Below are 57,671 nucleotides of genomic sequence, written 5' to 3'. Positions count from 1 at the left end.
CCGACAGCTCCTCCTGGCAGAGCATGGAGACCAGCTCCGCGGCGCGTCGGGAGCGCACGAAGGTCAGGGTGCGCGCGCCCTCGGCCACCAGGGCCGCCATGATGTCGGCGGCCTCGGAGGCGGCGGCGCGGCGCGTGTTCTCGTCGAGGAAGCCGGGCTCCCACAGCATGATGGTCCGCGCCCCGGTCGGCGCCCCGTCGGCGGTCACCGCCTGCGCCGGCCGCCCGGTGAGCCGCTCCAGGTGGTGGGCCGGATCCCGCATGGTGGCCGAGGCGGCGATGATGGTGGGACTGGCCCCGTAGTGGCGGCACAGGCGCAGCAGGCGGCGCAGCACCAGGGCGATATTGGCCCCAAAGACCCCGCGGTAGGAGTGGCACTCGTCGATGACGATGAACTCCAGGTGCCGCAGAAAGCGCGCCCAGCGCTGGTGGGCGGCCAAAAGCGACACGTGCACTATGTCCGGGGTCGAGAAGATGAACCGGGAATTGTCCCGGATGCCGGCGCGGGCCTCGGCCGGGGTGTCGCCGTCGTAAGGGGCAGGGTTGGCCCAGCCGGCTAGGCGCGCGGCGGCCAGCAGCTGATCCGATCCCAGCGCCTTGGTAGGCGTCAGGTACAGCGCGCAGGCCGTCGGGCTGGCCGCCAGCCGGGTCAGGATGGGCAGCTGGTAGCCCAGCGACTTGCCGGAAGAGGTGCCGGTGGCCACCACCACGTCGTGGCCCGCCCACGCCGCCTGAGCCGTGGCGGCCTGGTGGCTGTAGAGCTTGCCGATGCCGGCATCGACAAGCACTTCCTTCAGCTGCGGGTCCACCCAGCCGGGCCAGTCCGCGTACTCAGCCGGGCGGGGCGGCAGCGTGGTCAGGTGGGTGCACTCGGACTCCGGGAAGCGGCGGGTGAGGATGTCCGCGAGCTCCGTGCCCAGCGGGTTCGGGGACTCAGCTACCATCGCGTATACCCCTTTCTGGGTGGAAAAATACCAAGAATTTTAGTCAATAAAGCCTCCCAAGACTATCGCGCGGCGACAAAACGTGTCACACTTACCAGTGGTCGAAGATTTCTTAGCGCAGTGTTTAGATTTAGGTGCTCGTGAAAGATTTTGGAAAACGCGGGCACTTTCTGGCTTAACCAGCCGAGAGGTTCGACGCCTCGACCACTTTTTGAAAATGTTCAACACATCCCTACACACGCCGAAAGAGGTACATAATGGCACAGGGAACCGTCAAGTGGTTTAACGCTGAAAAGGGCTACGGCTTCATCGCTCCGGAGGATGGATCCGCAGACGTCTTCGTGCACTACTCCGAGATCCAGGGCGGCGGCTTCCGCACCCTGGAGGAGAACCAGAAGGTCTCCTTCGAGGTCGGCGAAGGCGCCAAGGGCCCGCAGGCCCAGGGCGTTACCGTCATCTCCTAAGGCACTAAGCCGCACGCTTTCGCCCTCGCTACCTGGTATTCAAGGTGTGGGGCGAAAGCTTTTTTCATGCGCCGGGCAGGGGAGAGTCAGGGGGTCTCCGCGTAGCCGTTGCGGGTGTCCTTCCAGTCCAAGATCCGGTTTTGTAGCCACTGGATGGCGAAACCGATGACCACCGCGGCCACGATGCTGACCAGCATGGCCGCCAGGGGAGAATCCGAAAAGGCCATGCCGCCCAGGTAGCCGATGGCTAGGGCCTGGAAGGCCCAGATGGCCACGCCGATGCTGTCGAAGAAGAAAAACAGCGGCCACGGGTAGCGCACCGATCCCAGCAGGATGGTCATGAACAGGCGCGCCGAGGGGATGAAGCGGGCGATGATGATGGCGGCCCCGCCGCTGCGCCGCATGTGGCGCTTGACCCACAGTAGGCCCTCGTAGGCCTTGGACCCGCGGCGCAGACGCTGCAGGTAGGGCATAAAGCGGGTGCCCAGCAAGAAACACAAGTTATCGCCCAGGATGGCGGCGAACAGGGCCGTGAAAAACATCACGCTCACGGACGGGACCCCTTGGCTGCCGGCCCAGGCCCCCACCAGGTTCAGGGGGATTTCAGACGGCAGAACGGGAAAGAAGCAGTCGAGGAAGATGAGGCAGCCGATGACCGGGTAGACCCAGTCGGTGGCCATAATCGACTCGATGACCTGCAGGATTGAGTCCACCATGAGGCAGGCCACCTCCTTTTTGCTGTCGGGCTGCGCGCAGTGGCGTGACAAGGGTCAGCGCTCGGCAGAGTCCGCGGTTAACAAGTTCAATAGTGCAGGATACACCCACCACCGGCCAACGCTATACCCCATGGGGTACGCCCCTGTTGGGGCGGTAAATGTTGGTTTCGGGGCTAGACAAGTGATAAACAGTTCGGAAGTGGCCCCATTGAATACTGTATTACTGTGTAGCCGGTTTTGGCTCTGTGTAGGCTAGGGGCAACTTGGCCTTGCCTGGGTGCGGCGCGCGAAAGCTCGGAAGCTAAAAACGTGCGGCGCGCCGGGCGGGGCGGACAGCGTAAGTCTCGTGTGAGAAAGCCTCGAAAGGGATGAAGTCGAAGTGGCAGAAGCTTCCGACACGTCGGGCAAGACCCTGGTCATCGTAGAGTCGGCGACCAAGGCGAAAAAGATCCAGCCGTATTTGGGCGACGACTACATAGTCGAAGCCTCGGTTGGCCACATCCGGGATCTTCCCCGCGGGGCGACAGACGTACCGGCGAAATTCAAGAAGGAGTCCTGGGCGCGCTTGGGTGTGAACCCGGAGGACGACTTCACGCCGCTGTACGTGATCAGCGCTGACAAGAAGAAAAAGGTCGCGGACCTCAAAGCCAAGCTGAAGCAGTGCGATCAGCTCTTCCTCGCAACAGACCCCGACCGCGAGGGCGAGGCCATCGCCTGGCACCTGCTCGAGGTGCTCAAGCCCAAGGTGCCGGTGCGTCGCATGGTCTTCAACGAAATCACCAAGTCTGCCATCCTGGAGGCGGCCGAAAACACTCGTGAGCTGGACGAGAACCTCATCGATGCCCAGGAGACCCGACGCATTCTGGACCGCCTTTACGGCTACGAGGTCTCCCCGGTGCTGTGGAAGAAGGTCATGCCGCGCCTGTCGGCCGGCCGCGTGCAGTCGGTGGCCACCCGCGTCATCGTCGAGCGCGAGCGCGAGCGCATGGCGTTCATCGCCGCCGACTACTGGGACCTAGCCGCCGACCTGGACACCGGTAACACCGGATCCGAGGAGCCGCGGACCTTCTCCGCCCGCCTGGCGGCCGTCGATGGCCAGCGTGTGGCCGTCGGCCGCGACTTCGACGACCGCGGGCGCGTCAAGAACGACGACGTCGTGGTGCTAGGCCAGGAGCAGGCCGAGGCCCTAGCTGACGGGCTGAACGGCCAGTCGGTGAGCGTGGCCAGCGTGGAGCACAAGCCCTATACCCGCAAGCCCTACCCGCCGTTTATGACCTCGACCCTGCAGCAGGAGGCGGGCCGGCGCCTGCACTTTACCTCGGAGCGCACCATGCGCATTGCGCAGCGCCTCTACGAAAACGGTCACATCACCTATATGCGTACCGACTCCACCTCGCTGTCCAAGCAGGGGCTGGCTGCGGCCCGTAACGCCGCGACCAGTATCTACGGCCAGGAGTACGTCGCCAGCTCCCCGCGCGTTTACGACCGCAAGGTCAAAAACTCCCAGGAGGCCCACGAGGCCATCCGCCCGGCTGGCGAGTCCTTCGCCACCCCGGGGCAGCTGTCCGGCCAGCTGGACGCTGAGGAGTTCCGCCTTTACGACCTCATCTGGAAGCGCACCGTCGCCTGCCAGATGGAGGACGCCAAGGGAACCTCCATGAAGGTCACGGTGGCCGGCACGGCCGCCACCGGCAACGAGGTGGACTTCACCGCTACCGGCCGCACGATCACCTTCCCCGGCTTCCTGAAGGCCTACGAGGACCCGAGCAACCCGGGCAAGAGCGGCAAGAATGACAAGGACGACGCCAGCAAGCGCCTGCCCCAGCTGCGCGAGGGGCAGGGCCTGACCATCGCCGATCTCAAAGCCGAGGGGCACTCGACCAACCCGCCGGCTCGCTACACCGAGGCCAGCCTGGTCAAGAAGATGGAAGACCTGGGCATCGGCCGCCCGTCGACGTACGCGTCCATCATCAAGACCATCCAGGACCGCGGCTACGTGGTCTCCCGCGGCAACGCCCTGGTGCCCAGCTGGGTGGCGTTTGCGGTCACTGGGCTGCTGGAGAACAACTTCACCGAGCTGGTGGACTACGACTTCACCTCCTCGATGGAGGACGAGCTGGACGCCATCGCGGCCGGCAACCAAGACCGCACCCAGTGGCTGAAGGATTTCTACTTCGGCAACGCGCAGGTGGGCCAGCAGAAGGCGGCATCGGTGGCGCGCCACGGCGGCCTGAAGTCGCTCATCGACGTCAACCTGGAGCAGATCGATGCCCGCCAGGTCAACTCCCTGAAGCTGTACACTGACTCCGAGGGTCGGGGCGTGGTGGTCCGCGTGGGTCGCTACGGCCCGTACATCGAGCGCGTCATCGGCCGCGACTCCGAGACCGGGGAGCCGGTCTACCAGCGCGCCAACCTTTCGGAGACCACCACCCCGGACGAGCTGACCGAGCAGCTGGCCGAGAAGTTGTTCGCCACCCCGCAGGGCGGCCGCGAGCTGGGCGAGAATCCGGCCAACGGCCGCACGGTGGTGGCGAAGGAGGGCCGCTTCGGCCCGTACGTGACCGAGGTGGTCCGCGACGACGAGCGTGCCACCGCGGAGGCGGAGGCCGAGGAGGTCGTGGCCAAGGAGCGCGCCGAGGAGGACGCGCAGCGTGCGGCCGAGGGCAAGCGCGCCAAGAACTGGGAGACCAAGACCGCGGCCAAGCAGAAGGAAAAGCGGGTCGCCCAGTACATCGATGAGAAGCTGAAGCCGGGCACGGCCTCGCTGTTTAGCTCGATGGAGCCGTCCGAGGTCACCCTGGACGAGGCCCTCAGGCTGCTCTCCCTGCCCCGCGAGGTGGGCGTGGACCCGTCCGACGGGGAGGTCATCACGGCCCAGAACGGCCGCTACGGCCCGTACCTGAAGAAGGGGACGGACTCTAGGTCGCTGGCCAACGAGGAGCAGATCTTCAGCATCACCCTGGACGAGGCCCGCCGCATCTACGCGGAGCCGAAGCGCCGGGGCCGCCAGGCCGCGCAGCCGCCGCTGAAGCAGCTGGGCGACAACGATGTCTCCGGCAAACCGATGACGGTCAAGGACGGCCGCTTCGGCCCCTACGTCACCGACGGGACCACCAACGCCTCCCTGCGCAAGGGCGATAAGCCCGAGGCCATGACCGACGCGCGCGCCAACGAGCTGCTCTCGGAGCGCCGCGCCAAGGAGGCCGCCAACGGCGGCTCCAAAGCCAGCAAGAAGTCGACTAAAAAGTCGACGAAAAAGACGGCCAAAAAGTCCACGAAGAAGGCGGGCAAGAAGTCGACGAAGAAGACAGCCAAGAAGCCGTCGCCGGGCACTAAGAACGTGGTGAAGGCGGGTTCGCGCCGGACGAAGTAGGAGCGTTGGCCGCGTCAGATGTGCCGGGCGCCTGCGGCGTGCGGTACTTGGCCGGCAGCTCGGCCCGCCGGGTCGGCCCGTAGGCCAGGCGCCGGTGGGCCCATTCCAGCGGGCCGGGGGCGCCCAGCGCCTCCATGAGGCAGGCCAGCACCACGGTGATGGCCCAGGTGACAAAGGCCAGGCCCAGCATTTGGGCGGCGCTAAAGTCGGCGCCGATACCGGCGGTAAACGGGAAGACTAGGGCCAGCAGGATGACGGACTGCAGGACGTAGCCGCTCATCGAGCGCTTGCCCAGGGCGCTGAACGGCCACAGCCACCACGGCATCGCCGAGCCGGCGGTCACGGCCTTTTGCACCGGGTTGAGCACGAGCGCGACCGCGGCGAGGATGCCCGGCCCGCTCAGGATGCCGACGGTGAAGTTGAGGGCCGCGAAGACCGGGGTGAGGTTGTCGGGCAGCACCCCGATGGCGCACAGCCCCCAGGGCAGGCCGATGAGCGCAACGACGGCGGCGGCGATGCCGGTCCAGGCCAGCAGGGTGCCGCGGTGGCCGTCGACGTCGGCGAGCACGCCCCGGCGGGCCCAGACGAAGCCGACCAGCATCACCGGCAGGTACATCAGCATAAACAGCGGGGATCCGGCCAGCTGGCCCAGCATCACGATGAAGTTCTCGCCCAGCATGCCGAGGAAGGTCTCGGGCGGCTCGGTGGTGCCCGCGCTGAGGGGATCGGCGCCGGCAAAATCGTCGCGCAACCAGGCCACCAGGGCGGCGATCGCTGCCCCGGCGACGCTGACCATCCCGAGCAGGCTGTAGGCGATGCGCAGCAGGGCCTTGTCGGTCAGGGACAGTAGGCAGGCGATGAGGACGCCGCACAGGCCGTAGAACATCATGATGTCGCCGCTGAAGAGGAAGATGCCGTGGGCCAGCCCGAAGGCGGCCAAGAGGCCGTAGCGCTTGGCGATAACAGCCCGGGTGGCTGGCAGCGGGAAGGTGCGGCGCCACAGGCTCATGGTGATAAGGCCTACCCCGAAGCCCAGCAGGGTGGAAAACATCGGCAGCCCGCGGTCGTGGGCGAACATTGCGGAAAACAGCGCCGCGGCCTTATCGGCCGTGCTGTCGCCGGCGATGCCGCCGAACATCCCCGCCGGCCCGGTCCCGTGGGCCAGCCAGGCCGTGGACATGTTAGCGATACAGATTCCCAGCAGGGCCAGCCCGCGGGCGATATCGGGCACGACCATGCGGGGCCTATGAGTCGGTTGAGTCATGCCTAATAAGATAACCTAACGCCCCCGGCCGCGCAGGCAACGCCGGCCGGCACTGTTGCCCCCGGCCGGCGTTGTGGTCCGCTGTTACTGCTCGGCGCGGTCGGCCAGGGTGGCGCGGATGGGCCGGGCCAGCTGGGTCATGCGGCGGCGCCCCCGCAGCTCGATGGACTTCATGAAGGTCCAGCGGGCCTGCTCCGCCTCGTTGGCGGTGCGCAGAGTCGAGGCATTGGTCAGCACGCGGCCCGGGGTGTCCTTGGCCAGCTCGGTCAGGCGGGCGGCCTCGTTGACGGCGTCGCCGATGACGGTGTACTCGAAGCGATCGGCGCCGCCGATGTGGCCGGCCACCACGTGCCCGGCGGCCACCCCGATGCCGGCCTGCAGCTCCAGGTTGCGCAGCTCCTGGCGCAGCTCGCGGGCCGCCTGCAGGGCCATCGAGGTCGAGTCGTTGACGTTGATGGGGGCGCCGAAGACCGCCAGGGCCGCGTCGCCCTGGAACTTGTTGATGATGCCGTGGTTGTTGTGCACCACCGTTACGACGTGCTCGAAGAACTTGTTGAGCTCCTCGACGACCTTCTCCGGGGTGTGGTTGACCGCGAAGGTGGTCGACCCGATGACGTCGATGAACAGCACGGCGACCTTGCGGTCCTCGCCGCCTAGCTCCGGGCTTTCCTCCAGGGCGCGCTGGGCGACCTCGGTGCCGACGTACTGGCCGAAGATGTCGCGCACCCGCTGGCGCTCGCGCAGGCCCTTCATCATCTCGTTAAAGCCGGCCTGCAGCACGCCCAGCTCGGATCCGTCGTAGATGTCTACCTCGACGTTTTGCTCGCCGCGGCGCACCCGGTTGATGGCATCCTGGAGCTCCAGGATGGGATCGACTACGCTCATGATGGCGAAGGAGGTGCCGATGAAACCGGTGCCCATCGCCGTGATCGCCAGGACCAGGATGGCGGGGATGAGGTCGTCGGCATCGGAAGTGAAAAAGCCGGAGCGCTGCCCCAGCAGGAGCAGGACGATGCCCAGCATGGGCACGCCCGCCGTCATTGCCCAGGAGGCGGTCAGGCGGGTCTTGATGGGCGGCTCCAGGGAGGAGTCCTCGAAGCGGCGGGCCAGGGCGTTGGCGGCGACGGGGCGGACCAGGCGCTCGGCCTGCAGGTAGGTCAGCAGGACCACGACCATGCCGGCCAGGATGGTGGACAGCCCCACCACCAGGCCCAGGCGGCCGTCGACGGAACCGGTCAGAATCACCGAGATGACGATGCCGATGGCCCAGACCACGGCCGCCACCCCGGCCTGGTAGACGGGGATGCGCAGCACCAGGTTGCGCACCATGTTCGGATCGTGCGCGTCCGGGTTGCGCTGCCAGTCCAGTACCGGCCTAAACAGCAGGAGGGTCACGGCGATGCCGACGATGACCGCGAAGCCCACGTAGAGCACGCCGATCCAGGCCAGGCCCGGTACGCTCTCTTTGAATTCGGCGATCTCCGGCATAGGCAGGAATACCGCGACGAACATCATGATGGCCACGGCCCCGATGATGTTGGCCCCGAGGACGACGGCGGCATAGATCGGCCACTGGGTCTCCAGCAGCCATCGCAGTCTCCGCACAGTAGAGCTCATGTCTTAATACTCTAACCGCTCGCCGCCGCACTGTGGGTTAGTAGGATGGGGCGAGTGAGTACTCCAGATGTGGCACAGCGGTTGGCCGACACCCCCGCGGTCCGAGACACCATCCTCCGGGCGGCGGCCGGGGCCCGGGGCTTAAGCGGTGCAGACCCCCGCGCGATGAGTCATTCCTGGCTGTTCACGGGCCCGCCCGGGGCCGGCCGTTCCCAGGCGGCGCTCGCCTTCGCCGCGGCGCTGATGTGCGAACGCCGCGACGCGCTTGGCTGCGGGGAGTGCGCGTCCTGCCGGGGCATCCTCGAGGAGGGCCGGCACACCGACTTGGTCTACCTGCGCCCCCAGGAGCTATCGATCGCGGTGGACACGGTCCGCGACATCATCGGCCAGGCGGCCTCGCGCCCGACGGTGGCGCGCTGGCGGGTCATCATCTTCGAAAACGCCGACCGGCTCACCGACGGGGCGGCCAACGCCCTGCTCAAGACGGTCGAGGAGCCCACGGCCAGCACGGTCATCGTGATGCTGGCCCCCTCGGCGGACCCGGAGGACTTCTCGCAAACCCTGCGGTCTCGCTGCCGGCACCTCTACATCCCGGCGCCGTCGACGGAGGCTATTGTGAGCCAGCTGGTGGCCGAAGGCGCCGGCGAGTCCGATGCCCGGCTGGCCGCCGTGACTTCCCTGCGGCACGTGGGCCGGGCCCGGCGCCTGGTCACCGATCCCACGGTCCAGCGGCGCCGCGCCCAGTCCATCAACCTGGCCGAGGAGGTCTTCCAGGGCGCCCAGGGCTTTCAGGCGGCCGGCGCTTTAATCAAGGCCATCGAGAAGGAATCCAAGGAGGCCGGCGCGGAGGTCGACGAGAGGGAAAAGGCCGACCTGGAAAAGGCCTACGGGGCAGGCGGCAAGGGCAGGGGGGCGGCCAAGGCCCAGCGCGACGTGCGATCGGCGGTCAAGGATCTGGAAAAGATCCAGAAGAAGCGGGCCACCCGCCGGGTGCGGGACCTGCTGGACCTGGCGCTGGTGGATCTGGCCGGCATCTACCGCGACGCGCTCATGCTGCGGGTGGGCGCCGACGTGGGGATGACCCACCCGGACTTTTCCGGCCTGGCCCAGGAGCTGGCCCAGCGCGTCGGCGAAGAGGGGCTGGTCGCCTGCCAGGAGGCGATCGTGACCTGCCGCAACCACATCGCCGTCAACGTCGCCCCCGGCACCGCCTTCGACGGGCTGGTCGGCCGCCTGCGGCGCGCCTGCGGGGCCTGATCCTCGACCTGATTTCTCGATTGGCTACCGGCTAGGTTAAACTTTGCGGTGCTGCACGGTACTACTTTAGTACCGGCTGGTTTTAGCATCAGCAGCAGGCCGCTTTAGCTCAGTCGGTAGAGCGTTTCACTCGTAATGAAAAGGTCGCGAGTTCGATTCTCGCAAGCGGCTCTCGTGAAACGACCCGCCACCTTCCTGGGTTTCCCAAGAGGCCGGCGGGTTTTCGCATGCGGCGGGCCCTGCCTAGCCCTAACTAGCGCGGTAGCTGGCGGGGCACGACTTTGCCGGTGGCGTTGCGCGGCAGCAGGTCCAGGAAGTGGACGTCGCGGGGCACGGAGTGATCGGCCAGGTTGGCGCGCACGAACTCGCGGATCTTGTCGGCGGTCAGTTCTTTGCCGGCGGGGGAGTCCTCCGGCACCACCCAGACGGCCACGCGGGCGAAGGTCTCCGGATCGTCGACGCCGGCGGAATGCAGCTCGCGGATGCCGTCCATGGTCTCGAGGACCTCGGTGACGGACTGGGGGTGGACGTTCTCGCCGCCTACGATGATCATATCGTCGGCGCGGCCGACCACGTGCAGGTTGCCGTCGGCATCGATGCGCCCCAAGTCCCCGATGGAGATGAGCCCCTGGGCCCGCTTGGACTGGATGGTGGGGTTGGTGTAGCCGATCAGGGCGGTCGAGTTGGTCAGGTAGATTTCGCCCACCTCGCCGCGGGGGACCTCGTGGCCGTCGCGGTCCAGGATGCGCAGGCGGGTGCCGGAGGCGACCTGGCCGCCGATGGTGGGATCGGCGGCGATCTGTTCGGCGGTGGCGGTGGCGGCTAGGGCCAGCTCGGTGGAACCGTAGATGTTGCACAGGATGGGTCCGAAGCGGTCGATGGTCCGCTGCACGATGGACGGGCTCAGGGCGTGCCCGGAGGAGGCGATGAAGCGCAGCGAGGAAGCATCGTAAGCGCCGTCGGGGTCGGCCTCGACCATGCGCAGGTAGAACACGGGGGAGGACAGTAGCCCGTCGAGGCGGTAGCGCTGGATGTCGCGCAGGCAGGCGACCGGATCGAAGACGCGGCGGGTGACGATGGTGTTGCGGGCGGCCAGCGCGATGTTCAGGCAGCCCCAGCCCCAGGTGTGGAAGATGGAGGCGGTCAGCTGGACGCGCTGATCGGCGCGCCAGGGCATGGTCGACATGATGGAGGCCACCACCACCGGTAGGGTGGGCTCGTTGCGGATGATGCCCTTCGGGATACCCGTGGTGCCCGAGGACATCAGCACGATGTGGCCGTGGCGCGGCAGGACGGGCAGGCGTAGGTGATCGACGCGCTCCGGGTGGCGGACGATGTCGGCCAGGCGCGGCCAGCGCCCCGCCTTGTCCGCCTGCCCCGACTCGTGGGCGATGATGACGTGGGTGGTCTCATTGACGCCGGCGGGCAGGCGATCGACGAATTCGTCGTCCATGACCAGGACGTTGATGCGGTTCTCGGCGATGACCCCGGCCAGCTGCTCGGCCGAGGATCCGATGTTGAGCAGGAAGATGCTGCCACCGGCCAGACCCTTCGCGCCCAGCGGGATGATGATGCCGCGCCCGTTGCGGGCCATCACCCCCAGGCGGATCTCGTCCAGGTTGAGCGAGAGTAGGTGGCGGGCGAAGGTGCGGGCCTGGTCGCGCAGCTGGCGGTAGGTCAGGGTGCCGTCGTCGTCGATGAGCGCCAGCCGGTCGGGGCAGGCGCGGGCGCCCTGCTCGAGCTCGCGGGCCGTGGTGAAGCGGTAGCGGGCCAGGATTCCCGGGGTGGCCGCGGCGGCGCGCACCCCTCCGGCGGGGCTAACGATGCCGGTGCGCACCAGGCTGGCAGCCAGCCGCGCGAGCGCCCGGGAATGGAAGGACAGGGAGTTGGCCGCCGAGGACAAAGACATAAAAACCAATCTAAAAGCTACGGGTCTAAAAGCTACGGGGTGACATCCGGTATATCGCCGCGGGGGTGGCCCGGCGCTACCCACTGGTAATGCCGGGGGCGTGTGAAGCGATTGATAAGTACCGGTCGTTGTGGCTGTCAATATAGTGTACTTTTGTGGGGGAATGTAGCGGAGAAAGGAAGCTCGTGTCTGTCGAACTACTGAAAAAGCCTGTTCTAGCCTTTTTTGTTTCTGTCTTTACTTTGTTGGCGGGTCTGCTGGCCGCCCCCGCCCCGCAGGCCCAGGCCGCTGAGCGCAACCTGGTCGCCTTCGGTGACTCGGTGCTGGCGGATCCGGACATGGGGATCTACCTGCGCGACCGCATCGGCGGCGCCTTTGACCAGCGCCCGCTGGGGGTTGACTGCCCGAAGGGCAACAACTACGCGGCCCGCACCGGCGCCAAGCTGGGCCTGCCGGTGCGTGACTTCTCCTGCTCCGGGGCGGCCTCCATGTCCCCGGGCCCGCAGATTTCCGCGCAGATCGACACCGCCATCGCCCGCGGGGCGCTGAACCCGTCGACGGCGCGCGTCGTCTACGCCACCGGCTTCAACGACACTTACAACAACGCGAACCTGAACCAGACCCAGGTCCGGGACAAGTTCGTCCGCTTCAACCGCCCGCTCATCGACCGCATCCGCGCCGCCGCTCCCAACGCCCGCATCCAGATCGTGGGTTACCCGACCATCGGCGACGGGATCCACTACTGCCTGATCCACGCCGGTTCCTCCTGGGACCGCACCCCGCTGCCGCAGGTCGCCGACTTTGAGAACAAGGCCCAGTGGATGCAGGTCGACCTGGCCCGCGCGACCGGCACCGAGTTCATCGACATGAAGCCGTCCACCCGCGGCGCCGGCATGTGCGGATCGGACGGCAACCGCAAGTGGGCCGGCCTGGTGGACTTCAACGCGGGCGGCGGCAACCTGCCGCTGCACGTCAACGCCCGCGGCCACGAGCACATCGCGAACGTGTTGGCGGCGTCGTAGTCGCGCCCAAGTTCTCTGCTCCCGTTCTTCTGCGGCAGTTCTTCTGTGGTCGTTCCCAGGAGGACGAACGGGCTCTTAAACCCCTGGTTGCCACGGTAATCGGGGGTTGTTTTCATTAGCTGCCGGGTAATGAAAACATGGGTAGGCTCGCGGGTATGAGCGAGAAGAATGAACAGATTGTATCTGGTGTAATCGCCCCTTCTCAGGGCTCGGAAGTCGAGAAGGTCAACATTGTCATTCCGGCCCCGGGCCCGAATGACGTTGTCGTCAAGATCCAGGCCTGCGGCGTCTGCCACACGGACCTGGCCTACCGCAACGGCGACATCGAAGACGCCTACCCCTTCCTGCTGGGGCACGAGGCGGCCGGCATCGTCGAGACGGTCGGCGAGGACGTCACCCACGTCGCCGAGGGCGACTTCGTGGTCCTGAATTGGCGCGCCGTGTGCGGCGAGTGCCGGGCCTGCAAGAAGGGCGAGCCGAAGTACTGCTTCGACACCTTCAATGCCTCCCGGGCCATGACCCTGGAGGACGGCACCGAGCTGACCCCGGCCCTGGGCATCGGCGCCTTCGCCGAGAAGACCCTAGTTCACGAAGGCCAGTGCACTAAGGTTGACCCGGACGAGGATCCGGCCGCCGCCGGCCTGCTGGGCTGCGGCATCATGGCCGGCCTCGGCGCGGCCGTTAATACCGGCGAGGTCCAGCTGGGCGAGTCGGTCGCCGTCTTCGGCTGCGGCGGCGTGGGCACCGCGGCGGTGGCCGGCGCCAAGCTGGCCGGGGCCGCCAAGATCATTGCGGTCGACCTGGACCAGTCCAAGCTGGACGTGGCCCGCGAATTCGGTGCCACCGACACCATCTGCTCCGCCGGCATGGAGGAGCAGGAGGTCATCGACGCCGTCCGCGAGCTCACTGAGGGCTTTGGCGTCGACGTGGCTATCGATGCCGTGGGCATCCAGCCCACCTGGCGCCAGGCCTTCTACTCCCGCGATCACGCCGGCCGCCTGGTCATGGTGGGCGTGCCCAACCTGACCGACCACGTCGACGTGCCGGCCATCGATCTCTACGGCCGGGGCGGGTCCATCCACCCGGCCTGGTACGGCGACTGCCTGCCGGAGCGCGACTTCCCGGCCTACGTCTCGCTGCACCGCAACGGCCAGTTCCCCCTGGACAAGTTCGTCTCCGAGCGGATCGCCCTGGACGACGTCGAGCGCGCCTTCGGCACCATGCAGGAGGGCAAGGTCCTGCGTTCGGTCGTCGAGCTGTAACCAAGGAGGCTAAACACATGCGGATTGAAAACCTGGTGACTTCCGGCAAGTTCTGCCTCGACGGCGGCTGCTGGGACGTCGACAACAACGTCTACGTGCTGTCGGTCGGCGACGCCGTCGTGGTGGTCGACCCCTCCCATGATCTGGACGCGATTGCCGACCAGGTCGGCGACCGCGCGGTGCGCGCCATCCTGCTCACCCACGCCCACAACGACCACTGCGAGCTGGCCCCGCGGGCGGCCCGCCGCTTCAACGCCCCGGTCTACCTGCACCCGAACGACGACGTGCTGTGGCAGGAGTCGAACGGCAACGCCCCCTACCTCCACCTCTACGACGGGCAGCGCTTCCTGCTCGAGGGCGAGGAGATCCGGGTGCTGCACACGCCGGGTCATTCCCCGGGCTGCGTGGTGCTCTACCTGCCGGGCGAGGAGACCCTTTTGTCCGGCGACACCCTCTTCTCGGGTGGGCCGGGGGCCACGGGGCGCAAGTACTCCGACTTCGACGTCATCGTGGAGTCCCTGCGCGACGTCGTGTTCTTCCTGCCGGCCGAGACCCGGGTGCTGCCCGGGCACGGCGATGCCACCACGGTCGGGGCTGAGGCCGACCGCATCGACGAGTACGTGCGCCGCGGCTACTAAGGGCCGCTAGCTGCTTCGGGGAAGGCCGGGCTGGGATTTACCCGGCCGGGGCCGGGGTGCGGGCGGCCTTGATGCCCACCGCTGCGGCCGCTAGGCCGCTGACGGCGCAGGCCACCCACGCGTCGGGGACGTGGTCGGCCAGGCGTGCGACCCATTCCTGCGCGGCGAAGGCCTCCTCGGTGCCCACCGGGCTGGGCAGCAGGATCGTGCCGTGGGAGAAGATAAACAGCACCCCGATGCCCACGAACAGGGCCCCGGCCAGGACCGACAGCGAATTGGTGCGGATGGGCCCCAGCTGCAGGGGGGCGCCCGCGCAGCCAGGGCCGGCGGCCCAGATCGAAGCGATCCCAGGCGGCGGCCAGAACGAAGAGGGGGATGGTCATGCCGAGGTCGTAAGAGAGCATCGTTAGCGCCCCGTAGCCCAAGGAACCGCTGACGGCGGCCGTGGTGAGGACCGCGCCCAGCAGGGGCCCGGCGCAGAACCCGGCGAAGCCGTAGACACAGCCCAGCAGGAAAACGCTCACGTAGCCGTCGCCGCGGACCCGCTGGCTGAGCCTGCCCAGCCCCGGGATGGTGAAGCCGCCGCCCAGGGCGATAAAGATCCCGAGGACCACCATGGCGGCCCCGCCGGCGGTGATGACTGCCTCGCGGTGCTGGTTAAACAGGCCGCCGATGCCGCCCAGCCCCGTACCCACCGGCACCAGCACGGCCGCCAGCCCGCAGAAAAACACCCCGGTCCGGGCCACCAGCTGGGTCACCGACCGGAAGGCGTAGGCGAAAAAGGCCGGCAGCAGCAGCGCAGAGCACGGGCTCAGCAGGGACAGGACCCCGGCCAGGAGGGAACCGAGCAGGCCAATTTCCAACATGCGGTGCGACTTTCTCCTTCTTCCTATTTGAAGCGGATCTGTGCTGATCTAAGCGGATCTCAGCGGGTCTAAGCGCCCAGCGCGCTGCCGAGACCGAGCCCAAAGAAAAACCCGGTGCAGGCCAGCAGGGCGATAAACACCCAGATGAGCCAGTGGACCTTACGCATCCCGGGACAGCTCCTCCTCGATGACCTGGCGGAAGACGTCCTCGGGCTGGGCCCCGGAGACGAACTGGCTGCCCACCACGAAAGAGGGGGTGCCGGTGATGCCCAGGCTGGCCGCGTAATCGCGGGCGTCCTCGACGACCTGGGTGTAGGTGTCGTCGCCGGCCTCCTAGCGGAAGCGTTCGATGTCCTCGATGCCGGCTTCCTCGGCGAAGCGCACGTAGTCTTCCATGCCGAAGTTGGGGTGGCCGTCCACGTCGGCGCTGGCGGCGAAGGCCGCCTTCTGGAACTCCGCGAACTTGCCCTGGGCGGCCGCAGCCCGGCTGGCCTTCGCCCCGTCGATGGCGTGGGGGCCGTTGACCGGGAAGTCATTCCACTCGATGCGCACCAGGCCCTTATCGACGTAATCCGCGATGAGGGCGGGCGCGGTCTGGTTGTGGAAGCGGGAGCAGAAGGGGCACTCGAAGTCGAAGTACTCGGAGATGACCACGGGGGCATCAACGGCGCCGCGGGCGAAGGGATCGTTGTCGGCCCGGCGGTGAACCTTGTCGATGTCCTTGTTGGAGGAGATGGTGCCGGCAGGCCCGTACAGCTTGGGATCGCCGTTGGATTCGTCGAAGTTGGTGCCCGGGGCGGCCGGGGTGGCTGGGGCGGCCTGGGCCGACTCGCCTGATTGGCCGTCTGATTGGTCGCCTGTTGGCTGGCTGTGGCTGGCGGCCCCGCTACTGGCGGCATCGTCGGCGCCGTTGCTGTCGGCGACCAGGAAGCCGATGACGACGGCCAGCACCACGATGACGGCGGTGAGTACCCACACGACGGCGGGGACGTCGCGGAGGGCGGAGGGGCGCTTCTGTCCCACCACAGGTTGGTCGTACATTGAGCTATCGGGCACGGGGCCTCCTCCGTCTAGAGTCGTGGGCTGCAAGCATGACAAGATGCAGCGTGAATAAAAACCTGCGTCCCGGTCAGTCTAGCCCGGGCGGCGCGGTGCCGGGTCGTGCGGTGCGGCTAGTCCTCGGCCGCGGCGCGCAGGTAGGCCCCGTAGCCCGACTTGTCGAGGCCGACGGCCAGGCGCAGCAGCTGTTCCCGGTCGATGAAGCCCTCGCGGAAGGCGGCTACCTCGGGAGATCCCAGGACGGTGCCGGTGCGCTTCTGGATGACCTCGACGTAGGCGGAGGCCTCGCTCATCGAATCCACGGTGCCGGTGTCCAGCCATACGTCGCCGCGCCGCATGCGCTTGACCGAGAGCTCCCCGCGGCGTAGGTATTCCTCGTTGACGGCGGTGATTTCCAGCTCCCCGCGGGCCGAGGGCTGAATGGACCGGGCGATCTCGCAGACCTGGTTGTCGTAGAAGTACAGGCCGACGACGGCGTGGCTGGACTTCGGGTGATCCGGCTTCTCCTCGATGCTGATGGCCCGCCCGTCGGGGGCGAACTCGACCACGCCGTAGCGCTGGGGATCGGAGACCTCATAGGCGAAGATGACGCCCCCGTGCGGGGATCGGCATTCGGGCAGTGCGCTGCTGAAGCCGTGGCCGTCGAAGATGTTATCGCCCAAAACGAGGGCGACGTCGTCGCAGCCGATGAACTCCTCGCCGATAATGAAGGCCTGCGCCAGGCCCTCGGGGCGGGGCTGGACTGCGTAGGAGAGCATGAGGCCCAGCTGGGATCCGTCGCCTAACAGGCGCTGGAAGGAGGCGGAATCTTCCGGGGTGGTGATGATGAGGATCTCCCGGATGCCCGCCTGGATCAGGGTGGACAGCGGGTAGTAGACCATCGGCTTGTCGTAGATCGGCATGAGCTGCTTAGAGATCCCCTGGGTGATGGGGTAGAGCCGCGTGCCGGAACCGCCGGCCAGGATGATGCCTTTCATGCTTTAAAAGTCTAGCTTTCCGCTTCCCCGGCGGCCGGGTACAACGCCAGGTAGAGGGCCAGGGCGGCCCGCCAGTTCTGGGGCCGGAAGCCGGTGGCCTCCAGCTTGCTCAGATCGAGGGTCGACTCGGTCGGGCGCGGGGCCGCGCCGGGCTGGGCGAAGTGATCGGTGGTGGTCGGGTGGACCTCGGCCGGATCGTGTCCGATGCCGATGAAGGTGGCCATCGCCAGCTCGTCCCGCCCGACGGTGTCACCCGTGTTGGTGACGTTGTAGACGCCGTACTCGGCCCCGGACTCCAGCAGGTGCTTGATGGCCTTGGCCAGGTCCTCGGCGAAGGTGGGGCGGCCGCGCTGATCGGCGACCACCTCGGGCTCCACCCCGCGCAGGGCGAGGCCGCGCATGGCCGCGACGAAGTTGTTGCCGTCGCCGAAGACCCAGCTGGTGCGCACCACGTAGTGGCGGGCGGTGGCCTGGGCGGCGGCATCGCCAGCCGCCTTCGATGCCCCATACACGCTCAGCGGGCTCACTTCCTCCTGCTCGGAGTGGACCTTCTCGGTGCCGTCGAAGATATAGTCGCTGCTGACGTGCACCAGGGTCAGGTTGTGGGCGCTAGCGATGCCGGCCAGCCGCGCCACTGCCTGCGCGTTGACGGCCCAGGCGGTCGCGCGATCGCGCTCGGCCCCGTCGACGTTGTTGTAGGCGGCGCAGTTGATGATCACGGAATAGTCGCGCCAGCGGCGGGCCTCGGCGAGGTGGGGGTCGGTGATGTCGAGATCGGCCCGGGTGGCGAACTCGGCGTGGGGCAGGATCCGCTGGAGGGCGCGCCCGAGCTGCCCGTCGGCGCCGGTGACCAGGACCTTGCGCGGGGGCATCGGGGTAGCCTCGGCAAGTTGCGGGTGGGCCGCGTCCTTGTCGGAGATCTCGGTCGGCTCCAGCGGCCAGTCCACCAGGTCGAGGTTGACGGCCGGGTAAGACGCCTCCGGGGACCAGTGATCGTTGACCAGGTAGGAATAGGCGGTCGGCTCCAGGGCCTGGAAGCCGTTGGCCACCCCGCGGGGGACGAAGACGGCCGTGCCGGGGCCAATCTCGGTGGTGACCAACTCGCCGTAGGTCTCGGATCCTTCCCGCAGATCGCACCAGGCCCCGAAGACCTTGCCGTAGGCGACAGAGACCAGCTTGTCCCAGGGCTCGGCGTGCAGGCCGCGGGTCACCCCGGCGGACGCGTTGAAGGACACGTTGTTTTGGACCGGCGCGAAGTCGGGGAGGCCGGCCGCCACCATCTTCTCCCGCTGCCAGTTCTCCTTGAACCAGCCCCGGTCATCCCCGTGGACGTCCAAGTCCACAATGAGGAGCCCCTCGATGCCCGTGGTGCGAATGTCCATTCTGTCCTTCCGTGGTTCCTGGTTGTTAAGTCTGGTTTTGGGTCTGGTTGTTAGGTCTGCTTGTTAGACCTGGTTGCTAGACCCTGGCCGATCCTACTGTCCCTGCCGGGCGTAGCCGGCCTCGACGTCCTGCTTGCTGGCCTCCCACCAGTCGCGGTTGTTGGCGTACCACGCGATGGTGTCTTCCAAGCCGGCCCGCAGATCCGGGAACCGCGGGGCCCAGCCCAGTTCGGTGCGCAGCTTGGTCGCGTCCATGGCGTAGCGCTGGTCGTGTCCGGGGCGGTCCGCCACGTGGTCGAAGCCGTTGGCCCCCATCAACTCGCAGATGGTTTCCATGACCTGCAGGTTGCTGGTGTCGGGTTGGTCGGCGCCGATGTTGTAGGTCTCGCCCAGCCGGCCGCGTTCCAGGATGTCGATCACGGCCCGGTTGTGGTCGTCGACGTGGATCCAGTCGCGCACCTGCTCCCCGGTGCCGTACAGCTTCGGGCGCAGGCCGGACAGGATGTTCGTGATCTGGCGGGGGATGAACTTCTCGATGTGCTGGTAGGGGCCGTAATTGTTCGAGCAGTTCGACACCGTCACGGGCAGGCCGAAGGACCGCGCCCAGGCGCGCACCAGGTGATCGGATCCCGCCTTCGATGCCGAGTACGGCGACGATGGCTGATACGCCGTCGATTCCGTAAAGCGCGTGTCGGCCCCAATCTCCAGATCGCCGAAGACCTCGTCGGTAGAAACGTGGTGGAAACGGGTCCCGCGGGCGCGGGCAGCCTCCAGCAGGGTAAAAGTACCCACCAGGTTGGTCTGGATGAATGGCGACGGGTCGCGCAGGGAGTTGTCGTTATGGGATTCGGCCGCAAAGTGGACCACCGCGTCAACGTCCCGCACGAGCTGGTTGACCAGTTCCGCGTCCGTGATGTCGCCCTGGACGAAGGAGCAGCGGTCGCCCTCCCGATCGGCGATGTTGGCGCGGTTTCCCGCGTAGGTCAGCTTGTCGAGGATCACCACCGAGTAGTCGGTTTCCGCTAGGGTCAGCCGGACGAAATTGGAACCGATGAAGCCGGCCCCGCCGGTCACGAGCAACGTAGACATAATGGTCACCATCCTACTTCAGCGGTTGCCTCGGAGCCTGCCACCGCCATCTCCCACCACGAGCAGACCAGTAGACCCAAGCTGCCCCGGAAAGTGCCGGGCAGCCCCGGGCAGCCCCGAGAAGCCTCAAGAGCCCCAAGATCCCAGGCACGCGTGAATCCCCGCCAAGACACACGGGCGTGCCGTTGGCAGGGGAGGGTGAACAGGGACAACATCTTAACTAAACAACGGAGCCTGGCTGTGCGGGTCTGGCGGGGGAGCCTCGCCGCTCGAGGCGGAACCGGCACGGGGTCCAAGACTGGTGCCAGTGGGTGGCACACCCCGGTGGCGGACCTTATGACCGCACGATTGCTGGGCCGCGGGCGATTCGTTGAACCGCAGCGGTTGTCCCGGCCCGGCCCGGTGGCCGGTACGCCTGGTCTCGGGGGACCTGTCGGCGTGGCCCATGTTGTTGGCGCCATCCCGGAAGTCGTTGTTGTCCACGTGGTGGCGTCGGCACCGGAGCGTGAGGTTGGAGATATCGGTGTCTCCTCCCAGAGCCCAGGCGATGACGTGGTGGACGTCGCAGTCAACCCAGGCCCGATTGCAGTCCGGGTGGGTGCACACCAGCTCGGAGGCGGCCAGGGCAATCTTTTGCCATAGGCTTGCCGTGCGCTTGTTGCGCGCCAACTCGAGCGGGAAGCCGTGGGGGTCGAGGACGCAGAGGAAGTCGTGCTCGGCGAGCCCCATCCGGAGAAGGTCGAGCGGGCTGACCGAGATTCCCGCGGTCGTCGGGAATCGGCTCTCGCCGGTCATATTCTCAAGGTCATCCATGGTGAGGGTGACCAGAAGGCCCGCGGCGCCGCCCGTGGACTGGTCCTTGGAGGACAGGTAACGGCGGCAGATGTAGCGCAGGTGGTCCACGTTGCGCTCCTGGAAGGTGCGCTTGTCCTCCTGGTCCAGCCCGCTTTCCTTCAAAGCGGCGTTGTCTGCGTTGCGTGCGTTCGCCAGAGCGCTCTTGACGAGAGCGGCGGTGGCAGGGTCCAGGTAGCCACGGACGTGCACGCCGCCGTCGGCATCCGGGTTGGATAGGGCTAGCCGGCGCTTCTTGTAGGCGGCATCCTTGTCCTTGGTACCTTCCGGGGTACGGGCGGCCAGGTTGGCGTTCTTAATCTGCTTGCGCAGCCAGTCCCGCAGCGTGTGCAGCGAGGTGTCCTTTGCCTTCTCCAGAGCCTGCTCGCGCAGCTGCTTGTGGCCCGGGGTGGCGTGCCGGTTGAGGTGCTTGAGTTCCGATTCAATCATTGCGAGCACCTTGGCGCTAGTGGTCTGGCCGTCCTCCAGGAGGCGCTTGCGGCGACGCTCCTCCGCTTCCTTTTCCGCCTGTGCCCGGCGCTGCGCTTCCGTGTCGGCAGCCTGCTGGCGGGCGCGCTCCCCATCGCTGACAGCCTGGACATCGTCGGGCAGGGGGGTCGGTTCCCGAGTAGGTGCGGCCTCGTCGAGGGGGCTGAACAGATCACGGCCGGTCTCGAGCCGATCGCGCGCGGTGGCAAAATCCAGGCCGAGGCGCGCTATGAGGTAGTCGATGGCCTTGGATGAGCCGACCTGGCGGCCAGCGTCTTCGCGTTCAGCGAGGAAGGCGAAGGCGCCATCGATGACGGTCTTGTTGTTGAAGGCGTATTCGAAGGCTTCGAAGCCGCGGTGAAGACGTCCAAAGGACAGGTCCTCGGGATTCTTCATCAGGGAGCGTAACCGCTCCATGGAGCCAGAGATTTCTTTGAGTGTTGCTAGGATTTCGTCGTGCTGGTCAGTCATGGCGGTCACCCCCTAAGGAACCGTCGTGTAGAACCTTTATTCGCTTACGCGTTCAAGTGTATCGAAGAAAAAGCCCGTGTCAACAGCAAAAAAGAAAATATGTTCGAATTTGTTAAAGCGCCTGTTCGACAGAGCTGGCTTAGTTTAAGGTGCAACTAAAATATGTAGCCAACCCAGCCAAACACGGCCCACTAAGGCCCAGCCAATCACGACCCAAAGCCCCAGCCGTACAAAGCCCAATCAACCAGCCCCCAGCAGCGCCAACTACTTCGGGAACCGGGGCAACTCCCGCTCTTTCAGCCACTGATTCCAGAGGCCCTCCACGTCCGCAACAGAAACTCCGGAAGCATCCTTAACAGCCCCCGTCAGAGCCTCCCAGAAGTCCTGCGCAACCACGTTTCCGTGCAGGTTATCGGCGAGGTAGGAGCGGACGAGGGGGAAGAAGGTGGCATCGCCAAGCAGGCGCCGCAGGGAGTGGATGAACAGGGCGCCGCGCTTGTAGACGCGGTCGTCGAACATGTCGCGGGTCCCGGGGTCGGCCAGCAGGAGGTCGTGGGGCTTGCGGGAGAGGACCGAGTAGTGGGAGTGGGCGGCATCGTGGGCCGCGGACTGGCCGGCGTGCTCGCCCCAGAGCCACTCGCAGTAGCAAGCGAAACCCTCGTTGAGCCAGATGTCCTGCCAGCGGCTAAGGCCCACCGCGTTGCCGAACCACTGGTGGGAAAGCTCGTGGAAGATGAGCCGTTCGAAGGCGTGGTCGCCGCGCACGTGGTTGGAGCCAAAGATGGAAATGCCCTGCGCCTCCAGCGGGATTTCTAGCTGGTCTTCGGTGACGACCACGCGGTAGTCGGGGAAGGGGTACGGCCCGAAGGTCTCGGACAGGAAATCGAGCATCTCCTGCTGGCGCCCGAATTCCTCAGCCACCTGTCCGCGCAGGTTCGCCGGCGCGTAGGCCACGGCGTTGGGGCCCAGGCGGAACTCGCTGAACTCGCCCACCTGCACCGTCGCCAGGTAGGTAGCCATAGGCTTATCGATGCGGTAGTGCCACAACGTCCGTGACGATCCCGCCGTGGTCTTGCTGACCAGCGTGCCGTTGGCGACGACGGTGAAGGGATTGTCGGCCGTGATGGCAAGGTCGAAGGTGGCCTTCTGACTCGGGTGGTCGTCGCACGGGAACCAGCTCGGCGCCCCGTTGGGCTGGCTGGCGACTAGGGAACCGGACTCGGTCTCCTCCCAACCGATTTCACCCCAGGGGCTGGCGATGGGCCGCGGGTTGCCGCCGTAGCGGATTGCCAGCGTGATTTCTGCTCCCGATGCCACCGGCTCCGCGAACGAAATTCGCAGCTTGCCGCCCGAGGTCTTAAAGCGGGCCACCCTTGGGCCCGCAGGACAGCTGACGCGGCGTACCGCCATCGCGGGGCCCAGGTCGAGCTGCAGGGCGTTCAGGTCTTCCTCGCCTACCTCGATGGTTAACGTGGCCTGCGCAGACAGCAGGTTGGGCTCGACCTTGTAGTCCAGCTCCAGCTGGTAGTGGCGCACCCGAAACCCCAGGTTGTAGTCAACCTTGGTGTACGGGTCCCGGGTGGCGTTAGAGGCAGACCCTGCGCCAACAACAGCGCCAGAGCCCGCAAGAGCACCAGAACCAGCAGGAGAACCAGAAACAGTAGAAAGGGCGGTAGAAGAAAGCATCATGATAGATGCTAATTCTACCGCCCTTGCAGGAAGCCCCAGGAGCCAGTCCGAAAACCGGCCTTACAGCTCGCGTTTAGAACACCGCATTAGTTGTAGAAGGCCTGCCAGAAGGTGGCCCAGGACTTCTCCAGGTCCTCGCGCCAGCCGGTCCAATTGTGGACGCCGGCGTTGCGGAAGTTGTAGGTCGCCGGGATCTTCTGGGAGTCCAGCTTGGCCTTGAGGTTGTGGGTGCAATGGTTGACGCCGGCCTCGATGACGCCGCCCTCGACCTGGTTGACGGCGGAGCCGACGGCGGCCTCAGCCTGGCTAGCGCCCTTGGACTGCAGGTAGCTCGGCATGGCGGTCTCATCAGCCAGGCCGGAACCGGAGGAGATGTAGAGCTTGGCGCCGCGCAGCTTCTCCGAGTTCATCAGGGCGTCGTTGTAGCGGTTATTTGCGGAGCCCTGGCGGCCCCACATCTGCTCCGGCTGGCCGCCGCCCCGGTTGACGGTCAAGCGCAGGAACTCGTATTCCATCGGGTAAGCGGTGGCGGCGCAGCCGGCGAAGGAGCCGACGGCGTCGTAGAAGCCCTGGTTGTGCTGGGCCAGCAGCAGCGAGGAAGTCGCGGACATGGACATGCCGGCGATGGCGCGCTTGTTGTTGGCCTGCAGGCGGGACTCGATGGAGCCCGGCAGCTCCTTGGTCAGGAAGGTCTCCCACTTCTGCGGGCCCTGCAGGTATTTGCCGTTCGGGGTCTGCGCCCAGTCGGTGTAGTAGGAGAAGGCGCCGGCCTGCGGGATGACGACGTTAACCTTCTTGTCGGCGTAGAAGTCGACGGTTTGCGCCTTGGATAGCCAGTCCGCGTCCTGCTCGGCGCTGCCGGCGCCGTTGAGCAGGTAGATGGTGGGGCGGTTGGGCTCGCCCGCCGGGATGACGGCCAGCGGAATCTGGCGGCCGTCCATGGCCGGAGAGCTAGCCTGCAGCTTGAGTACCCGGTCGTCGTCCTTGTACTGCTTGTACCACTTGGAGTTCGCGACGGCGTCGGTGACCTGCAGGTCGCTAACCTCCGAGGCCGGGGCGCCGCCGTTGACGTCGGCCGGGGTCAGGGTGGCTGCGGTGGCCGCCGGGACGGCGGTGGCCGTGGCAGCCAGGGCTGCGGTGGCCAGGAGGGTACTCAGTCGCTTCATGCTAGCGCTCTCTTTCTGGTTATGTTCTTAGTGTTTTAATTCTCGCCGAAGGCCCGCTCGAAGGTCGGCCAGGACTCGCTGATGTCCTTGATCCAGCCCGGCCAGGAGTGGGTACCGGTGTTGCGGAAGTTCCAGTCCGCCGGGATGGACAGGGAGTCCATCTTGGCCTTCAGGTCGTGGGTGCAGGCGTTCATGGCCGCCTCAATGACGCCGCCCTCGATGGTGAGGGTGGAGGACCCTGCCAGGGCGGTCGACAGGTCGGCTCCCTGGTTCATCAGGTGGGAGACAGTGTCTTCCTTGCCCACCAGGCCGGAGTTGGCGGACACGTAGATCTCGTGGCCGCGGAGCTTCTCGGCGTTAGCCAGGCCGTCGTAGCGGCGGTTCTCGGCAGAGCCGCGGGCGCCCCAGATCTGCTCCGGGGTGGCGCCGCCGCGGTTGACGGTCAGGCCGACGAACTGGTGCGGCAGCACCGTCGAGGTGGCGGCGCAGCCCGAGAAGGAACCGACCGCGTCGTAGAGGTCCGGGTGCTGCTGCGCGAGCACCAGCGCGGAGGTCGCGGACATCGACATGCCGGCGATGCCGCGCTTGCCGTTACCGTTGATGGTCTGCTCCAGCGCGCCCGGCAGCTCCTGGGTCAGGAAGGTCTCCCACTTCTGCGGGCCCTTGAGGTACTTGCTGTTGGGATCCTTCTGCCAGTCGAAGTAGTAGGAGAAGGCGCCGGCCTGCGGGATGACCACGTTGATGCCCTTGTCGACGTAGAAGTCGACCATGTCCTGGGTGCCTTCCTTGGTCGGGTCGACATCCTTGCGGTAGGTCTGCTTGATCCACTCCATGTCCTGGTCCGCGCCGCCGGCGCCGTTGAGCAGGTACAAGGTCGGGCGGGCCTGGTCGAAGTTGCCGTCCGGGGTAATGACCGCCAGCGGGATTTCGCGCCCGCCCATGGCCGGCGAGGTGGCGTTGAAGGCCTTGACGTGCTCGCGGTTGAAGGAGCTGGCCTGGGCGTAGGCCATCCACTGCTTACCGCTGGCCATCTTGGACGGGCTGATGACGCGCTTGCCGTCAGCGTTGGTGGACCACGCCGGGGCGGTCTCCTGTGCCAGGTTGATTTCCGTGATGACGGACTCGCCGGCCCCGGCGGTCTCCGCCTCCGCAGTAGCGGCGTCGGACTGCGCGGATTCGGGAGCGTTCTCGTCGCCTAAGATGGCGTCGGCAACCTCCGGGTCGGCGGCCGGTTCTTCCAAGTCGGCAACAGCTTCCGGGGAGTCTGCGGCGACCGGGCTTTCGACGGCCGGCTCGTCCCCCAGGGCCGGGGAGGCACAGAGGCCAAGGGCAAGGGCAGTGGCGGCGGTGGTGCCAACCAGCGGGCGAATAATCTTCATGAGGTTAACGCTTCCTGAGAGAGGGGCCCTTTTTGCAAAGGGTAGAGAGAGTTTCCTGACTGGTTATCGTAGGCGAAAACAAAGTTGTTAGCAGCTGTCCGTTAGCTGAAATTTTTCAGCAAGGTCGAGCCTAAAAAACACCTGTCGCTCACAGTGCGAATATAGCTTAGCAGCCGGACACGTAACAGGTGGTGCGCAAGTGAAAGGTGTGTCATAATCTAGAGGGTTTCCGGCTGCCGATGCCGGCTAGCCGCCCGGAAGTTCCCCTCCAGCGTAACGCGAGCTGGGAATTTTTCGTTAAAACAACCGCACCGCTTAACCGCGTTCGCACTGTCTCTCCACCGTTTAAAGAAGGGTTTTAAAAAATGAACGCTTTCGACACCATCTTGGTTCAGATCAACGAATTCCTGGGCGGACTCGTCCACGCTGGTTCCTCCACCTCGTCCACCATCGCGTTGGCGCTTGGGATGTTCTAAAACGGATGTTCTAAAGACATCCGCTCGGGAGGCAATCTCCCCGGATTCCCCGGGGCAATAACCCCGGACAGGCCCCTGCTACCGCGCTTTGTTTGCCCCTTTGGCAGACAGCGTGGTCAAAGTTACGTATCCTTGGGAACGTGACTAATGAACATTATGACGTTGTAGTACTCGGCGCGGGCCCTGGCGGCTACGTCGCCGCCATCCGCGCAGCCCAGCTCGGCAAAAAGGTAGCCGTGGTGGAGAAGCAGTACTGGGGCGGTATCTGCCTCAATGTCGGCTGCATTCCCTCCAAGGCGCTGCTGAAGAATGCCGAGGTGGCTCACACCTTCAACCATGAGGCCAAGGACTTTGGTATCTCCGGTGAGGTCTCCTTCGATTATGGGGCAGCCCACAAGCGTTCCCGCAAGGTTTCTTCGGGCATCGTCAAGGGCGTGCACTACCTGATGAAGAAGAACAAGATCGCCGAGGTCAACGGTCTGGGTTCCTTTAAGGACGCCAAGACGATTGAGATCACCGAGGGGGACGACAAGGGTAAGACCCTCACCTTCGACGACTGCATCATCGCCACCGGCTCCGTCGTTAAGTCCCTGCCGGGCGTTGAGATTGGGGGCAACATCGTCTCCTTCGAGGAGCAGATCCTCAAGGAAGACGCCCCGGAGTCCATGGTCATCGTGGGCGCCGGCGCCATCGGCATGGAGTTCGCTTACGTTCTGGCCAACTACGGCGTGGACGTGACCATCGTGGAATTCATGGACCGCGTCCTGCCGAACGAGGATAAGGACGCCTCCAAGGAGATCGCCAAGCAGTACAAGAAGCTGGGCGTGAACCTGAAGACCGGCTACAAGACCACCTCTATCAAGGACAACGGCGACGACGTGACCGTCGAGATCGAGTCCAAGGACGGCGAGAAGACCGAGACCCTGACCGTCGACCGCTGCATGGTCTCCATCGGCTTCGCCCCGCGCACCGAGGGCTACGGCCTGGAAAATACCGGTGTCGAGCTCACCGACCGCGGCGCCATCGCCATCGATGATCGCATGCGCACCAACGTCGACGGCATCTACGCCATCGGCGACGTCACCGCCAAGCTGCAGCTGGCCCACGTGGCCGAGGCGCAGGGCGTGGTGGCTGCCGAGACCATCGCCGGCGCCGAGACCCAGGAGCTGGGCGACTACCAGATGATGCCGCGCGCGACCTTCTGCAACCCGCAAGTTGCTTCCTTCGGCTACACCGAGGAGGCCGCGAAGGAGAAGTTCCCGGACCGCGAGATTAAGGTCGCCAGCTTCCCGTTCTCCGCGAACGGCAAGGCGGCGGGCCTGAACGAGACCGCCGGCTTCGTCAAGCTGGTTGCCGACGCCGAGTTCGGCGAGCTGCTGGGCGGCCACATGGTCGGCGCTAACGTCTCGGAGCTCCTGCCGGAGCTGACCCTGGCGCAGCGCTTCGACCTGACCACCGAGGAGATCGGTCGCAACATCCATACGCACCCGACCCTGTCGGAGGCTATGAAGGAGGCTGCCGAGGGCATCGGCGGCCACATGATCAACCTCTAAGATTGTCAGCCTCTAAGGAGCCTTCCTAAGGAGCCTGTCCGGATTCCCTGCCCCACCCGTTGGGGTAGGGAATTTTTGCGTTTTACAGACCGAGCGGTTCACACTTTGTTAGTCTGTACTAGACCGCTTAGTTCACGGGAGTGCCCAGGCAGGGCGCGCCGAATAACGCAAAGGACAACCGCATGAAGCTTCGCCGCATTATCGCTACCGCCACCGCCGTGGCCCTCGCCAGCACCGGGCTGGCGGCCTGCTCTAGCTCCGACGGGGAGGGCAAGGACCAGAAGATCGTCGTCGGCACCACCGATGCCGCGAAGAAGGCTTGGACCGCCTTCGAGGAGGTGGCCGAGGACAACGGCTTCAACATCGAGGTCGAGAACTTCGAGGATTATGCCACCCCGAACGTCGCGCTGGCGCAGAGCCAGAACGACATCAACAACTTCCAGACGCTGCGCTTCCTGGCGGAGTACAACGTGGGCAACACCGAGGATCTCGTGCCGATCGTCTCCACGGAGATCGTGCCGCTCGCGTTGTTCTGGAAGGACCACGACTCACTGGACGGCATCGATGGCGAGACGGTGGCCATCCCGAACGATCCGTCCAACCAGGGCCGCGCGCTCAACGTGCTAGCTTCCGCGGGCCTGGTCGAGCTGACCGTCGAGGGTAGCCTCTCGCCGACGCCGGCCGACGTCGACGAAGCCAAGTCCAAGGTCAAGGTCACTACCGTCGATGCTGCCCAGACCACCTCCGCCTGGGGCGAGGGCACCCCGGCTGTCATCAACAACTCCTTCCTGGAGCGCGCCGGCATCGACCCGACCACCGCCGTGGCCCAGGACGATCCGGCTTCCGGCGAGGCCGCGCCGTACATCAACGCCTTCGTCGTGCGCGCCGAGGACAAGGACAACGAGGTCTACCGCGAGCTCGCGCAGCTCTGGCACGACCCGAAGGTCCAGGCGGCCGTCGACGAGGATTCCCAGGGCACCTCGGTCCAGGTCCAGCGCTCCCCGGAGGAGATGGACGAGGTCCTGCAGCGCGTCATGGACGAACTCGAGGCGGAATAGGCGCGGACACCACGCGCCGGGATCAAGCGCCGACAAGCAGCGCCGAAGCCCCTAGTACGGCGCCACCGCCGAGCGGTGCGTGTCGATGTCCAGCGCCTCGTGGATGGGCGGGAACGCGCGCTGGGCGCAGTTGCTGCGGGGGCAGATGCGGCAGCCGGCGCCAATGGGGGTGGCGCTGGACATGGCGGACAAGTCGAGGCCGGCGGCGTATACAGTGCGGTCGGCGTGCCGCGCCTCGCAGCCGAGCCCGATGGCGAACATCTTGTTGGTATCACCGTAGCGGCCCTGCAGGTACTGGACCGTACGCGCCACCCATAGGTAGTTGCGGCCGTCCGGCATCTGCGCCAGCTGCCGGGAGATAGTGCCGGGCCGAGAGAAAGTCTCGTAGATATTCCACAGCGGGCAGGTTCCCCCGGAATTGGAAAAGTGCACGCCGGTGGCGGATTGGCGCTTGGACATGTTGCCCGCGCGGTCCACGCGCACGAAAGTAAAAGGAATGCCGCGCTGGTTGTCGCGCTGCAGGGTGGACAGCCGGGAGGCGACTGTCTCGTAGCCCACACCAAAGGACTGGCACAAAAACTCCACGTCGTAGCCAGACTTCTCTGCCTCCGAGTGGATTAAGCCGTAGGGCAGCACGGTCGCGGCCGCGAAATAGCTAGCGATGCCGCGCAGCGCCAACCGACGCGAGGCCTGGGACGTAAATGGCTCCTCGTCGGCGGCATCCGTGATGAGATCGCCGGCCTCCAGAAACCCTAGCTCCGTGGCCATGCGGAAGGCGCGCTGACCCTCGGACAGCCGGCTGGCCAGCAGCAGGGTGCCGGCCTCCCGGTCGAGCCGGTGCAGAGTGCCGTCGAGCTGACCGACGGTCTTGATCTCCAGGTTATGCTTCGAGCGCAGCCGGTCCGCCAAGGCCCGCTCGGTGTCGCGGATGTGGAAGGGTTCGACGCCCACTTCCCCGGCCAGTTCCTCGGCGTGGTGGTCGAGGCCGTCCAGGTAGTTCTGCCGGGCGTAGAAGAAGTCGCGGACCTCGTCGTGGGGCATCGATAGCGCCTGCGCCGAGTCTGTGACGCGGCGCGAGTCCGTGGCCAGGGACAGCTTGTCGCGGACGTTGCGGTAGCGCCGGTGCATGTCCACCAGCGTGCGCGCGACGGTGGGGTGGTTGTAGACCAGCTCGGACAGCTCCTGTAGCTCCACGGGGGAGGGGCAGAGCTCCTTGTCCTGGATGACGTCCTGGATTTCGGCGAGCAGCCGGGAGTCGTCGTCGCGGGAGAAGAACGTGGCGTCCACGCCGAAGACTTCGGTGATCCGCAGCAGGACCGGCACGGTGAGGGGACGCACGTCGTGCTCGATCTGGTTCACGTAGCTGGCCGACAGGCCCAGCGTAGACGCCAGGGAGGCCTGGCTGAGGTCTCTTTCGCGTCGCAGCTGCCGCAGCCGGGAGCCCACGTAAGTCTTCGTCATGACGGATAGGTTACCTGCCTAATGCCCCTATAACAGTGTTTTAGCAAATTTTGTGTGAAGGTTCTTAGCGGTGGTGTGAAAGTCGTGCTTAGGGGATAAAAGGTACGAACGTCCGGTTTTGGAAAACGTCCGATCTGGGGGCAACACCTGCGAAAGTATGACACCAATTGGGGTAAGTCATTCACCATTTACTCGCCGGGTGATCAACCTCACAAATGGCGAAATAATTACACAACACGCATGTTTTCTAATTGCGAGTTGCCAAGGTGGCGCCACGTTTCCTAAAACCCAGATTTGGGCACCCTTACCTAAAGCTAGGGAACTTCGCGGTGAGCGAAACTTGCCCGCGGCGCTTAAGGCCAGCTCGTAACTAGGAGAAAGGCCCATATCCTGCGTAAAGTCTAGGTTGACTATGGAGGTGTCATGACTTTGAAGAAACCTGACCGTGAGGCAATCGCTCACGGTCGTATCAGTGAAGAACCGATTCGCCAGACCCCCGGCGTCCCGTCGTGGGTTCTCAAGCTCATCATGGCGGTCAGCGGTCTCTTGTTCGCCCTGTTCGTCGTCGGCCACATGGCCGGCAACCTGAAGCTGTACTTGCCGGCACATGACGGCGAGGAAGCCTTGGACGTCTACGGCGAGTTCCTGCGTTCCCTGGGTGAGCCGCTGCTGCCGCACGGCTCCGCCCTGTGGATCATCCGCATCGTGCTCATTGTCGCCCTCATCGGGCACATCTACGGTGCAATCGCGCTGCACTCCCGCTCCAAGGCTTCGCGTGGCAGTTTCCGCCGTTCCAACCTGATGGGCGGCCTGGACTCTTTCGCGACCAAGTCCATGCTGGTCACCGGCATCGTGCTGCTGCTGTTCCTCATCTTCCACCTGTTGGACCTGACCATGGGCGTGGCCCCGGCCGCTCCGGACGCCTTCGTCCACGGCGCCGTCAAGGCCAACATGATTGCTACCTTCAGCCGCTGGCCGGTGACCATTTTCTACGTGCTGGCCATGTGCTGCTTGTTCCTGCACCTGACCCACGGCATCAAGCTGGCTGCGTCTGACCTGGGTATCACCGGCTACAAGTGGCGTCAGACCTTCCTGGTGTTGGCCTACCTGATTCCGGCCATCGTCTGCATTGGCAACATCGTTATGCCCCTGTCCGTCGCCTTTGGCTTCGTCAGTTAGTAACTAGGACTGATAGGAATATTTGAACCCATGACTAATACCGAACTGAAGCGAGAGCACCCGGACTTCTCGCACCCAGAGTCCATCGTCGAGGGTGTGCGCCCCGGCAAGATCCTGGAGTCGAATGAGCCCCACGGCGTCCCGATGAAGGATATGTGGAGCTACCAGAAGGACCACATGCAGCTGGTCTCCCCGCTGAACCGCCGCAAATTCGAGGTCCTCGTGGTCGGCACCGGCCTGTCCGCCGGCGCCGCCGCTGCCGCCCTGGGCGAGCTCGGCTACAACGTGAAGGTCTTCACCTACCACGACTCCCCGCGCCGCGCGCACTCCATCGCGGCCCAGGGCGGCGTGAACTCTTCGCGCTCCAAGAAGGTCGACAACGACTCGGCCTACCGCCACACCAAGGACACCGTGAAGGGTGGCGACTACCGCTGCCGCGAGTCCGATTGCTGGCGCCTGGCCTCCGAGTCCGGCCGCGTCATCGACCACATGAACGCCATCGGCGCCCCGTTCGCCCGTGAGTACGGCGGCACCCTGGCCACCCGTTCCTTCGGCGGCGTGCAGGTTTCCCGCACCTACTACACCCGTGGCCAAACGGGCCAGCAGCTGCAGCTGTCGACCACCTCGGCGCTGTACCGCCAGATCGGCCTGGGGAATGTGGAGCTGTTCTCCCACCACGATCTGCAGGACATCATCACCTACGATGACAATGGCACCAAGCGCGCCGGCGGCATCGTCACCCGTAACCTGATTACCGGCGAGCTGAAGGCCTTCACCGGCCACGCCGTCATCCTGGGTACCGGTGGCTACGGCAACGTCTTCCACATGTCCACCCTGGCGAAGAACTCGAACGCCGGCGCCATGATGCGCGCTTACGAGCAGGGCGCCTACCTGGCCTCCCCGTCGTTCATCCAGTTTCACCCGACGGGCCTGCCGGTCAACTCCGAATGGCAGTCGAAGACCATCCTGATGTCCGAGTCGCTGCGTAACGACGGCCGCATCTGGTCCCCCAAGACCGAAGGCGATGACCGCGACCCGAACTCCATCCCGGAGGAGGAGCGCGACTACTTCTTGGAGCGCCGCTACCCGGCCTTCGGCAACTTGGTCCCGCGTGACGTCGCTTCCCGCGCCATCTCCCAGCAGATCAACGCCGGCCTCGGCGTGGGCCCGCTGAAGAACTCGGTCTACCTGGACTTCCGCGACGCCATCGAACGCCTCGGTAAGGACAAGATCCGCGAGCGCTACTCGAACCTGATCGAGATGTACAAGGAAGCCATCGGCGAGGACGCCTACGAGACCCCGATGCGCATCGCCCCGACCTGCCACTTCACCATGGGTGGCCTGTGGAGCGACTTCAACGAGATGACCTCCATCGACGGCCTGTTCGCCGCCGGTGAGTGCTCCTGGACCTACCACGGTGCTAACCGCCTGGGTGCGAACTCGCTGCTGTCGGCTTCCGTGGATGGCTGGTTCACCCTGCCGTTCACCATCCCGAACTACCTGGCCGACCACCTCGGTGAGGACAAGCTGGCCGAGGATTCCGAGGCCGCGCAGCGCGCCCTGCAGCGCGCTCAGGGCCGCATCGACCGCCTGATGAACGTCCGCGGCAACGACCCGCACGGCCCGGCCTATTACCACCGCAAGCTGGGCGAGCTCCTCTACTGGGGCTGCGGCGTGTCCCGCAACGTCGAGGATCTGAAGACCACCATCGGCAAGATCCGCGAGCTGCGCGCGGAGTTCTGGGCCAACGTCCGGATCCCGGGTTCCGCCGAGGACATGAACCAGGTGCTTGAGTACGGCGCCCGCGTGGCCGACTACCTGGACCTGGGTGAGCTGATGTGCATCGACGCCCTGGACCGCGACGAGTCCTGTGGTGCGCACTTCCGCGACGATCACCTGTCCGAGGACGGCGAGGCCGAGCGCGACGATGAGCGTTGGTGCTTCGTCTCCGCTTGGGAGGCTGGCGAGGGTGAGCACGAGTTCATCCGCCACGCCGAGCCCCTGTACTTTGATTCGATCCCGCTGATGACAAGGAACTACAAGTAATGAAACTGACACTTGAGATCTGGCGTCAGGCCGGACCGACCCAAGAAGGCAAGTTTGAGACGGTCCAGGTCGACGACGCCGCAGAGCAGATGTCCATCTTGGAGCTGCTCGACCACGTCAATGACGGAATGATTGAGCGCGGTGAGGAACCTTACGCGTTCGCTTCCGACTGCCGCGAGGGCATCTGCGGTACTTGTGGTCTGACTGTTAACGGCCGCCCGCACGGCCCGGGCCAGAACACCCCGGCCTGCCAGCAGCGCCTGTTCCAGTTCAACGACGGCGACACCCTGAAGATCGAGCCCTTCCGCTCCGCGGCCTACCCGGTCATCAAGGACATGGTGGTCGACCGCAGCGCCCTTGATCACGTGATGGAGCAGGGCGGCTACGTCTCCATGGACGCCGGCACCGCCCCGGATGCCGACACCATGCACATCAACCACGAGACCGCCGAGTACTCGCTGGACCACGCGGCCTGCATCGGCTGCGGTGCCTGCGTGGCGGCGTGCCCGAACGGCGCAGCCCACCTGTTCACCGGCGCCAAGCTGGTGCACCTGTCGCTGATGCCGCTGGGCAAGGAAGAGCGCGGTCGTCGCGCCCGCAACATGGTCGACGACCTGGAGCAGAACTTCGGCCACTGCTCGCTGTACGGCGAGTGCGCCGACGTCTGTCCGGCCGGGGTTCCGCTGACCGCGGTCTCCGCGGTCACCCGCGAACGTGCCCGTGCTGCTTTCCGCGGCAAGGACGACTAGACTATAGTCAGTAGAGAAACACCAGTAACAACCGATTCCGGCAGAAAGTTCATCCCTATGAGCACTCATTCCCAGGCAATCGCGGATCACGCGAGCGAGACCTACCCGGAGTTTTCCGGCAAGATCCAGGACAACTACATCGAAGGCTACGAGCCCATGTCGTTCGCCGCGCCGCACTCTTCGCTGCTGCGCACCTCCACCTGGGTGGGCATGGGCCTCATCATGGGCATCCTGCCGGCCATCGGCATCATCACCTGGGGCCTTGGCATTTACCTGTTCCCGAACGGCACCGCCTCCGAAGCGCACGTGGACACCACCATCATCATCGGTGTGGTCCTGACCGTCATCATCTCCATCGCGGCCATCGTCTCCGTGAAGTTCGGGCGCCGCTACTACCACCAGTACCGCAAGGAAACTGGTCGTGTAAACTAGGCTAAATCCCAAGAACGCAAGCCGTACCCGCTGCTGGTGGGTGCGGTTTTTTCTTGCCTTGCCGGGCTTGACTCTCCGGACTTGACGATGCCGCCCTGCCCCAAGCCCATCACCTCGACGCCGGTGGCAGCCAGGCCAGGACACCGCCGTGCTAGGCCGGCGCCGGGGCCGGCCCCGAAATGAGGCAGAATGGTTGAGAGGATCGACACAGCGCATAACGAGCGGCAGTTAAGGAGTATTCACGTTGGGCAAGCACAGCACTGCTGCGAACTACGAGGGGGTTAGCCATGAGGGCGTTAGCAACGCCGGGGCTAGCCGCCCTGTGCCGGGGCCGGCGCCGGAGGTGGAGCAGGAGCGGCGTCGCACGCTGCGGAACCACAAGATTTTTGTCACTGCGCTGCTGGGCCTGGCGGCGGTCATCTTCTTCGCGTGCTCCTGGTGGCAGAGCCAGCCGGGCGGGGCCCCGGTGTGGGTCGGCTACGTGCGCGCAGCCGCGGAGGCCGGCATGGTCGGTGGCCTGGCGGACTGGTTCGCCGTCACGGCTCTTTTCCGTCACCCAATGGGCATTCCCATCCCGCACACGGCGCTCATCCCGCGCAAGAAGGACCAAGTGGGCGAGGCTCTGTCGGAGTTCGTCGGGGAGAACTTCCTCAACGCCGAGCTGATCACGGACAAGGTCTCCCAGGCGCAGCTGCCGGACAAGCTGGGCCGCTGGCTGTCTCAGGAGGACAACGCCGCGAAGGTCTCTCGGGAGGCGGGCAAGCTGACGGCCAACGTCATCCGCGCGCTGGACCCAAAGGACGCCGAGGCACTCATCCAGTCCCAGATCCTGGACCGGCTGGCCGAGCCCGAGTGGGGCCCGCCGGCCGGGCGCCTGCTGGAGGGCCTTATCGCCGACGGTAAGGTTGAGCCCGTCGTCGACGAGCTCATTGACTACGCCCACGCCAAGGTCGGTCAGATGGAAGATCCCGTCGTGCGGCTTATCGACGAGCGGATGCCGCAGTGGGCGCCGCGTGTTGCGCGCTCGCTGGTGGGCGAGAAGGTCTACCGGGAGCTGGTTCAGTTCGCCGACGAGGTCAAGGCGGACAAGAACCACCCGGCCCGCCAGTCCATCCGTCGCAACCTGGACAAGTTCGCCGACGATCTGCAAAACGACCCGGGCATCATCCGCCGCGTGGAGGAGCTCAAGGTGGACCTGATGGGCTCGGAGCGCATGCAGCGCGCCCCGCAGGCCATCTGGCGCCAGTCGGCGGCCGCCATCATCGCGCAGGCCGAAGACCCAGACTCGATGTTGCGCGAGAAGATCCGGGACCTGTGTCTGCAGTGGGGCACCAATATCTGCGAGGATCCGCAGCTGCGCGCCAGCCTGGACCGCCGCATCAACGGCACCGCGGCCTTCTTGGCGGACAACTACTCCGGCGAGGTCACCTCGATCATCTCGGAGACCATCGAGCGCTGGGACGCGGAGGAGGCTTCCGAGAAGATCGAGCTCATGGTGGGCAAGGATCTGCAGTTCATCCGCCTGAACGGTACCATCGTCGGTGCGCTGGCCGGCTTAGTCATCTACACTGTTAATCACCTCATATTTGGCGTTTAGGGACGGCGTTCTAGGATTTTCCTCTGGGACTTTCCTCTGGGACGTTCCACCAGGACCCTCTCCCCGGCGCCGAATCCGCCTGCACGACCAGTTTTCACAATCTCATACCGGCACGACCTAAGACCCCGAAAAGACAATTATCTGAGGAGAAAAACCATGGCCGAGCACACCCAGCAGCCGAACAACGGAAACATCGGAGACAACGACAAGTCGATTACGGATTCCCTGAAGGAATCTTGGGGCCCAATCAAGGAGGCCGGCGCCTCCGCACTGGGCGTGGCGAAGGACTTCACGGACCGCTTCCGCGAGGACCGCACCACCCACGCCGCCGACAAGCCGGAGGTCGGCGAGGACGCCTCCCTGGTGGACAAGGCGAAGGCCGCCGCGAAGGACTACGGCGGATCCCTGCGCCGCGCGGTGGAGGGCACCAAGGACTCCGAGTCCTTCAACGCCGCCAAGGACAACTTCGGCCAGGCCTACAACGCCACCAAGGACGGCGTGAACGAGGCCGTCAACACCGCGCAGGAACGCCGCCGCGCCAATGGGGCCACCGCCGAGACGGAAAGCAACGGCAAGCGCGCCAAGGGCGCGGATTCGGTGGCGGATCCGACGCAAGATATCATCGATGGAGAGGTAATCTCCACTGAGGACAATCAAGAGAAGTAGGTTTAACAGCTAGTGTTCTTTCTCGATAATCCCGTTATTTTCGTACTGACCGCGATCGAGACGGTGCTGTTCTGGGGCGTGGCCATCGCCGCCATCGTGGGCGCCGTGATGGCCGCCAACACCCGGGAAGACGCGTTCACGGCCGGGGACCGCCAGTCCAAGATGACGTGGGTTGCGATCATGGCAGGCTCGGCCCTGGCACTGCTGCTGAACCTGCCCTTCCTGAAGTGGATCGCGGCGGTCTGCGTGGGCGTCTACTGGTTCGACGTGCGCCCGCAGCTGCGCGCCCTCATCAACGGCGACTACCGCTACTAGGCCAGGCGCCGCTATGTCGCTCAACGATGCCGAGTGGCTCGCCCAGCGCGTCTTCCACGACCTGACCAGCGCGTCCCGGCCGCAGGTGGAGCGCACCCTGCAGGAATTCTCCGGCCCCGTGCTGCTGAGCCCGCACCACCTGCCGCAGGCCGCAGCCGGCCACGTGGCCGCCGTCGCGGGCTTTCCCACCGGCCGCCACCACAGTCTGGTCAAGGCCACGGAGGCCCGCCTGGCGGTCCAGAACGGCGCCGCCGAAATCTGGCTGGCTGTTGATGCCACCTTGAACGACCCCAACTCCCTGCTCACCGATCTGGTCACGGTCCGTGAGGCCTGCCCCGACCCGGTCGTGCTGGGCGTCATCCTGCCGGCTGCCGATGCCGCCCCGGCCGGCCCGGCCCTCGTACTAGGTATGGCCGAGAAGGCCGGCTACCAGCGCGCCATCACCCGCGGCGCGCAAACGCCGGGGGCGGAAGCGACCCGCCTCGAGCAGGTCTACTGGGCGGATGCCGCCTTGGATACCGCGCAGCAGGTGGACGCGCTGGCCGCCGGCTGCGTGGCCATCGCCACGCCTTAGGCCACGGCGTTTGGCCACGGCCTAAGGCGCTTTGAGGTTTAGGCCGGCTGCGAGTCCTGCTCGTTGGCGGCCCCGCCGGCGGCGTTCTGCGCCTCGGAGAGGTTGACGTTGTCCCCGGCGACGGTAATTTTCAGCGTGCCGTCCTGGACCTGCACGTCCTCGATGGTCAGCGCGTTCCCGGCCATTTGCTCGGACAGGCCGTCGGACAGCGACTGGGTGATCTGCTCCGTGACCTCCGCGGGCAGCTCCATGCCGAAGAGGGTGGACTTGGTGGCCTCAATCTTAAGGTTGCCGTCGGCGGCGTGCGGAGAAAGCGACAGGGTGGCCAGCCCGCCGCCTAGCTGCACCTCGAGGACGTTTTCGGCGTCCTGGGAGGTGATGTCGGTGACCACGATATCGCCCAGCATGTCCAGGCCGGATTGCTCGCGCAGGCTGTCCTGGAAGGTCTTGAGCAGGAAATCGTCGGGCAGGGTGGTGGTGGCCACCAGGTGCCCGGCGGTCTCGGAGTTCATCTCCAAGTCGGTGACCTCGAGCTGCGCGGCGGGCTGGCCCTTGATACCCGCGTCCGAGATATCCAGTGTGGAGGGCACGTCCATGTTGATCTGCCCGATAGTGCCGCTGAGCACGCCGATGACCAGCGGGCTGGCGCCGAAGTTCACGGAAGGATCTTCCTGCATGACGACGCCGTCGGACTCGGCGTTCTCGCGCAGCTGCGTCTTCATTTTGTCGCCGACGAACCAGCGCAGGCCGAACTCGGCCAAGAGGACGAGGACGAGGAGGGCGACGAGCACCCCGACGATAATCTTCCAGGCCGTCGATGCGGCAGATTTGTTTTGAGCCATGCTCACCAGTTTCGCCCATAACGGTGGGCTTCGGCAACGCGGGGTGGCAAATTCGGCCTAGGGGGCGACGAATTCCCAGTCAACGGTCAGTTGGTTGTCGCGCAGGCGGCGGCGTGCGGGCGCGACGGGTAGGCCGGCATCGCGAAGCAGGGCCTGGGCCATCCGCCAGCGCACGCGCGGGCCGTGCGGCGCCCAGCCGGCGCAGTGATCCCAGGCGCGGTCCGCGGCCGACAGTAGTTCGTAGATGCCCTCGCCCGGCACGTTGCGGTGGATGAGTGCCTTCGGCAGGCGCTCGGCGAGTTGGGAAGGGCGCTCCACGTCGAAGGGATCCCACGCCAGGGTCAGCGTCTGCGGGCCGGCAGCGTCCAGCAGGATCCAGGTGGCGCGGCGGCCCAGCTCGTCGCAGGTGCCCTCCACGAAGACCCCGCCCGGGGCCAGCCGCGCGCAGACCGTCTCCCAGGCCTGCGGAACTTGGTCGACGTCGTACTGGCGCAGCACGTTGAAGGCGCGCACCAGGTGCGGGCGGTAGCCGGCCAGCTCGAAGCCGCCGAGTTCGAATTCCACGCCGTCGCGCGGCGGCAGTACCCGCTCCGGGTTGACCTCCAGCCCCGTGACCCGCGTGTGCGGATTGACCCGGCGCAGCCAGCGCGCCCATTCCACGGTGGTGGTGTGGGAGGCGCCGTAGCCGACGTCGATGGCGTGCGGGACCGGGTGGCTGCGCAGCAGCGAGGCGATGTCCGGGTGGGCGTGCATCCACCTGTCGCAGCGCCGCAACCGGTTGACCGCGGTAGTGCCGCGGGTGATGACGCCAAAAGGCCGACCCGCGCTGGGGTTAGCCTTCAGGTTATGCGCGTGGTCGGCCATTTAAGGAGTGGGTGTCTTAGAGGTTGTCGGTGATCCACTTGTCGGTCAGGGCGCCCTCGTTGTTGAAGAGCTCCTCGAGAGCCTCGCCCACCTTGGGCTCGATGGCGGCGCCCATCATCGGGATGTTGACGGAGATCTCGTTGGTGTAGGCCAGGGTGGTGGTCTCTCCCTCGCCGGTCAGCTTGATCTCGCCCTTGAAGTCCACCGGGGTGCCCTTGACGTCGGCGGTGTAGTTGGCATCGGCCGCGTTGCCGTCCAGGACGGAGGTGGTGAACACGCGCTTGACCTTCAGGTCCTGGGAAACCATGGCGCGCACGGCCTCCGGCAGGAGGGTGGTCGGCAGGATCTCGTACAGGATCGCGGTGTCGTCGGTGAAGTCGTGTACCTGGCCCGGATCCGGCGACAGGTTGGCTACCACGTACTCCCAGTAAGCCTCGGTACGCAGAGCTTCGTGCACCTTCTCGATGGGCTGATTGATAGTCACGGTGTTTTCGCTACGAGTTGACATGGTATACAGACTACCGTGGATAACGTGCCTGAAGAATTATTGACCCAGCAGCTGAATGACATTGACGGGGTGGAGCTCGATCCACAGGTGACGTTCGCGGACCTAACCACCTTGCGCATCGGCGGCTCCCCGCGGGCCTGCGTGCGCGCCGCGACACCCGAGGCGGCCGCCCAAGCCATCGCTGCTATCGATGACTCCCGCGCGCCCCGGGTCAGGGTGGGCGGGGGCTCCACCGGGGGCGCCCCCGACGGCCAGCTCGACCACGTCGCCGTGCTGCTCGACTTCGACGCCGTGGCCATCGATACCGAGTCCGGCATCGTCCGCGCCCAAGCCGGCGCCAACTGGGACGCCGTGGTGGCTGCCACCGTCGAGGCGGGCCTGGGCGGCATCGAGTGCTTGTCCGGCATCCCGGGTAACGCGGGGGCTGTGCCCGTGCAGAACGTCGGCGCCTACGGGGCGGAGATTTCCGACGTGCTCACCCAAGTCAAGCTCTACCACCGTGAGAGCGGACAGACCGAGTGGGTGGCGGCTGCCGACCTGGAACTGGCCTACCGCTACTCCAACCTGAAGTTCACCGGCCGCGCCGTCGTGCTGGAAATCGAGTTGCGGCTGACCACCGACGGGCTCTCCCGGCCCCTGCGCTTCGGCCAGCTCACCAACACCCCGGGCGAGCAGCGCCCCGTCGCCGACGTGCGCGATCAGGTCCTCAGCCTGCGCCGCGGCAAGGGCATGGTCTTAGACGCCAGCGACCACGACACCTGGTCCGCCGGCTCCTTTTTCACCAACCCCATCGTGCCCAGCGCCGTCGCCGATTCCATCCAGGCCGCCACCGGAGAAGACTCCATGCCGCGCCATGTCGTTTCTGCGGTTTCTGCCGGTTCTGCTCACCCTGTCGTTTCTGGTGGAGACAGCGAAAGCGGCACCCAGGAGAAACTGAGTGCCGCGTGGCTCATCCAGCGCGCCGGCTTCGATAAGGGCTACCCCGGCCACGGGGCCGCCACCCTGTCCACCAAGCACACGCTGGCGCTGACCAACCGGGGTGGGGCCAGCGCGGACGACATCGTTCGGCTAGCCCGCGACATCCGCGCCGGGGTCCAGGAGGCCTTCGGCGTGGAGCTGGTGCCCGAGCCGGTCTGGCTGGGCGTGAGTATCTAGCTACTTGTCCTCTAGCTAGTTGCCCTCGGCCATGACCTGGTCCCACTCGTCCTTTTTGTCCAGGAAGGCGCGGGCGGCTTCCTGCGCGCCCTCGAGGGAGTGGTTAGCGCCCCAGCCGCACTGGACCTCGTTGGCGGCGGGGACTTCGGTGGCGTTCAGGATGTCGTTCAGCCCGCCCTCGAGCGCGCGCAGCAGCTCCTCGCGGCCCATGCCGTTGGTGATGGCGTAAAAGCCGGTTAGGCAGCCCATCGGGGCAAAGCCGATGAGCTTGTCGGTGTAATTGCGCATGAACTGGGCCATCATGTGCTCGATGGAGTGCATGGCCTTCGGGTCTAGGTGCTCCTTGTTGGGCTGGCAGAAGCGCAGGTCATACTTGATGACCTCCTTGCCATCGTCCAGATCCGTCTTGCCGGCCACGCGCACGTACGGCGCGGCCACTAGGCGGTGGTCCAGCTCGAAGGATTCGACGTTCGACGGGGTCTTTTCGGAAGCATTGTTCTTCTCAGTCATACCTCCCAGTCTAACGACACCCCGCCGGGGAGGGTGTCTATTTCTTGCGCACCCAGCGGGTGCTTTAAGGTCTATAGCTGTGAGTAAGCGCGAACCGGTGGACGCTGTACCCGTGGAGACCGTTGTCCCCACGGACGGCTCCGACCTCCTGCGCGTGGCCGGCCACTCGGAGGACGCCGATCCCTTAGCGCGCAGCAACCGGCTGCGCAAGGACAGCTGGGCGCTGGTCGTGCGGCGCACCTGGCGCGACTTCTTCCACGATGGCTTCTTGGACCGCGCCGCCGCGATGACCTACTTCACCCTCATGGCCTTTGCCCCGACGGTGCTGGCGGCCTATTCCATCGCCACGCTGCTTTTCGCCAGCCGCAAAGAGGAAGTCCTGCGGGTGACCGCCGATTTCATCGACCAGTACCTGCCGCAGACCTTCGAGGACCAAGCCAATTCCATCGTCGGCTCCATCATCGGCTCGACGGCCGAAGGCACCCTGGCGCTGGTGATCTCGGTGCTCATCTCCCTGTTTTCTGCCTCCGCCTACGTGCGGGCCTTTTCGCGGACCGCGAACCTGGTCTACGGCCGGATGGAGGGCCGAAGCTTAATCCGCACCTGGTCGCTGATGTGGGGGCTGACGCTGGTGCTGGTCATCGGCGCGGTCATCGTGCTTTTTGCCAACCTGCTGCGCGATACGATCGTCACCGGCGCCATCCAGCCCGTCGCGGAGCAGCTCGGGCTACAGGAGGCCGCCGATTTCCTCATCAGCATCTTCCTACCGGTGTGGAACTGGCTGCGTTTGCCCATCACGCTGCTAGTCGTTTTGGCCCTGGTGGCGGTGCTCTACCACTTCGCGCCCAACGTGCGCCCCAAGCGCTTCCGCTGGCTAACCCTGGGCTCCATCGTCGCCGTCGGGGTCAACGGTCTGGTTTGGTTCGCCTTCAGCCTGTTCGTGCAGTACGTGGCCAGCATGAGCGCTTACGGCGCCATCAGTACCGTCATGGCCTTGTTCGCCGCGATCTGGATCATGAACACGGTGCTCATCGTGGGCATCAAGATCGACGCCGAGATCCTCCGCGCCAAGGAACTGCAGCTGGGCCTGCACTCGGAGCAGCACATCCAGGCGGCCCCGCGTGACGACGCCGCCGCCCGCGCCCAACTCGCTGCCCAGGAAGACCTCTGGGCCCGCTCCGAAGGCATCCGCGATGCCGCCGAGGCCGACAGCCCCGAAGCCCCGGACGAGTCCTAGGGGGCGTTGGCCATGCGCGATGAATTCACGACACGATTCGGCGATTCGTCGCTGTCTGCCAAACTACAGAGTGCGTTGAGCGGCGTGGACTGCCGCGGGGCCTGTGCCGCGGTGCTGAGCCCTGAGCTTCCGGGCGGGCAGTCAACCGCCGGCCAGGGATTTTCTCCCGAGCGTACTTTCCACATCGGCTCCGTTGGCAAAGCATTAAACGGGCTCATCTTCTCCGCGATGGTTGCTGAGGGGGCAGTCTGCCGCTCAGCGTCCTTGTCAGACTTCTTGCCTTTGGCTGGGGCGCCCGCTGGGGACGTCACTCTGGAAGCGCTGGTCAATCACACATCTGGGCTGCCCAGCGTGGGCGGTGGCCGGGTGGCCGCCCTGCGGTCCCTGTGGCGGTTGATCCGGAAGAAGGATCCGCAGCCCGAGGGCTTCAGCGATCTGATGGCTCAGCTGCGGCGGGCTCGCCTCGGGACGCCAGAGTTCCGTTACTCGAACCTGGGCGGCGCCGCGCTCGGGCACGTGTTGGCTGCTGCCGACGGCGTTTCCTACCCGCAGCTGATTTCACAGCGCATTGCGCAACCGTTGGGGTGTCCGACCCTCGCAGTTCTAGACCCGGGCGCGGCGGAACGTGAGGCCGATGTCCCAGGCCTGAGCGTGTACAACACCGCGCAAGAGCCCTGGTCAGGGGAGGGATACGCCCCGGCGGGTGGGATTCGCGCATCCGCGCAGGATATGGTCATCGTGCTCGAGGCCGTTCTCGATGGCCGGCTACCAGGGCAGGGGCCGGGGCCATCGCAGCGGTACTCCACGGGCATGGAGGACCCCAACGGCGGCGAGCATCTTGTCTCGGATGGGTGGTTTATCCAGGAGGCAGCCGGTAATACTGGCGAGCTGGCGTGGCATAACGGCGCTGCCAACGGATTCGTGTCGGCGGTCGTCCTCGACCGCGCGGTACGACGCGGCGTGTTCGTCTCGCTGCGCGACGGGACGATGGACAGCGACCCACTGCCGGTGGCGCTGTCCCTGCTGCGGGAGGTGTAAGGCTCAGGTTGCCGCCTTGGGGTCGGGGATGGGGCCCGGGTTTTGGGGCTAGGCGCGGGCCGTCTCAAGTCATCCCGGCCTGCAGGAGAGTTCCGGGCAAGTTTGGGGATGGGAGTCTGCCCGGGAAGGCAAAACTTGTCGGGAATTCGCATTGCGGTCGCTGGGTAGGCGCGGGCGCGTGCGGGGTGCTGCTGCCGGGGTCCGTTGCAGGTCGCAGCCGGGTCATCCCAGGCCAGCCCAGAGCACCCCAAGCAAGAAAAGAGAGTTCCGGGCAAGTTTGGGGATGGGGCCCGCCCCGGAAGGCAAAACTTGTCCGGAACTCTCGTGGTGGCGCCTAAAGCGCCTAGAGCGGCGCCGGCAGCCAGAGGGCGCCTAGAGAACTAGGCCTCCGGGTAGAAGCCGTCCGCGCCGAGGCGGGCGTTCTCGTCTAGGAGCATGGCGGCCTCGGCCTGCTTGGACTCGCCGGGCAGGCGGCGGGATTCGATGACCTCGAACAGCGGGGCGCGGCCCAGCATGCCGGCTTCGAAGTGGGCGTGCCCGCGGGCTAGGCGCTGGTTGGCGCGGGCCAGCCAGGCATCGGCGGCGTCGTGGCCGCGCTGTTGGCGCACCGCGGCGTAGAAGACGCCGGGGTGGGCGTAGACCAGCAGCGCGCCGACGTGCCCGAAGCCCAGGGAGGTCAGCGCCGCCGCGCGGACGGGCTGGCCGCCGGCCGCCAGGTTCAGCGGGCTGCGCAGCCAGACCAGGTTCTTCGCCTTAGGTGCAATCAACGGATCCACGCAGTCTAGCGACACGTTCGCCGGCAGGACGCCGGTGCGGAAGACGTCGATGAGCCCGCCGGTCTGGAACAGGGCCGCGCCCGCCTTGGAGTGGCCGGTCAGGGTCTTCTGCGAGATGACGAAGAGCGGTTGGTCGGCATCGCGGCCTATGGCCGGCCAGAGCAGCGAGTGCAGCTCCGACTCGTTCGGGTCGTTGGCGTTGGTGGAGGTGTCGTGCTTGGACAGCACGCTCACGTCGTTGGGGGAAAGCCCCAGCCCGCGCAGCGACTTGGCCAGGCGGGAGTTTTCCCGTCCGCGGCCGGCACCCAGCGCACCCAGGCCCGGGGCCGGGATGGAGGTGTGCGCGCCGTCGCCGTAGGAGGCCGCGTGCGCGACCACGGCGTGGACCGGCAGGCCGAGCTCGGCGGCCAGGCTGCCGCGGGCCAGGATGACGGTGCCGCCGCCCTCGCCCTCGAGGAAGCCGCCGCGCCGGCGGTCGTTGGCACGGGAGATGAACCGGCCGTCGATGCCTTTGTCCAGCATCGCGGCGGTTTCCGCCGTGGCGTTCATGTCGCCGAAGCCGGTCAGCGACTCGACCTGTACGTCGTCAATGCCGCCGGCGATGACCACGTCGGCCTTGCCCAAGGCAATCTTGTCCACGCCCTCCTCGATGGACACGGCCGCGGTGGCGCAAGCGCCGATGGGGTGAATCATTGAGCCGTAGCCGCCGACCAGCGACTGCATGGTGTGCGCCGCGATGACGTTCGGTAGCGCCTCCTGCAGGATGTCGCTGGGCCGGTCGCCGCCCAAGAAGCGGGTGACGAAGACCTTGTGCAGGCTCTCCATGCCGCCGATGCCGGTACCCTGCGTTGTGGCCACCTGGCCCGGGTGCACGGCCTGGAGCAGCTCGGTGGGGCTGAAGCCGGCCTGGGTGAAGGCATCGACGGCCGTGACCAGGTTCCAGACCGCCATGCGGTCCAGCGAGTCCAGCATGTGGTCCGGGATGCCCCAGCGGGAGGCGTCGAAGTTGTCCGGCATCTGGGCCGCGATGGTGCGCGTCAGCGTGGCCTTGCGTGGCACCTGCACGCGCGCGCCCTGAAGGCGGGTGACCTCCCACTCGTCGTCGGCCGGCTGGATGCGGACGAAGTCCGGGTCGGCGGCGGCGATGTCGCGGGCGGACTGCTCGTCGGGCACGGTGAAAGTGATGTCGCGGTCGAGGAAGACCTCGGTGAGATCGATGGAGCCTTGGTCGACCAGGTGGTACTTGTCGCTGAGCGTGCGCACACCGGCGCGCGCGACGACCTCGTCGCGGAAGCGGGAGTAGATCTCCTCCTCGGCGACCTCGTTGCCCTCGGCGTCGAACCAGCCCGGGTGCGGGTCCTCCGACCAGGAGATCAGCCCGGTCATCCAGGCCAGCTCGAGCACGCCAGCGGCGGTCAGCTCGGCACCGCCGTCGCGGTTCAAGCCGTATTCGGCCTCGAAGCGGGTGCGGCCCGAGCCCCAGGAGCTGACCTCGCCCACGCCGGCGATGACCACCAGGTCATCCAAGTCCGTAGTGACGGTGCCAACGCCTTCGTCCGGGGTGGAGCCCAGCACCGGCTGCTGCGGGCGCGCCGGGGTGGGCAGGGCGGTGATCGTGGTGGGGGCCTCGGCGGCTTCCTCCGTCGCGGCCGGCTGGGAGGCGGCGGCCTTCTTGGCCAGCTCGCGCAGGGACACCCCCTCCAGCCCGCCGGTCAGATCGAGCTCGACCGGGGCCTGGGCGGCGCGCTCGCGGCTACGCGCGGAAGCCAGGTCCAGCAGCTGCGCGGAGATCTCGGCCGGGGACCAGACGTGGATGCCGGCGGCCTCGGCGGCAGGCACTAGACCGTCGTTGCCGCCCATCAGGTGCGTGCCGGCCACCCAGCCGATCTTCGCCTGCGCCAGGGTGACACCGGCCGGCCAGCCGGCTTCGGCGCTCCACTTGGACAGGATGGCATCGAGGGCGGCCTTGACCTCGCCGTATGCGCCGTCGCCGCCGAAAAGCCCGCGGTTCGGCGAGCCCGGCAGCACGACGTGGCAGCGGGTGTCCACGGCCTGCTGCGCCAGGGAGCTTAAGCCCGCGATGGTGCGCTCCAGCGACCACAGCAGCAGGCGGGCTTGGTTCTCGGTGGCGGAGCCGGCATCGGCCAGCGAGCCGGATACGGAAGGCGCGGCGAAGGGGAAGGCCAGCGTCGGGGTCAGCGCGGGTTTTAGGACCTTGACCTCGTTGCCCACGGACTCGCGCTGCTCGGTGCCGATCCACTCGATGAGCGAATCCACGTCGCGGAAGCTGGACAGGTTGGCCGGCACCAGCCACAGGGCCGCGCCCGGGGCGGCGTGGCGGGCGTAGAGCTTTCGGGCGAATTCCTTGCGGGACTGGCTGACACGGGAGGCGGTCATGATGACCGTCGCGCCCCCGGTCAGCAGGCCCTCCACCAGGGCAGAGGCGATCGAGCCCGGCGCCGCGCCGGTGACCAGCGCGACCTCGCCGGCAAAGTCGCCGGCAGGTTCTTGGCCCGCCAGCTTGGCGATGCCCCGCAGGCGCCGCTGGGCAGCCTCCGGCAGGTCGCCGTGCTCGGCCCACCAGGTGGCCTGCTCGGCGACGGTTTGGCCCGCGCCGCTAAAGCGGGCGGTGTCCTGGTCCGCGGTGTCGGCCGCGTCTGTCTCGCCCAGGGCGATGCGGGCGATGTCCTCGCGGGCGCTGGCCCAGCGGTCGTCAAAGAGGACGGCGCGGTTGGCGTCGAAGGACGGGGTGACCAGTTTCAGCCAGCCGGAGCCGAGCTCGGCCTCGACGGCCTCGATGAGCGTGGTGTCCGGGGCCTCGGGCGTGGTCTCCTGTGGGGTCAGGCCCAGCTGGTCGAGCACCTGGCGCGCGGCGGTGGCCAGCACGCCGTTGTCGCCGGTGACGGTCTCGGCGTAGGCCTCCAGCGCGGCGGAGTCCACCACGCCTCCGCCGGCAGCGGAGCTGGCCGCGCCCTTGCTTACGGAAACGGAATGATCCGCTGCGACGGCCTCGATGGCCTGGTCCAGAAGATCGGTGACCGCGGACTTGGAGCTGGCCGAATCCGGCAGGGTGGCCAGGCTGCCGCCGCGCACGGAGTCCTCCGCGCGGGTGCCCAGGAGAACTTCGGCCTCCACGAAGGCGCTCCAGGACTCGGGCAGGCCCCAGGTGCCGGTGACGTACTCGCCCACGAAGGCCGGCTTCAGGCCGGCGGCGCCGAAGAGCTGGCGCAGGCGGGAGCCGATGGTCTCGGTGAGCACGGAGCCGAAGGCGGCGTAGCCGGGCGCGGCGGTGTTGACGCGTTCGCGCAGGGTGGCGACGTCGGCATCGGCGGCGCCGTCGATGGCGGGCACGCCGATTTCGGCCGACATGTCCATCAGCAGCTGGTTGCGGCGCGAGGACACGCCGTTGGTCAGCTCCTCGACGGTGTCCGTGTCGTTGATCTGAGACAGGCGGATCTTGTTCTGGAAGGCGAAGAGCACCATGATGGCCTGCGCCGCGTCGAAGTTCAGCTCCGGAGCGGCAGCGGCCGGGGCTGCGGCGGCCGGAGCACCTGCAGGCGGAGCAGCAGGCTGGGCAGGCGCGGCCGGCTCAGCAGCAGCGGCCGGCTCCGCAGCAGCGGCCGGCTCACCCGGCTCGGCAGCGGGGTCAGAACCGGCGGCCGCGGCCTCCTCCGGCGCCGGGGTGGCCGGGGCGGAGCGCACGTCGGCGAGCATGACCTGGTCCTGGTCGCGCTCGACGTTGAAGACGGGCAGCTCGAGCCCGGCCACGGCGAGGGAGCGCTGCGCCAGGTTGGTCAGCGTCGGGGAGCTGGCCAGGCCGACCTCGATGATCTGGTCGACGTGGCCGAAGAGCAGCTCCTGGGTCTCGATCCAGCGCACCGGGGAGGCGAACTGCCAGGACAACAGCTCGATCATGAGCAGGCGGGCTAGCTGGTTGTCGTCCATGTCGTCCACGCGCAGCCCGTCCAGGCGGCCGGAGGGGGCCAGCGGGGCGACGGCGTCGACGAAGTCCTGGGTCAGCTCGAAGGGGCGGGCCACCAGGTTTGGCACGTAGCGGCCGACCAGGGTGTCCAGGTCGAGCTGCTCCGGCAGGAGCTCGTCCAGCTTGTCGGCGAACGCCGGCACGCCGTCGCGCAACACGCGGGAGTGGAAGGGCACGTCGATGCCGGGCACCATCACCACGGCGCGGTCCTTGATGGCGTTGGTCTTTTCTAACAGCGCGGCCAGGCCGGCCTTGGTGCCGGCCACGGAGTACTGCTGGCCGGCGATGTTGTAGTTGACGATCTCCAGGAACTCGCCGGTTTCTTCGGCCACGCCAGCGACGTAGTCGGCGACCTCCTCGGCCGGGATGCCCACCATGTTCGGGCGCAGCGCGGCCATGGCGTAGTTGGAGTTGCCCTCGGCATCGCGTGGGACCAGCGAGCCCATGGCGGAGCCGCGGGAGTAGACGATGTCGATAACGCCCTCGAGGTCGAAGATGTTGGCCAGGGAGGCCAGGGCGGTGTACTCGCCCAGGGAGTGGCCGGCGTAGTAGGAACCGGAGGCCAGGGCGTCGGCCTCGCGGAGGCGCTCGGTCTGGGCGTAGGCGACCACGGCCAGGGCGACCTGGGTGAACTGGGTCAGGTGGAGCACGCCCTGCGGGTGGCGGAAGACCTCGCCGCGCACGGTCAGCTCGGTCGGGTTGTCGTCGATGATCTGCTGGATGGAAAAACCGAGGTGGTCGCGGGTGTGCCGGTCGGCGCGGCGCCAGATCTCGCGGGCGGCCGGCGAGGCGTCGCGGTCGCCGCGGCCCATGCCGGGGGCCTGGATGCCCTGGCCCGGGTAGACGTAGGCGGTGCGGGGCTGGGCCAGCAGCGCCTGGCCGACGGAGACGACCTCGCCGTCGATCCGGCAGGTGACCTCCAGGGCGGCGTGGATGCCCTTGCGGCCGACGCGCTCGACGGTAATCTCAATCGCGTCGTTGAGCTGGACCATCCCGAACATTGAATAAGTCCAGCCCACCACGCGGCCCTGGCGCCCGGCCAGGTGCTGGGCGGTGGCAGAAAGCCACATGCCGTGCACCAGCGGGGCAGACAGGCCGACCAGCCCGGCGGCGTTGGCGGAGGTGTGGATCGGGTTGTAGTCGCCGGAGACCAGCGCGAAGGGGGTCATATCAGCCGGGGCGGTGACCACGGCGCGGTCCAGGAAGGAGCGTGGGGTGGATTCGACCTTGGTCGCGGACTTGCCGCCGCCCCACTCCGGGGCGGGGCTGGGCTGGTTGTGCCCGTGGGCGCGGCCGCGGATGGCAAAGCGCTGCATCTGGGTGACCACGACCTTGCCGCTTACGTGGTCGCGCAGCTCCAGCTCGACGGTGACGATCCGCCCAGAGCTGGACTCCTCGATGACCGAGCACCAGGAGGTCACGTCGATGCGCCGGCCGTCGGCCAGCTCCTCGAGCGGGACGCGCACGTCGATGACGTGGTTGAGGTGGACGGCGTTGAGCAGGCCCTCGATGACCGGGTAGCCGTCGTCTAGCTGGCCGGAGCCCAGGGCGGTGTAGATGGCCGGCCAGCAGGGTCCGACCAGCACGTCCGGGGTCCCGGCGCCGGGGCGTGCCGATTCTTCCTCGGCCGGGGGGCTCACCGGCAGCGCCGCGCCGGTCACGGCGGTGTGGGCGGACAGGAGGGAGGCCGGCAGGTGGAAGGAATAGTGGGCGACGCCGAAGGGGGTCGACTCGGTGATAGAGCCCGGCACGATCTGGGGCATCTCGGTGATCTCGTCGCCCTGCTCGGCGGTGGAGCCAACGCCGGCGAGGCCGGACAGGAGGGCGAAGACGGAGTCGGGCAGGCGCTCGTCGGAGACGACCGGGGAGCCGCCGGTGGCCACGTCTGCTGGCAGGTCCACCGGGACGGTGACCTCGCGGACGTAGAAGGGGTGCTCGGCCTCCGGCAGGTTGTCCCAGTAGGAGTCCGCGGTAATGCGGATGGACCAAGCGCCGTCTTCGTCCTGGACGAGGTCGTAGGCGTCCGGGTCCATCTCGTAGGCGGGGTTGGCCATCAGGTGGCCGTGCCAGACCAGGGTGGGGGCGGCGCGCAGGAAGGCGGCGGCATCGCGGGCGTCGGCCAGGCGGGAAAACGCCTCGACCGGCTGCTGGCCCGCGGACTCCAGGGAATCCGTGGTGCCCTGCTCAAAGCGGGCGAGCAGCTCGGCGACGGGCTCGTTGAGCTTGGTGATGCCGGCAACGGCCACCGGGCCGGGGATGATGCGGACCTGGTCGGCGGTGTAGCGGGCGTCCTGGGCCTGCCAGAGGGTGTCCTTGCCGAACCAAGTCTTGAGATCGCCATCGATGGCGGGCACCCACGGCATGGGCTTGACGTGCTTGTAGTGCAGGGATATCCACCAGGCGGCATCGCGCGGCGAGACCTGCACCTCGCGGGCCTCCGGGTAAGCCTCTAGCAGCCGGGCGGCCGCGGCCGGGGCGTCGGCGACGTCGTGGACGGTGGCGAAGAGGGTGTCGATCTCGCCGTGATCGGCGGGGCTTAGGCGCGCCTCGATGCGGTGCAGCAGGTCGAGGAAGCGGTCGTCCCAGCTGGGATCGGCAAAGGGGTGGGCCAGCTCGACGAAGCGGTTGACCCACTCGGCATAGGTCATGGTCTCCACGTCGCCGAAGTAGGGCTTCGAGGTCTTGGCGAGTGCGGTGATGATGTCGTCGCGCCAGGCGTCGTAGTCCTCGATGGGCAGGGAGGTGATAAGCCGGGAGGCCTTGGCGAAGGAGTTGTCCAGGTCGTGGATGTCGGCCAGCAGGTGGGACTGGGAGGAGGCCACGCCGCCGGTGCCCTGGCCGCGGCCGACCCAGCCGCCGTTGTCGTTCGGGGTCACGCCGGGGGTATCAACCAGCAGCTGCTTGACGGAGTCGGTGGCCTTGGCCTCCTTGGTGGCCATGGCGACGGTGCCGATGAAGACGGCATCGACGGGCATGGCCGGCAGGTTGTAGCCGGTGGACCAGGTGCCGGTCAGGTAGGTCGCGGCGCGCTCCGGGGAGGAGATGCCGCCGCCGACGGCCAGCAGCACGTTGCGGTGGGCCCGGATATCGGCGTAGGTGGCCAGCAGCATGTCGTCCAGGTTGACCCAGGAGTGGTGGCCGCCGGCGTGGCCGTCCTCGACCTGCATGAGGATGACCGAGTCCGGGTTGGCGGCGGCGATCTTCAGGGTGTCCTGGATCTGGCGGGCCGTGCCCGGCTTGAAGGAGACGAAGGGGAAGCCGTCCGCGTGCAGCTGGTCGAGCAGGGCCGTGGCCTCGTCGACCTCCGGGATGCCGGCGGAAACGCACACGCCGTTGAACGGGGCGCCGGCTGCGCGGGCCTTGGGCACGATGCGCGCCTGCCCGAACTGCAGGTTCCACAGGAAGCGGTCGAAGAACATGGTGTTGAACTGGGCGGTGCGGCCCGGCTTGAGCTGCGCCTCCAGGTTCTTGCGGTGTTCGGTGAAGACCTCGTCCGAGTACATGCCGCCGCCGGCCAGCTCGGTCCAGTGGCCGGCGTTGGCGGCCGCGGCGACGATGTCCGCGTCCGCCGAGGTCGGCGTCATCCCGCCCAGCATGATGGGCGACAGGCCCGTGGCGGCGGAAAAGCGCGTCTGGGTGTAGACGCCGCCGTCCGGCAGGCGCACCAGGCGCGGGGCGAACTCGGAGTAGTCCGTGCCCTCCGGCAGCGCGGTGCCCGGGGTGGCCAGCGCGTTGCGTGCGGCCGCGGTGGTGGCGTCCACGATGGCCACCCCGGTGCCGGCCACCAGCGGCTGGGTCAGCTTGGTAAGCCCCTTGTCCAGGCTCAGCAGGTAGTCGGCGTCCAGGGCGGCGACGGTGGCGGGCCAGTCGTGCTCGTCGACCAGGATCTGCTGGGCGAGCGTGCGGGCGAAGTCCTGGTCGAGCCCGCACAGTCCTGCGAACTCGACGGTGCGCTCGACGGCGCCGGCCAGGCTGGCGTGGTGGAAGGGCAGGGCCACCGGCAGGTAGTCGAAGACGGGGGCGAGCTCGTCGCCGCCGAATTCGCGGGATTCCAGGCGCTCGTTGAAGGCGGCGGCCGCGGTGGTAATGGCCGTCTGAGTGGCGGCCAGGTCCTCCGGCGTGCCCGCGATAACGACGTGGCGGCGGCCGTTGACCACCGCCACGGCGGCCGAGCCCGCCAGGTGCTTGTCCACCTGCGCGCGTTCCAGGCCCCGGATGGAGAGCATGTGGCTGCGGGTGTCGTGGGCGCCGTGGACCTGGGCCGCGGCGGTGCCCATGAGCACGGCCAGCAGCAGGGCGTCCCGCGGGTTGTCCACCGCGGCCGCGCCCAGGGAGCCCTGCGAGTGGCCGGCGGTCTGCGCCTTGTCCACGTTCAGGCCTAGGTCCCGCAGCTGGCCCACGGCGGCGATCTGGCCCAGGACGATGCCCGGTACCGAGTAGGCCGGGAAGGCGTCCGCGTCGACGGCCTCGGCCGCCGGCGCGCCGGGCTTGTCCGCGGCCGCGGCCTCCGCGCTGGTGGCCTCCGGGCTGTTCAGCAGGGACTCCAGGCGCTCGAACACGCCCGGGCAGGTGGAGGCGATGGCCCGGGCCACCGGGCCGGCGGCCACGCGCACCTGGGCGAGCAACCCGGTCAACTGCTCCGCCTGCGGGCTCGCCCCGGCGGCGGCCACTGCCTCTTGCCAGGGGGAACCTTGGCCGGCGAAAAGGAGGGCCGGTGAGGTCTCAGCGGCGTTTAACGTCAACAAGGGAGTCAAAGACATATAGGTGTCTACCTCGATTTTTCTGGATTTGGCAACAAATTGTGCGGCACCAACTTCTCCTGTTGCTGGAAACGATGTTGTTAGCAATAGGAAATCAATGCGGTCTAGACACAGTAACCCATCCCACAGCCGCAGGCGTACCGCCACGCGCGAAATGTGAGTAATTACTCATATTTTGGGGGAGGGTGACTTCCTTGCACACCCCGCCACGGATCCGTTGGCCCATTCCCATGGACCCGGCCGCGTCCAATCGACAAATCAGTAGCGTGCAGCCCCGTCCCGTCCGCGAACTCGCGGCGCACCCCAGCAAGTCGGATATACGGCTGCGGCTCAGTCTGGGCGGATAGTGGTGAAGCAGTCATGGTGGATGTCCCGGGGTTTAAGAAGCTGTAATAACTTCGGCGGTCGTGAAGGTGTCGCGGTGCTCTACCGTCGCACTGACAACAGGGCCGACCTCGGCAATTGAGGTACCTGTAGCCTTGCTGAGCTTGCCCGGCCCTAGCTCCGCAACGATATCCACCGCACGGTCGCCTTCGGGCAGGCTGCACTGCTTATCGATGCACCCCGCCTCCTTCTTGTTACTGAAATCAAGGGTGATACTCGCGTAGCTGGCGTTTACCTGCGCGGCGTAGTTGTCGTCCGAGGAGTCAAAGCCCGCGTCACGGGCTTCTTCCAGGACGCGATCCACCGAATCCTCCGACACCGAGTTGTCGGTAAGTTCTGCGCGGCGCTTGAAGGTGACGTCGTAGGAGTCCTCGCCCTCCTTATGGCGCAACCGGATACTCCAACCCTGGGAGCCGTAGAAGCGGTCCGGGGTGTCTGCATAAACGGAGCGCTCCGTGCCTTCGAACTCCCCGAGTTTAAAGCGGGACGTCAGCGCCTGACTGGGCTGCCCCTCGGCATCCACAGCGTCACCTTTAAGGAGCAACTTCACCTGGTAGTCGGGCTCAGCAACCGCAGCAGCAGACGCCTCTCCAGCCCCGCCGGGGGCAGCCATCGCAACCGCCATGAGCATGCCGCAGGCAGCTTCGATACTTCTCTTAAACACGGCGAGAATACCAGAGTGCTTAGGTTTCGAAACTACTAAATAGTTATGTAGATAACGTGAACATCAGGTAAAGCACTACGTCCTGCCCCGCACAGATAATGGACTCTGCTCCCCAAGCACAGCTGACGCACGCAGCTTTAGATAATCCATTCGGATAAACGCCCCGCCGAGTCTGGTCGTTCACATCCAATTTAAAGTGATTTGTCTACATCCCCCTAAGGAGCGTGAATGTCGAAGCTCAGCATCGACCAAAAGGCCGTCTTGTCGCTGTTCAGCGATAAGCGGGCCGATTTCCTCATCCCCGACTACCAGCGCCCCTACGCGTGGACCGAGGATCAGTGCCTGACCTTATGGGAAGATATTTTCGCTTTCGCCATCCCGGAAGGCGACGTTGACCAGTTCGACGACAACGACGAGTACTTCCTGGGGCCCATCGTGACCTTTCGCAACACGGAAGGCCAGCTCGAAATCATCGACGGACAGCAGCGACTGACGACCTTGATGCTGCTCCTGCGTGCTTTCTATGCGAAGTTCGAGCACATGAAAGACGCTCGATCGGTGAAAACCCGCGATCTTATCGCGTCGTGCCTGTGGAAGACCGATGAGTTCGGCGACCCCGACTACGAACAGCTGAAGATCGACTCTGAGGTAGCCTCCGACGACGACAAGGGCGAGTTTCTCGAAATCCTGCGAAAAGGTGAGGTAGTTCCGGGCCGTCGCAGCCGGTACGCGGAGAACTTCGCGTTCTTCCAACGCAGCATCGACGAGTTTGTCGACAAGTTCCCGACCTATACGCCTTCGCTGGCCATGCGCATCCTGAAGAACCTAATCCTGCTTCCGATTGAGGCAGAATCCCAGCGAACAGCCCTTCGGATCTTCTCCACGCTCAACGACCGCGGGCTGCCGTTGGCGGATGCGGACATCTTTAAATCGCAGTTCTACAAGTACTTCGCGGATAAAGACAAGAAGGACGAGTTCATCGATCGCTGGCGGGTGCTGGAAGAGACCAGTAGCCGAATCTTCGACCGGTCCAGTTCCAATGCGATGGATGAGCTGTTCACGCGCTACATGTACTACCGGCGTGCGAAGCTGGGTATTCGCAAGACGACGACGGTGTCCCTGCGTGATTTCTATGAACGTGGCAACTACGAGCTGCTGAAATCAGAGCAGACCCTTGCTGACCTGGAAACCCTCCTCTCGTTCTGGGTAAGAGTCAACGACCAGGAAGGCTTTAGCGAGGAAGTAATCCGCCGACTCTTCGTCATGTCGCACGCGCCGAACAGCATGTGGACCTACTTCGTGTCCGTGTACTACATGCATAACCATGATGAGAACGGCGAACTGGATGACAACAAATTCCTGGACTTCCTCTCAGGTATCAATGCATTCATCTGGGCATATTCCATTGAGCGACCCGGTGTAAACGCGCTGCGTACCCCAATCTTCCCGGCGATGGTCCGGCTGGTCAACGACGAGCCAGTTACTTTCGAGCAACACCGTTTCGACCGCGCCGGCTTGGAAGAGCGGATAAAATCTTTCCGATTTAACAATGGGCGACCGATTACCCGTTCCATGCTGGTGTGGTGGGCCTTCCAGGATCCCGATCAGCAGCCGTTCGATCCGGATGTGAAGCTCGAGCTCGAGCACATCTACGCCAAGAAGCGTGCCGACGTGGAAAACTCCCTCGACCCGCGCAGCCTGCTCGAATCACTGGGCAACAAGGCGTTCCTGGAAAAGTCCATCAACATCCGCGCATCGGACTACCGCTTCTCCGACAAGAAGAACTACTACAACGGCTTCACCACGTCCCGCGGCCAAGTCCGCCCAGGCACCCGCAACGTCGAGCTTACGAAGCTCGCGGAGAATCAAAACGACTTCAAGCAGGAGGACATCATCGCACGAAACGAGAAGATCGTGTCCAGTTTCCTGGACTTCGTTGGCGAGTGGGGACTGCTCACTGACGACTAAGCCGGGCGGTTAACTCATACAACGGGCGGCCCCGATGCTTCTTTCAAGGACGGAGAGAGCGCGCTGAAGTTCTTAGGTTTCGCTACTCCTAGGATTTTGTGGCCGGCCGTGGTCTACAGGGCCAGCGTTGACCGTGTCGATAGATACGCGAAAAGAGCTCCTGAAACCTAATCCATCTGGATGGACTTAAAGGGTCTCAGGAGTTCTTTTCGGGGATTAATTAGAGGACCAAATCATCCAGTTCCCACTACAGGTGAGCGGTTACGCCAGGGCCGTAGGGGATTTCAAAGGCGAAGAATACGAGGAAGACTGCCAAGAAGGTGCAGAAAAAACGCAATCGTGTAGGGCAGCATGAGGCTGATATATGTACCCACGCCCGCACTCTTGTCGTACCGGCGGATATAGCCCAGGACGATCGGCAGGTAAGGGGACACCGGAGTGACCATGTTCGCGGAGGAGTCACCCATGCGGTAGGCCGCCAGGATGAAGCCGGGGTGGTAGCCCAGCTGCATAAACAGTGGGACGAAGACAGGCGCTTCCAAAGCCCACTTGGCGCTGCCCGACGGAACGATGAGGTTGAGCAGGGCGGTGAACACGATGTAGCCGATAATCAAGAAGATCCCGGTAAAACCGACTTCCTTCTGGGGTGGCCTAAGAATTCGGTCCAGTTGGTTTAAGCGTTGACCGTGTTTTCATGTTTCCATTGTTCCGCATACTTCCGCGGCTGAGGTAGCCCAGGGAGGAATGCGGGTGGAAGTCATTGTACCGCTGCGACCACTGTCCCACGAGCATCCGTGCGTGTTCGAGATTGTCGATGCTGTTGTCTTCTAAGAGTTCGTCACGCATTCGGTTGTGGAAAGACTCGACATACCCGTTATGCCAGGGCTGTCCTGGCGGGATAAACGCCTGAATCGTTTCATCCTCCTCAGCCCATTCGTTGAGCGCATGAGCGATGAACTCGGGGTCGTTATCCATCCGGATCACCCGCGGGCGCCCGCCTTGGTCACAACAAGC

42 protein-coding genes, 1 tRNA gene and 1 pseudogene (1 of these 44 running past the window's edge) are annotated in these 57,671 nt (G+C 66.1%); 21 read left to right on the top strand and 23 right to left on the bottom strand.

Annotated elements, in window-relative coordinates; all coding sequences use genetic code 11:
* Window positions 1–943, bottom strand: the 5' portion of a protein-coding gene (locus QQS52_RS06620) for a DEAD/DEAH box helicase (protein WP_472773125.1). It extends 1,388 nt beyond the left edge of the window; only the first 943 of its 2,331 coding nucleotides appear in the window; its start codon is at window positions 941–943; its stop codon lies off the left edge, out of view.
* A 257-nt stretch (window positions 944–1,200) separates the two neighbouring features.
* Between QQS52_RS06620 and QQS52_RS06615 the strand changes: the two genes are divergently transcribed.
* The gene (locus QQS52_RS06615; RefSeq protein ID WP_296202465.1) at window positions 1,201–1,407 is read left to right on the top strand and encodes a cold-shock protein; all 207 of its coding nucleotides are present in this window, start codon (window positions 1,201–1,203) and stop codon (window positions 1,405–1,407) included.
* 86 nt (window positions 1,408–1,493) lie between these two features.
* Here QQS52_RS06615 and QQS52_RS06610 read toward each other — a convergent pair whose 3' ends face one another.
* Window positions 1,494–2,123 carry a DedA family protein gene (locus QQS52_RS06610; protein ID WP_472773124.1) on the bottom strand — a complete coding sequence of 210 codons (630 nt, stop codon included), beginning with the start codon at window positions 2,121–2,123 and terminating at the stop codon, window positions 1,494–1,496.
* Between the two features lie 379 nt (window positions 2,124–2,502).
* Here QQS52_RS06610 and topA point away from each other — a divergent pair, with 379 nt between their 5' ends.
* Window positions 2,503–5,496 (top strand): type I DNA topoisomerase, encoded by a 2,994-nt coding sequence (topA, locus tag QQS52_RS06605; protein ID WP_472773123.1) that lies wholly within the window; start codon window positions 2,503–2,505, stop codon window positions 5,494–5,496.
* On the opposite strand, the gene QQS52_RS06600 is transcribed toward topA, so the two are convergent.
* Window positions 5,456–6,760 carry a DUF418 domain-containing protein gene (locus QQS52_RS06600; protein WP_472773122.1) on the bottom strand — a complete coding sequence of 435 codons (1,305 nt, stop codon included), beginning with the start codon at window positions 6,758–6,760 and terminating at the stop codon, window positions 5,456–5,458. The genes topA and QQS52_RS06600 overlap by 41 nt on opposite strands.
* Window positions 6,761–6,844: 84 nt before the next feature.
* The gene (locus QQS52_RS06595) at window positions 6,845–8,377 is read right to left on the bottom strand and encodes an adenylate/guanylate cyclase domain-containing protein (protein WP_472773121.1); all 1,533 of its coding nucleotides are present in this window, start codon (window positions 8,375–8,377) and stop codon (window positions 6,845–6,847) included.
* 45 nt (window positions 8,378–8,422) lie between these two features.
* Between QQS52_RS06595 and QQS52_RS06590 the strand changes: the two genes are divergently transcribed.
* Together QQS52_RS06590 and QQS52_RS06585 are read left to right on the top strand one after the other, a co-directional pair.
* A complete protein-coding gene (locus QQS52_RS06590; protein ID WP_472773120.1) occupies window positions 8,423–9,634 on the top strand; it encodes a DNA polymerase III subunit delta' in 1,212 nt (403 codons plus the stop codon).
* 98 nt (window positions 9,635–9,732) lie between these two features.
* Window positions 9,733–9,805, top strand: a tRNA-Thr gene (locus QQS52_RS06585).
* A gap of 82 nt (window positions 9,806–9,887) precedes the next feature.
* On the opposite strand, the gene QQS52_RS06580 is transcribed toward QQS52_RS06585, so the two are convergent.
* Entirely contained in the window at window positions 9,888–11,543 is a 1,656-nt protein-coding gene (locus tag QQS52_RS06580; RefSeq protein ID WP_472773119.1) for an AMP-binding protein, read from the bottom strand.
* A gap of 185 nt (window positions 11,544–11,728) precedes the next feature.
* Here QQS52_RS06580 and QQS52_RS06575 point away from each other — a divergent pair, with 185 nt between their 5' ends.
* The 3 genes from QQS52_RS06575 (at window position 11,729) to QQS52_RS06565 (ending at window position 14,465) form a co-directional block, all read left to right on the top strand.
* Window positions 11,729–12,565, top strand: coding sequence for a GDSL-type esterase/lipase family protein (locus tag QQS52_RS06575; protein ID WP_472773118.1), 837 nt, complete (start codon window positions 11,729–11,731; stop codon window positions 12,563–12,565).
* A gap of 155 nt (window positions 12,566–12,720) precedes the next feature.
* Complete coding sequence (locus QQS52_RS06570; protein WP_472773117.1) at window positions 12,721–13,827, top strand: S-(hydroxymethyl)mycothiol dehydrogenase; 1,107 nt, start codon at window positions 12,721–12,723, stop codon at window positions 13,825–13,827.
* Between the two features lie 17 nt (window positions 13,828–13,844).
* On the top strand, window positions 13,845–14,465 hold the full coding sequence (locus QQS52_RS06565) for an MBL fold metallo-hydrolase (RefSeq protein WP_472773116.1): 621 nt from the start codon (window positions 13,845–13,847) through the stop codon (window positions 14,463–14,465).
* Here QQS52_RS06565 and QQS52_RS06560 read toward each other — a convergent pair.
* The 9 genes and pseudogenes from QQS52_RS06560 to QQS52_RS06520 form a co-directional block, all read right to left on the bottom strand.
* On the bottom strand, window positions 14,462–15,331 hold the full coding sequence (locus QQS52_RS06560) for a cytochrome c biogenesis CcdA family protein (RefSeq protein WP_472773115.1): 870 nt from the start codon (window positions 15,329–15,331) through the stop codon (window positions 14,462–14,464). The genes QQS52_RS06565 and QQS52_RS06560 overlap by 4 nt on opposite strands.
* Window positions 15,332–15,490: 159 nt before the next feature.
* A pseudogene (locus tag QQS52_RS06555) lies at window positions 15,491–16,372 on the bottom strand (DsbA family protein).
* Between the two features lie 131 nt (window positions 16,373–16,503).
* Entirely contained in the window at window positions 16,504–17,367 is an 864-nt protein-coding gene (rfbA, locus tag QQS52_RS06550) for a glucose-1-phosphate thymidylyltransferase RfbA (protein ID WP_472773114.1), read from the bottom strand.
* A gap of 11 nt (window positions 17,368–17,378) precedes the next feature.
* A complete protein-coding gene (gene rfbD / locus QQS52_RS06545; protein ID WP_472773113.1) occupies window positions 17,379–18,749 on the bottom strand; it encodes a dTDP-4-dehydrorhamnose reductase in 1,371 nt (456 codons plus the stop codon).
* Between the two features lie 93 nt (window positions 18,750–18,842).
* Window positions 18,843–19,841: a dTDP-glucose 4,6-dehydratase gene (gene rfbB, locus QQS52_RS06540; RefSeq protein WP_472773182.1), complete on the bottom strand. Its 999-nt coding sequence runs from the start codon at window positions 19,839–19,841 to the stop codon at window positions 18,843–18,845.
* A gap of 213 nt (window positions 19,842–20,054) precedes the next feature.
* Entirely contained in the window at window positions 20,055–21,629 is a 1,575-nt protein-coding gene (locus QQS52_RS06535) for an HNH endonuclease signature motif containing protein (protein ID WP_472773112.1), read from the bottom strand.
* 264 nt (window positions 21,630–21,893) lie between these two features.
* Entirely contained in the window at window positions 21,894–23,318 is a 1,425-nt protein-coding gene (locus QQS52_RS06530; RefSeq protein WP_472773111.1) for a M1 family metallopeptidase, read from the bottom strand.
* 86 nt (window positions 23,319–23,404) lie between these two features.
* Complete coding sequence (locus tag QQS52_RS06525; RefSeq protein ID WP_472773110.1) at window positions 23,405–24,484, bottom strand: alpha/beta hydrolase; 1,080 nt, start codon at window positions 24,482–24,484, stop codon at window positions 23,405–23,407.
* A gap of 35 nt (window positions 24,485–24,519) precedes the next feature.
* A complete protein-coding gene (locus QQS52_RS06520; RefSeq protein ID WP_472773109.1) occupies window positions 24,520–25,863 on the bottom strand; it encodes an alpha/beta hydrolase in 1,344 nt (447 codons plus the stop codon).
* Window positions 25,864–26,479: 616 nt separating this feature from the next.
* Between QQS52_RS06520 and lpdA the strand changes: the two genes are divergently transcribed.
* Window positions 26,480–27,892, top strand: a complete 1,413-nt coding sequence (gene lpdA, locus QQS52_RS06515; protein WP_472773108.1) for a dihydrolipoyl dehydrogenase — start codon at window positions 26,480–26,482, stop codon at window positions 27,890–27,892.
* Window positions 27,893–28,074: 182 nt separating this feature from the next.
* Window positions 28,075–28,950 (top strand): MetQ/NlpA family ABC transporter substrate-binding protein, encoded by an 876-nt coding sequence (locus QQS52_RS06510; RefSeq protein WP_472773107.1) that lies wholly within the window; start codon window positions 28,075–28,077, stop codon window positions 28,948–28,950.
* A 51-nt stretch (window positions 28,951–29,001) separates the two neighbouring features.
* Here the strand turns inward: QQS52_RS06510 and ramB are convergent, their stop codons facing one another.
* The gene (gene ramB / locus QQS52_RS06505; protein ID WP_472773106.1) at window positions 29,002–30,411 is read right to left on the bottom strand and encodes an acetate metabolism transcriptional regulator RamB; all 1,410 of its coding nucleotides are present in this window, start codon (window positions 30,409–30,411) and stop codon (window positions 29,002–29,004) included.
* 423 nt (window positions 30,412–30,834) lie between these two features.
* On the opposite strand from ramB, the gene QQS52_RS06500 reads away from it, so the two are divergent.
* The 8 genes from QQS52_RS06500 (at window position 30,835) to QQS52_RS06465 (ending at window position 37,969) form a co-directional block, all read left to right on the top strand.
* Window positions 30,835–31,590, top strand: a complete 756-nt coding sequence (locus QQS52_RS06500) for a succinate dehydrogenase cytochrome b subunit (protein ID WP_070768888.1) — start codon at window positions 30,835–30,837, stop codon at window positions 31,588–31,590.
* A gap of 30 nt (window positions 31,591–31,620) precedes the next feature.
* Complete coding sequence (locus QQS52_RS06495) at window positions 31,621–33,636, top strand: fumarate reductase/succinate dehydrogenase flavoprotein subunit (RefSeq protein ID WP_472773105.1); 2,016 nt, start codon at window positions 31,621–31,623, stop codon at window positions 33,634–33,636.
* Entirely contained in the window at window positions 33,636–34,385 is a 750-nt protein-coding gene (locus tag QQS52_RS06490; protein ID WP_070768890.1) for a succinate dehydrogenase/fumarate reductase iron-sulfur subunit, read from the top strand. Before QQS52_RS06495 ends, QQS52_RS06490 begins: the two co-directional genes overlap by 1 nt.
* Window positions 34,386–34,442: 57 nt before the next feature.
* Window positions 34,443–34,817, top strand: coding sequence for a hypothetical protein (locus QQS52_RS06485; RefSeq protein WP_472773104.1), 375 nt, complete (start codon window positions 34,443–34,445; stop codon window positions 34,815–34,817).
* Window positions 34,818–35,139: 322 nt separating this feature from the next.
* Complete coding sequence (locus QQS52_RS06480) at window positions 35,140–36,414, top strand: DUF445 domain-containing protein (RefSeq protein WP_472773181.1); 1,275 nt, start codon at window positions 35,140–35,142, stop codon at window positions 36,412–36,414.
* A gap of 156 nt (window positions 36,415–36,570) precedes the next feature.
* Window positions 36,571–37,080, top strand: coding sequence for a CGLAU_01105 family protein (locus QQS52_RS06475; protein ID WP_472773103.1), 510 nt, complete (start codon window positions 36,571–36,573; stop codon window positions 37,078–37,080).
* 36 nt (window positions 37,081–37,116) lie between these two features.
* Window positions 37,117–37,395 (top strand): DUF2516 family protein, encoded by a 279-nt coding sequence (locus QQS52_RS06470; protein ID WP_409338398.1) that lies wholly within the window; start codon window positions 37,117–37,119, stop codon window positions 37,393–37,395.
* A 13-nt stretch (window positions 37,396–37,408) separates the two neighbouring features.
* Window positions 37,409–37,969 (top strand): hypothetical protein, encoded by a 561-nt coding sequence (locus QQS52_RS06465; protein ID WP_472773102.1) that lies wholly within the window; start codon window positions 37,409–37,411, stop codon window positions 37,967–37,969.
* Between the two features lie 38 nt (window positions 37,970–38,007).
* On the opposite strand, the gene QQS52_RS06460 is transcribed toward QQS52_RS06465, so the two are convergent.
* From QQS52_RS06460 to QQS52_RS06450, 3 genes are read right to left on the bottom strand one after another with little or no spacing between them, the layout of a single operon-like run.
* Window positions 38,008–38,811 carry an LmeA family phospholipid-binding protein gene (locus QQS52_RS06460; protein WP_472773101.1) on the bottom strand — a complete coding sequence of 268 codons (804 nt, stop codon included), beginning with the start codon at window positions 38,809–38,811 and terminating at the stop codon, window positions 38,008–38,010.
* 57 nt (window positions 38,812–38,868) lie between these two features.
* Window positions 38,869–39,675, bottom strand: coding sequence for a class I SAM-dependent methyltransferase (locus QQS52_RS06455; protein WP_472773100.1), 807 nt, complete (start codon window positions 39,673–39,675; stop codon window positions 38,869–38,871).
* Between the two features lie 16 nt (window positions 39,676–39,691).
* Window positions 39,692–40,183, bottom strand: coding sequence for a DUF2505 domain-containing protein (locus QQS52_RS06450; RefSeq protein ID WP_472773099.1), 492 nt, complete (start codon window positions 40,181–40,183; stop codon window positions 39,692–39,694).
* A gap of 24 nt (window positions 40,184–40,207) precedes the next feature.
* Between QQS52_RS06450 and QQS52_RS06445 the strand changes: the two genes are divergently transcribed.
* The gene (locus QQS52_RS06445; protein ID WP_472773180.1) at window positions 40,208–41,338 is read left to right on the top strand and encodes a UDP-N-acetylmuramate dehydrogenase; all 1,131 of its coding nucleotides are present in this window, start codon (window positions 40,208–40,210) and stop codon (window positions 41,336–41,338) included.
* Window positions 41,339–41,353: 15 nt separating this feature from the next.
* Here QQS52_RS06445 and QQS52_RS06440 read toward each other — a convergent pair whose 3' ends face one another.
* On the bottom strand, window positions 41,354–41,848 hold the full coding sequence (locus tag QQS52_RS06440; RefSeq protein WP_472773098.1) for an S-ribosylhomocysteine lyase: 495 nt from the start codon (window positions 41,846–41,848) through the stop codon (window positions 41,354–41,356).
* Between the two features lie 79 nt (window positions 41,849–41,927).
* On the opposite strand from QQS52_RS06440, the gene QQS52_RS06435 reads away from it, so the two are divergent.
* Window positions 41,928–43,085 carry a YihY/virulence factor BrkB family protein gene (locus QQS52_RS06435; RefSeq protein ID WP_472773097.1) on the top strand — a complete coding sequence of 386 codons (1,158 nt, stop codon included), beginning with the start codon at window positions 41,928–41,930 and terminating at the stop codon, window positions 43,083–43,085.
* A gap of 12 nt (window positions 43,086–43,097) precedes the next feature.
* On the top strand, window positions 43,098–44,123 hold the full coding sequence (locus tag QQS52_RS06430) for a serine hydrolase domain-containing protein (protein ID WP_472773096.1): 1,026 nt from the start codon (window positions 43,098–43,100) through the stop codon (window positions 44,121–44,123).
* A gap of 380 nt (window positions 44,124–44,503) precedes the next feature.
* On the opposite strand, the gene QQS52_RS06425 is transcribed toward QQS52_RS06430, so the two are convergent.
* Both QQS52_RS06425 and QQS52_RS06420 read right to left on the bottom strand, forming a co-directional pair.
* Window positions 44,504–53,641, bottom strand: a complete 9,138-nt coding sequence (locus tag QQS52_RS06425; protein WP_472773095.1) for a fatty acid synthase subunit beta domain-containing protein — start codon at window positions 53,639–53,641, stop codon at window positions 44,504–44,506.
* A gap of 379 nt (window positions 53,642–54,020) precedes the next feature.
* Window positions 54,021–54,656, bottom strand: coding sequence for a hypothetical protein (locus tag QQS52_RS06420; RefSeq protein WP_472773094.1), 636 nt, complete (start codon window positions 54,654–54,656; stop codon window positions 54,021–54,023).
* Window positions 54,657–54,917: 261 nt separating this feature from the next.
* Between QQS52_RS06420 and QQS52_RS06415 the strand changes: the two genes are divergently transcribed.
* Window positions 54,918–56,657: a DUF262 domain-containing protein gene (locus QQS52_RS06415; RefSeq protein ID WP_472773093.1), complete on the top strand. Its 1,740-nt coding sequence runs from the start codon at window positions 54,918–54,920 to the stop codon at window positions 56,655–56,657.
* Window positions 56,658–56,941: 284 nt separating this feature from the next.
* On the opposite strand, the gene QQS52_RS06410 is transcribed toward QQS52_RS06415, so the two are convergent.
* Window positions 56,942–57,316: an AbgT family transporter gene (locus tag QQS52_RS06410; protein ID WP_472773179.1), complete on the bottom strand. Its 375-nt coding sequence runs from the start codon at window positions 57,314–57,316 to the stop codon at window positions 56,942–56,944.
* Window positions 57,309–57,671 (bottom strand): integrase core domain-containing protein (locus QQS52_RS06405; protein WP_472773092.1); only part of this gene is annotated, 363 nt, incomplete at its 5' end. The genes QQS52_RS06405 and QQS52_RS06410, both read right to left, overlap by 8 nt.

Source organism: Corynebacterium sp. 1103A (assembly GCF_055700955.1).
Note: the sequence above shows the minus strand (reverse complement) of the source record. Positions and strands in the feature narration are given on the sequence as shown.

Excerpts from the sequence above, each read along its gene's own strand:
- QQS52_RS06615 (WP_296202465.1), top strand. The coding sequence starts at position 1,201 with ATGGCACAGGGAACCGTCAAGTGGTTTAACGCTGAAAAGGGCTACGGC.
- QQS52_RS06610 (WP_472773124.1), bottom strand. The coding sequence starts at position 2,123 with ATGGTGGACTCAATCCTGCAGGTCATCGAGTCGATTATGGCCACCGAC.
- QQS52_RS06600 (WP_472773122.1), bottom strand. The coding sequence starts at position 6,760 with ATGACTCAACCGACTCATAGGCCCCGCATGGTCGTGCCCGATATCGCC.
- QQS52_RS06595 (WP_472773121.1), bottom strand. The coding sequence starts at position 8,377 with ATGAGCTCTACTGTGCGGAGACTGCGATGGCTGCTGGAGACCCAGTGG.
- QQS52_RS06590 (WP_472773120.1), top strand. The coding sequence starts at position 8,423 with ATGGGGCGAGTGAGTACTCCAGATGTGGCACAGCGGTTGGCCGACACC.
- QQS52_RS06580 (WP_472773119.1), bottom strand. The coding sequence starts at position 11,543 with ATGTCTTTGTCCTCGGCGGCCAACTCCCTGTCCTTCCATTCCCGGGCG.
- QQS52_RS06570 (WP_472773117.1), top strand. The coding sequence starts at position 12,721 with ATGAGCGAGAAGAATGAACAGATTGTATCTGGTGTAATCGCCCCTTCT.
- QQS52_RS06565 (WP_472773116.1), top strand. The coding sequence starts at position 13,845 with ATGCGGATTGAAAACCTGGTGACTTCCGGCAAGTTCTGCCTCGACGGC.
- QQS52_RS06560 (WP_472773115.1), bottom strand. The coding sequence starts at position 15,331 with ATGTTGGAAATTGGCCTGCTCGGTTCCCTCCTGGCCGGGGTCCTGTCC.
- rfbA (WP_472773114.1), bottom strand. The coding sequence starts at position 17,367 with ATGAAAGGCATCATCCTGGCCGGCGGTTCCGGCACGCGGCTCTACCCC.
- rfbD (WP_472773113.1), bottom strand. The coding sequence starts at position 18,749 with ATGGACATTCGCACCACGGGCATCGAGGGGCTCCTCATTGTGGACTTG.
- QQS52_RS06535 (WP_472773112.1), bottom strand. The coding sequence starts at position 21,629 with ATGACTGACCAGCACGACGAAATCCTAGCAACACTCAAAGAAATCTCT.
- QQS52_RS06530 (WP_472773111.1), bottom strand. The coding sequence starts at position 23,318 with ATGATGCTTTCTTCTACCGCCCTTTCTACTGTTTCTGGTTCTCCTGCT.
- QQS52_RS06525 (WP_472773110.1), bottom strand. The coding sequence starts at position 24,484 with ATGAAGCGACTGAGTACCCTCCTGGCCACCGCAGCCCTGGCTGCCACG.
- QQS52_RS06520 (WP_472773109.1), bottom strand. The coding sequence starts at position 25,863 with ATGAAGATTATTCGCCCGCTGGTTGGCACCACCGCCGCCACTGCCCTT.
- QQS52_RS06510 (WP_472773107.1), top strand. The coding sequence starts at position 28,075 with ATGAAGCTTCGCCGCATTATCGCTACCGCCACCGCCGTGGCCCTCGCC.
- ramB (WP_472773106.1), bottom strand. The coding sequence starts at position 30,411 with ATGACGAAGACTTACGTGGGCTCCCGGCTGCGGCAGCTGCGACGCGAA.
- QQS52_RS06500 (WP_070768888.1), top strand. The coding sequence starts at position 30,835 with ATGACTTTGAAGAAACCTGACCGTGAGGCAATCGCTCACGGTCGTATC.
- QQS52_RS06495 (WP_472773105.1), top strand. The coding sequence starts at position 31,621 with ATGACTAATACCGAACTGAAGCGAGAGCACCCGGACTTCTCGCACCCA.
- QQS52_RS06490 (WP_070768890.1), top strand. The coding sequence starts at position 33,636 with ATGAAACTGACACTTGAGATCTGGCGTCAGGCCGGACCGACCCAAGAA.
- QQS52_RS06485 (WP_472773104.1), top strand. The coding sequence starts at position 34,443 with ATGAGCACTCATTCCCAGGCAATCGCGGATCACGCGAGCGAGACCTAC.
- QQS52_RS06475 (WP_472773103.1), top strand. The coding sequence starts at position 36,571 with ATGGCCGAGCACACCCAGCAGCCGAACAACGGAAACATCGGAGACAAC.
- QQS52_RS06465 (WP_472773102.1), top strand. The coding sequence starts at position 37,409 with ATGTCGCTCAACGATGCCGAGTGGCTCGCCCAGCGCGTCTTCCACGAC.
- QQS52_RS06460 (WP_472773101.1), bottom strand. The coding sequence starts at position 38,811 with ATGGCTCAAAACAAATCTGCCGCATCGACGGCCTGGAAGATTATCGTC.
- QQS52_RS06455 (WP_472773100.1), bottom strand. The coding sequence starts at position 39,675 with ATGGCCGACCACGCGCATAACCTGAAGGCTAACCCCAGCGCGGGTCGG.
- QQS52_RS06450 (WP_472773099.1), bottom strand. The coding sequence starts at position 40,183 with ATGTCAACTCGTAGCGAAAACACCGTGACTATCAATCAGCCCATCGAG.
- QQS52_RS06440 (WP_472773098.1), bottom strand. The coding sequence starts at position 41,848 with ATGACTGAGAAGAACAATGCTTCCGAAAAGACCCCGTCGAACGTCGAA.
- QQS52_RS06430 (WP_472773096.1), top strand. The coding sequence starts at position 43,098 with ATGCGCGATGAATTCACGACACGATTCGGCGATTCGTCGCTGTCTGCC.
- QQS52_RS06425 (WP_472773095.1), bottom strand. The coding sequence starts at position 53,641 with ATGTCTTTGACTCCCTTGTTGACGTTAAACGCCGCTGAGACCTCACCG.
- QQS52_RS06420 (WP_472773094.1), bottom strand. The coding sequence starts at position 54,656 with ATGCTCATGGCGGTTGCGATGGCTGCCCCCGGCGGGGCTGGAGAGGCG.
- QQS52_RS06415 (WP_472773093.1), top strand. The coding sequence starts at position 54,918 with ATGTCGAAGCTCAGCATCGACCAAAAGGCCGTCTTGTCGCTGTTCAGC.